General features: G+C 73.5%; 54 protein-coding genes and 1 pseudogene (2 of these 55 cut by a window edge). 27 read left to right on the top strand and 28 right to left on the bottom strand.

Translation table 11 applies throughout. The features are described 5' to 3' along the window. The 3 genes from ACLJTM_RS10255 to ACLJTM_RS10265 all read right to left on the bottom strand — a co-directional run. Positions 1-568, bottom strand: the 5' portion of a protein-coding gene (locus ACLJTM_RS10255; protein WP_411103136.1) for an MFS transporter. It extends 1991 nt beyond the left edge of the window; 568 of the gene's 2559 nt are visible here — the first part of the coding sequence; the start codon lies at positions 566-568; its stop codon lies beyond the left edge, outside the window. A gap of 158 nt (positions 569-726) precedes the next feature. Continuing rightward, positions 727-1167, bottom strand: coding sequence for a MarR family winged helix-turn-helix transcriptional regulator (locus ACLJTM_RS10260; protein WP_411103137.1), 441 nt, complete (start codon positions 1165-1167; stop codon positions 727-729). A gap of 312 nt (positions 1168-1479) precedes the next feature. Beyond that, positions 1480-2025, bottom strand: a complete 546-nt coding sequence (locus ACLJTM_RS10265) for a GNAT family N-acetyltransferase (protein ID WP_411103138.1) — start codon at positions 2023-2025, stop codon at positions 1480-1482. Between the two features lie 424 nt (positions 2026-2449). Between ACLJTM_RS10265 and ACLJTM_RS10270 the strand changes: the two genes are divergently transcribed. Then, on the top strand, positions 2450-5833 hold the full coding sequence (locus ACLJTM_RS10270) for a CARDB domain-containing protein (RefSeq protein WP_411103139.1): 3384 nt from the start codon (positions 2450-2452) through the stop codon (positions 5831-5833). A gap of 57 nt (positions 5834-5890) precedes the next feature. Here the strand turns inward: ACLJTM_RS10270 and ACLJTM_RS10275 are convergent, their stop codons facing one another. From ACLJTM_RS10275 to ACLJTM_RS10295, 5 genes are all read right to left on the bottom strand, one after another. Further along, on the bottom strand, positions 5891-6616 hold the full coding sequence (locus ACLJTM_RS10275) for a class E sortase (RefSeq protein ID WP_411103140.1): 726 nt from the start codon (positions 6614-6616) through the stop codon (positions 5891-5893). 172 nt (positions 6617-6788) lie between these two features. After that, positions 6789-7031: a hypothetical protein gene (locus ACLJTM_RS10280; RefSeq protein WP_411103141.1), complete on the bottom strand. Its 243-nt coding sequence runs from the start codon at positions 7029-7031 to the stop codon at positions 6789-6791. 159 nt (positions 7032-7190) lie between these two features. Further along, entirely contained in the window at positions 7191-7466 is a 276-nt protein-coding gene (locus ACLJTM_RS10285) for an isoamylase early set domain-containing protein (RefSeq protein ID WP_411103142.1), read from the bottom strand. Between the two features lie 133 nt (positions 7467-7599). Then, positions 7600-8103 carry a GNAT family N-acetyltransferase gene (locus ACLJTM_RS10290; protein WP_411103143.1) on the bottom strand — a complete coding sequence of 168 codons (504 nt, stop codon included), beginning with the start codon at positions 8101-8103 and terminating at the stop codon, positions 7600-7602. After that, complete coding sequence (locus ACLJTM_RS10295) at positions 8100-8816, bottom strand: M15 family metallopeptidase (protein ID WP_411103144.1); 717 nt, start codon at positions 8814-8816, stop codon at positions 8100-8102. Before ACLJTM_RS10295 ends, ACLJTM_RS10290 begins: the two co-directional genes overlap by 4 nt. 274 nt (positions 8817-9090) lie before the next feature. Here ACLJTM_RS10295 and ACLJTM_RS10300 point away from each other — a divergent pair, with 274 nt between their 5' ends. Further along, positions 9091-9510 carry a hypothetical protein gene (locus tag ACLJTM_RS10300; protein WP_411103145.1) on the top strand — a complete coding sequence of 140 codons (420 nt, stop codon included), beginning with the start codon at positions 9091-9093 and terminating at the stop codon, positions 9508-9510. A gap of 140 nt (positions 9511-9650) precedes the next feature. Here ACLJTM_RS10300 and ACLJTM_RS10305 read toward each other — a convergent pair whose 3' ends face one another. The 5 genes from ACLJTM_RS10305 to ACLJTM_RS10325 all read right to left on the bottom strand — a co-directional run bounded on the left by ACLJTM_RS10305 (position 9651) and on the right by ACLJTM_RS10325 (position 12371). After that, positions 9651-9851, bottom strand: a complete 201-nt coding sequence (locus ACLJTM_RS10305; protein WP_411103146.1) for a serine protease inhibitor — start codon at positions 9849-9851, stop codon at positions 9651-9653. Positions 9852-9939: 88 nt separating this feature from the next. After that, on the bottom strand, positions 9940-10158 hold the full coding sequence (locus ACLJTM_RS10310) for a hypothetical protein (RefSeq protein ID WP_411103147.1): 219 nt from the start codon (positions 10156-10158) through the stop codon (positions 9940-9942). Positions 10159-10294: 136 nt separating this feature from the next. Next, positions 10295-11311, bottom strand: a complete 1017-nt coding sequence (locus ACLJTM_RS10315) for an NAD-dependent epimerase/dehydratase family protein (RefSeq protein WP_411103148.1) — start codon at positions 11309-11311, stop codon at positions 10295-10297. Continuing rightward, positions 11308-11949 carry a hypothetical protein gene (locus ACLJTM_RS10320; RefSeq protein WP_411103149.1) on the bottom strand — a complete coding sequence of 214 codons (642 nt, stop codon included), beginning with the start codon at positions 11947-11949 and terminating at the stop codon, positions 11308-11310. The genes ACLJTM_RS10315 and ACLJTM_RS10320 overlap by 4 nt, the downstream gene beginning before the upstream one ends. A gap of 185 nt (positions 11950-12134) precedes the next feature. Then, complete coding sequence (locus tag ACLJTM_RS10325) at positions 12135-12371, bottom strand: DUF5133 domain-containing protein (protein ID WP_411103150.1); 237 nt, start codon at positions 12369-12371, stop codon at positions 12135-12137. Positions 12372-12557: 186 nt separating this feature from the next. On the opposite strand from ACLJTM_RS10325, the gene ACLJTM_RS10330 reads away from it, so the two are divergent. The 3 genes from ACLJTM_RS10330 (at position 12558) to ACLJTM_RS10340 (ending at position 14154) form a co-directional block, all read left to right on the top strand. Beyond that, the gene (locus ACLJTM_RS10330; RefSeq protein ID WP_411103151.1) at positions 12558-12788 is read left to right on the top strand and encodes a hypothetical protein; all 231 of its coding nucleotides are present in this window, start codon (positions 12558-12560) and stop codon (positions 12786-12788) included. Positions 12789-13172: 384 nt separating this feature from the next. Then, on the top strand, positions 13173-13442 hold the full coding sequence (locus ACLJTM_RS10335) for a GlsB/YeaQ/YmgE family stress response membrane protein (RefSeq protein WP_411103152.1): 270 nt from the start codon (positions 13173-13175) through the stop codon (positions 13440-13442). A 178-nt stretch (positions 13443-13620) separates the two neighbouring features. Further along, complete coding sequence (locus tag ACLJTM_RS10340; protein ID WP_411103153.1) at positions 13621-14154, top strand: type 1 glutamine amidotransferase domain-containing protein; 534 nt, start codon at positions 13621-13623, stop codon at positions 14152-14154. A gap of 45 nt (positions 14155-14199) precedes the next feature. Here the strand turns inward: ACLJTM_RS10340 and ACLJTM_RS10345 are convergent, their stop codons facing one another. Continuing rightward, positions 14200-14544 carry an STAS domain-containing protein gene (locus ACLJTM_RS10345; protein WP_411103154.1) on the bottom strand — a complete coding sequence of 115 codons (345 nt, stop codon included), beginning with the start codon at positions 14542-14544 and terminating at the stop codon, positions 14200-14202. 94 nt (positions 14545-14638) lie between these two features. Further along, positions 14639-15085, bottom strand: a complete 447-nt coding sequence (locus tag ACLJTM_RS10350) for an ATP-binding protein (RefSeq protein WP_411103155.1) — start codon at positions 15083-15085, stop codon at positions 14639-14641. A 186-nt stretch (positions 15086-15271) separates the two neighbouring features. On the opposite strand from ACLJTM_RS10350, the gene ACLJTM_RS10355 reads away from it, so the two are divergent. The 3 genes from ACLJTM_RS10355 to ACLJTM_RS10365 all read left to right on the top strand — a co-directional run bounded on the left by ACLJTM_RS10355 (position 15272) and on the right by ACLJTM_RS10365 (position 22726). After that, the gene (locus ACLJTM_RS10355; RefSeq protein WP_411103156.1) at positions 15272-19852 is read left to right on the top strand and encodes a HAMP domain-containing protein; all 4581 of its coding nucleotides are present in this window, start codon (positions 15272-15274) and stop codon (positions 19850-19852) included. Positions 19853-19901: 49 nt separating this feature from the next. Then, a complete protein-coding gene (locus ACLJTM_RS10360) occupies positions 19902-22355 on the top strand; it encodes a SpoIIE family protein phosphatase (protein WP_411103157.1) in 2454 nt (817 codons plus the stop codon). Between the two features lie 89 nt (positions 22356-22444). Then, entirely contained in the window at positions 22445-22726 is a 282-nt protein-coding gene (locus tag ACLJTM_RS10365) for a hypothetical protein (protein ID WP_411103158.1), read from the top strand. Positions 22727-22743: 17 nt separating this feature from the next. On the opposite strand, the gene ACLJTM_RS10370 is transcribed toward ACLJTM_RS10365, so the two are convergent. Then, positions 22744-23253 (bottom strand): metallophosphoesterase family protein, encoded by a 510-nt coding sequence (locus ACLJTM_RS10370; protein WP_411103159.1) that lies wholly within the window; start codon positions 23251-23253, stop codon positions 22744-22746. A gap of 171 nt (positions 23254-23424) precedes the next feature. On the opposite strand from ACLJTM_RS10370, the gene ACLJTM_RS10375 reads away from it, so the two are divergent. Further along, on the top strand, positions 23425-24585 hold the full coding sequence (locus ACLJTM_RS10375) for a glutamate--cysteine ligase (protein WP_411103160.1): 1161 nt from the start codon (positions 23425-23427) through the stop codon (positions 24583-24585). Between the two features lie 43 nt (positions 24586-24628). Here the strand turns inward: ACLJTM_RS10375 and ACLJTM_RS10380 are convergent, their stop codons facing one another. The 3 genes from ACLJTM_RS10380 to ACLJTM_RS10390 are packed head-to-tail and all read right to left on the bottom strand — an operon-like array spanning position 24629 to position 26503. Then, positions 24629-25312, bottom strand: coding sequence for a 4'-phosphopantetheinyl transferase family protein (locus ACLJTM_RS10380; RefSeq protein ID WP_411103161.1), 684 nt, complete (start codon positions 25310-25312; stop codon positions 24629-24631). A gap of 8 nt (positions 25313-25320) precedes the next feature. After that, a complete protein-coding gene (locus ACLJTM_RS10385; protein WP_411103162.1) occupies positions 25321-25563 on the bottom strand; it encodes an acyl carrier protein in 243 nt (80 codons plus the stop codon). A gap of 13 nt (positions 25564-25576) precedes the next feature. Then, on the bottom strand, positions 25577-26503 hold the full coding sequence (locus ACLJTM_RS10390; protein ID WP_411103163.1) for a hypothetical protein: 927 nt from the start codon (positions 26501-26503) through the stop codon (positions 25577-25579). Between the two features lie 394 nt (positions 26504-26897). Between ACLJTM_RS10390 and ACLJTM_RS10395 the strand changes: the two genes are divergently transcribed. From ACLJTM_RS10395 to ACLJTM_RS10410, 4 genes and pseudogenes are all read left to right on the top strand, one after another. Beyond that, entirely contained in the window at positions 26898-28034 is a 1137-nt protein-coding gene (locus tag ACLJTM_RS10395; protein ID WP_411103164.1) for a phytanoyl-CoA dioxygenase family protein, read from the top strand. Next, positions 28016-29314 (top strand): annotated as a pseudogene (locus ACLJTM_RS10400) (DUF6271 family protein); the annotation flags it as partial. The gene ACLJTM_RS10395 and the pseudogene ACLJTM_RS10400, both read left to right, overlap by 19 nt. Before the next feature lie 66 nt (positions 29315-29380). Continuing rightward, complete coding sequence (locus ACLJTM_RS10405; protein ID WP_411103297.1) at positions 29381-31126, top strand: condensation domain-containing protein; 1746 nt, start codon at positions 29381-29383, stop codon at positions 31124-31126. Next, entirely contained in the window at positions 31116-32366 is a 1251-nt protein-coding gene (locus tag ACLJTM_RS10410; RefSeq protein WP_411103165.1) for an MFS transporter, read from the top strand. Before ACLJTM_RS10405 ends, ACLJTM_RS10410 begins: the two co-directional genes overlap by 11 nt. 37 nt (positions 32367-32403) lie before the next feature. Here ACLJTM_RS10410 and ACLJTM_RS10415 read toward each other — a convergent pair whose 3' ends face one another. From ACLJTM_RS10415 to ACLJTM_RS10435, 5 genes are all read right to left on the bottom strand, one after another. Further along, complete coding sequence (locus ACLJTM_RS10415) at positions 32404-33009, bottom strand: copper chaperone PCu(A)C (protein ID WP_411103166.1); 606 nt, start codon at positions 33007-33009, stop codon at positions 32404-32406. Further along, entirely contained in the window at positions 33006-35264 is a 2259-nt protein-coding gene (locus tag ACLJTM_RS10420; RefSeq protein WP_411103298.1) for a heavy metal translocating P-type ATPase, read from the bottom strand. Before ACLJTM_RS10420 ends, ACLJTM_RS10415 begins: the two co-directional genes overlap by 4 nt. A gap of 53 nt (positions 35265-35317) precedes the next feature. Further along, entirely contained in the window at positions 35318-35563 is a 246-nt protein-coding gene (locus ACLJTM_RS10425) for a hypothetical protein (protein WP_411103167.1), read from the bottom strand. Positions 35564-35654: 91 nt separating this feature from the next. After that, positions 35655-36557: an SDR family oxidoreductase gene (locus ACLJTM_RS10430; RefSeq protein WP_411103168.1), complete on the bottom strand. Its 903-nt coding sequence runs from the start codon at positions 36555-36557 to the stop codon at positions 35655-35657. Positions 36558-36736: 179 nt separating this feature from the next. Continuing rightward, positions 36737-37375 (bottom strand): flavodoxin family protein, encoded by a 639-nt coding sequence (locus ACLJTM_RS10435; protein WP_411103169.1) that lies wholly within the window; start codon positions 37373-37375, stop codon positions 36737-36739. A gap of 406 nt (positions 37376-37781) precedes the next feature. Here ACLJTM_RS10435 and ACLJTM_RS10440 point away from each other — a divergent pair, with 406 nt between their 5' ends. The 4 genes from ACLJTM_RS10440 to ACLJTM_RS10455 all read left to right on the top strand — a co-directional run bounded on the left by ACLJTM_RS10440 (position 37782) and on the right by ACLJTM_RS10455 (position 39418). Then, the gene (locus tag ACLJTM_RS10440; protein WP_411103170.1) at positions 37782-38111 is read left to right on the top strand and encodes a DUF6480 family protein; all 330 of its coding nucleotides are present in this window, start codon (positions 37782-37784) and stop codon (positions 38109-38111) included. Between the two features lie 163 nt (positions 38112-38274). Next, positions 38275-38688 carry a phage holin family protein gene (locus ACLJTM_RS10445; RefSeq protein ID WP_411103171.1) on the top strand — a complete coding sequence of 138 codons (414 nt, stop codon included), beginning with the start codon at positions 38275-38277 and terminating at the stop codon, positions 38686-38688. Beyond that, the gene (locus ACLJTM_RS10450) at positions 38685-39155 is read left to right on the top strand and encodes a DUF3618 domain-containing protein (protein WP_411103172.1); all 471 of its coding nucleotides are present in this window, start codon (positions 38685-38687) and stop codon (positions 39153-39155) included. The genes ACLJTM_RS10445 and ACLJTM_RS10450 overlap by 4 nt, the downstream gene beginning before the upstream one ends. Next, positions 39152-39418, top strand: a complete 267-nt coding sequence (locus ACLJTM_RS10455; protein ID WP_411103173.1) for a DUF4235 domain-containing protein — start codon at positions 39152-39154, stop codon at positions 39416-39418. The genes ACLJTM_RS10450 and ACLJTM_RS10455 overlap by 4 nt, the downstream gene beginning before the upstream one ends. 331 nt (positions 39419-39749) lie before the next feature. Here the strand turns inward: ACLJTM_RS10455 and ACLJTM_RS10460 are convergent, their stop codons facing one another. After that, positions 39750-39974 carry a hypothetical protein gene (locus tag ACLJTM_RS10460; protein WP_411103174.1) on the bottom strand — a complete coding sequence of 75 codons (225 nt, stop codon included), beginning with the start codon at positions 39972-39974 and terminating at the stop codon, positions 39750-39752. A 210-nt stretch (positions 39975-40184) separates the two neighbouring features. Here ACLJTM_RS10460 and ACLJTM_RS10465 point away from each other — a divergent pair, with 210 nt between their 5' ends. The 5 genes from ACLJTM_RS10465 to ACLJTM_RS10485 all read left to right on the top strand — a co-directional run bounded on the left by ACLJTM_RS10465 (position 40185) and on the right by ACLJTM_RS10485 (position 45083). Beyond that, positions 40185-40394: a hypothetical protein gene (locus ACLJTM_RS10465; RefSeq protein WP_411103175.1), complete on the top strand. Its 210-nt coding sequence runs from the start codon at positions 40185-40187 to the stop codon at positions 40392-40394. Between the two features lie 157 nt (positions 40395-40551). After that, positions 40552-41247 (top strand): FadR/GntR family transcriptional regulator, encoded by a 696-nt coding sequence (locus tag ACLJTM_RS10470; RefSeq protein WP_411103176.1) that lies wholly within the window; start codon positions 40552-40554, stop codon positions 41245-41247. Next, positions 41244-42635: a hypothetical protein gene (locus tag ACLJTM_RS10475; protein ID WP_411103177.1), complete on the top strand. Its 1392-nt coding sequence runs from the start codon at positions 41244-41246 to the stop codon at positions 42633-42635. Before ACLJTM_RS10470 ends, ACLJTM_RS10475 begins: the two co-directional genes overlap by 4 nt. A 195-nt stretch (positions 42636-42830) precedes the next feature. Further along, positions 42831-44738, top strand: a complete 1908-nt coding sequence (locus tag ACLJTM_RS10480) for a GMC family oxidoreductase N-terminal domain-containing protein (RefSeq protein WP_411103178.1) — start codon at positions 42831-42833, stop codon at positions 44736-44738. Positions 44739-44762: 24 nt separating this feature from the next. After that, entirely contained in the window at positions 44763-45083 is a 321-nt protein-coding gene (locus tag ACLJTM_RS10485) for a hypothetical protein (protein ID WP_411103179.1), read from the top strand. A 140-nt stretch (positions 45084-45223) separates the two neighbouring features. Here ACLJTM_RS10485 and htpG read toward each other — a convergent pair whose 3' ends face one another. Continuing rightward, positions 45224-47167, bottom strand: coding sequence for a molecular chaperone HtpG (gene htpG / locus ACLJTM_RS10490; protein ID WP_411103180.1), 1944 nt, complete (start codon positions 47165-47167; stop codon positions 45224-45226). Positions 47168-47432: 265 nt separating this feature from the next. On the opposite strand from htpG, the gene ACLJTM_RS10495 reads away from it, so the two are divergent. The 5 genes from ACLJTM_RS10495 (at position 47433) to ACLJTM_RS10515 (ending at position 51037) form a co-directional block, all read left to right on the top strand. Then, a complete protein-coding gene (locus ACLJTM_RS10495; protein ID WP_411103181.1) occupies positions 47433-48173 on the top strand; it encodes a hypothetical protein in 741 nt (246 codons plus the stop codon). A gap of 214 nt (positions 48174-48387) precedes the next feature. Continuing rightward, positions 48388-49065, top strand: coding sequence for a hypothetical protein (locus ACLJTM_RS10500; RefSeq protein ID WP_411103182.1), 678 nt, complete (start codon positions 48388-48390; stop codon positions 49063-49065). A 189-nt stretch (positions 49066-49254) separates the two neighbouring features. Then, a complete protein-coding gene (locus tag ACLJTM_RS10505; protein WP_411103183.1) occupies positions 49255-49428 on the top strand; it encodes a hypothetical protein in 174 nt (57 codons plus the stop codon). After that, entirely contained in the window at positions 49428-50702 is a 1275-nt protein-coding gene (locus ACLJTM_RS10510; RefSeq protein ID WP_411103299.1) for a PP2C family protein-serine/threonine phosphatase, read from the top strand. Before ACLJTM_RS10505 ends, ACLJTM_RS10510 begins: the two co-directional genes overlap by 1 nt. Continuing rightward, entirely contained in the window at positions 50699-51037 is a 339-nt protein-coding gene (locus ACLJTM_RS10515; RefSeq protein WP_411103184.1) for an STAS domain-containing protein, read from the top strand. The genes ACLJTM_RS10510 and ACLJTM_RS10515 overlap by 4 nt, the downstream gene beginning before the upstream one ends. A gap of 98 nt (positions 51038-51135) precedes the next feature. On the opposite strand, the gene ACLJTM_RS10520 is transcribed toward ACLJTM_RS10515, so the two are convergent. Next, positions 51136-53097 carry an acyl-CoA dehydrogenase gene (locus ACLJTM_RS10520; RefSeq protein WP_411103185.1) on the bottom strand — a complete coding sequence of 654 codons (1962 nt, stop codon included), beginning with the start codon at positions 53095-53097 and terminating at the stop codon, positions 51136-51138. A gap of 70 nt (positions 53098-53167) precedes the next feature. Beyond that, positions 53168-53927, bottom strand: the 3' end of a protein-coding gene (proP, locus tag ACLJTM_RS10525) for a glycine betaine/L-proline transporter ProP (RefSeq protein WP_411103186.1). 767 nt of this gene lie beyond the right edge of the window; only the last 760 of its 1527 coding nucleotides appear in the window; the start codon falls outside the window, past its right edge; it ends in the stop codon at positions 53168-53170.

Genomic DNA, 53927 nt, shown 5'->3' on the forward strand with positions numbered 1-53927 from the left:
GCGGGCCGCCGACGGTGGCGACGGCGAAGGTCGCGCCGAGGTAGCCGCTGTAGCGCCCGCGTTCGCGCGGGGAGATCATCGCGGCCATGACGATCTGGGCGAGGGCGGAGAGGCCGCCGACGCCGATGCCCTGCACCACGCGGCACGCGATGAGCGTGCCGGCGTTGTGGGACAGGCCGGCGGCCGCCGACCCCAGGACGTAGATGACCAGGGCGATCTGGACGAGCGCCTTCTTGCTGTACAGGTCGGAGAGCTTCCCCCACAAGGGGGTGGCGGCCGTCATGGACAGGAGGGCCGCTGTGACGACCCAGGTGTAGGCGGACTGGCCGCCCCCGAGGTCGCCGATGATCTGGGGCAGGGCGTTGGAGACGATCGTCGACGACAGGATGGCGACGAACATGCCGAGCAGCAGCCCGGAGAGCGCCTCCATGATCTGGCGGTGCGTCATCGGCGCGCTGTCGGGGCCGCCGGGGCGGCCCTCGTCATGGGCGCCGTGCCGGCCTCCGCCGTGGCTGCCGCCGGGCTTGGCGTGACTGCCCCGCACACCGGCTGGTGTGGTCGTTGCCATGGGCTTCCTTACGTTCTTCGTGCGGGTGTACGGGTGATCGGTTCTCCGCGTACGCGTCGCGTACGGGTGGGAATGGCGCGTCGGCACCGGGTCGCCGCCGCGGGACGGTCCGGCGGCGGGTCCCCGTACGTACGGGGACGCACGGGCCTGCGTCCGGCCTACGGCGCGGAACGGCAGTCGCCGAAGCTCGTGCGCAGCCGGTTCATCAGCTGGATGAGTTGGTCGACCTCGTCCGCCGACCAGTCGCCCAGCCGGTCCGAAAGGAGCCGTGAGGTGCGCCGGGAGAGCTTGTCGAGCTGCTCCTGCCCCGCGGAGGTGAGGTGCAACATGCGGGATCGCTTGTCCGCCGGGTCGGGGAGCCGCTCGATCCAGCCCCGGTCCGCGACGTGCGCGACATGGCGGCTGGTGACCGAGATGTCCACCGAGAGCAGCTCGGCGAGCCGGCTCATCCGCACGCCGCCGTGCCGCCCGAGGAGCGTCAGGACGGCGGCCGATCCCGCCGGACAGTCCTGGGGCAGGATGCGCCCCAGGTCCCGCTTGACCGCGCCGATGGCGCTGAGTTCGCGGGCCAGCTCCTCGTACTGGGCCTGTTCGGCCATGGCGCCTCCCCGCATCGTTGCTTTAGGCAACCGTAGGAGTGGTTGGTTGCTCCACGCAAACGAGGGGAGGGGTACGGAGCTAAAAAGTTGACAAAGGCAAGCATTGGCGAACGTAAACCCGCAGGTGAGGCGAATGGCTGCGGTGCTCCCCGTGATGTGGCAGGTAGGCCGGGGTTGGAGAACCACCGGATCGGAGTGGCGTTCGCATACATGTGCCTGCGCCGAGAATCGGGGCGGGTGGTGCGGTGCGGTGCGGGGGAGGGGGGGCGGTCCGGACGCGCGCCCCCCTGCCCCGCCGTCCGGTCGAAGGGACTACGCAGGGACCGCGTCCGCCGGAACCTCGAAGACGAACTCGATGCCGTCGCGGTCGCTGCCCCGCTCGGCGACGCGCACGAAGCCGAAGCCCGCGAGCGTGGCCAGGGAAGCCGCATTGTCGGACCGGACGGTGGCCCGGACGGTCCGGACGCCTGCTTCGACGGCGGCCCGGACGAGCAGCGCCCGCAGCATGGCCCGGGCGTAGCCCTGGCGGCGGTACCGGGGGACGACGCTGTAGCCGACCTCGACCACGCCGGCCTCGTCCGGCGGACCGTGGAACCCGGCGTCCCCGACGACGGCCCCGTCGGGCTCGGACACCGCGGCCCGCGTGGTCCAGGGCGCAGCCGACGGGTGCGCGGTGAGCTGGTCGGCGCGGTAGCCGAAGATCCGACGAGCCCGGTCGCCGATGAAGTGCTCGTCCAGGGCGACGCCGGCGGCGGCGCTTGCGGCGGCGAGGTCGCCGTCGGCCAGCGCCCGCAGCGCCGTTGCGTCGAGTACGACGAAGCGGACGCGTGGGGGAGTGGCGGGGGGTTCGTTGGTCACCGCGAGATGCTCGCCCAACGCCCGGGGCCTGTCCAACGCTTTACGCGCATGCCCCTGCCGCCGACCGCCGACCGCCGACTGCCGACGCACCGCGGCTGGGGCATGCATGGTCCGGGAGATCCGGTTCGAGCGGGACGACGCCCCGGAGCTCCTGGCGCTCCGGTCGAGGAGGACAGCCTGCCGGCGCACCCCGGACGATCCGGCGGCCCCGCGGGTTCCGCGTGTGAGAGCCGTTGACAAACTCGTCAACTGCGAGAAACCTGTGGCGCCATGACCGCATATCAGCGATCAGATCACTCAAAAAACAAAGAACGCTGCGCAAAATCACGGCAGGTCATCCGGTGAGTCGCCTGCTGACCTCGCACGCCCGCCCTCCGGCCGGTGCACCCCACGCGGCCGCTCCCCCCATGGAACAGAGGACAGCATGAGATGGATGCACGGCGGCCGGCGGTTGCTGGCCGGCCTGGTCGTGGCGGGGCTCTTCGCCCTCGGGCTTCTGCCCGCCGGCCCCGCCGCCGCCGCGGGCGGCCCCAATCTCGCCCTCGGCAGAGCGGCCACCGCGAGCGGATCGGTCGGCGGCTACGGCGCCTCGGCTGTCACGGACGGCAACCCCGGCTCGTACTGGGAAGGTCCCGCCCAGGCCTTCCCGCAGTGGATACAGGTGGACCTCGGACGCAGCGTCTCCGTCGACCAGGTGGTGCTGAAGCTGCCCGGTTCCTGGGAGGCGCGCACCCAGACGCTGACCGTCCAGGGGAGCGCCGACGGCAGCGGCTTCAGCACCCTGTCGGCCGCGGCAGGCCGGCTGTTCGACCCGGCCCGGTCCAACACCGCCACCATCGGGTTCCCCGCCGCGACCGTGCGGCACGTACGCGTCTCCGTCAGCGCCAACACCGGATGGCCCGCCGCGCAGCTCTCGGAGTTCGAGGTCTACGCCGCCGCCGGGAGCGGCGACCCCGGCGACCCCGGAACTCCGCCGGCCGGCGTGAACCTGGCCAAGGGCAAGCCCATCGAGGCCTCCTCCACCACGCAGTCCTACCTCGCGGCCAACGCCAACGACGACAGCATCACCAGCTACTGGGAAGCGGGGGCCCAGCAGTCCACCCTGACCGTGCGGCTCGGCGCCGACGCCGACGTCACCGGCGTGGTCCTCAGACTCAACCCCGATCCCGCCTGGTCGGCCCGTACCCAGAGCATCGAAGTCCTGGGCCGCGCGCAGTCGGCGACCGGCTACACCTCGCTGCGGGCCCGCGCCGACCACCTCTTCAGTCCGGCGGGCAACCAGAACACCGTCACGCTGCCCGTCACCGGCCGTCTCGCCGACGTCCAGCTGAAGTTCTCCGGCAACACCGGTGCAGGCGGCGCCCAGGTCGCCGAATTCCAGGTCATCGGCGCGGCCGCGCCCCACCCGGACCTGACCGTCACCGACCTGTCCTGGACGCCCGCGGCCCCCTCCGAGAGCGACGCCGTCAGCGTCGCCGTCACCGTCCGCAACGGCGGAACGGCCGCCTCGACCGCCACCGGTGTCAGCGTCAGCGTGGAAGGCGCCGTCGCCGGCAGCGCCCAGGTCGGCGCCCTCGCCGCGGGCGCCTCCGCGACCGTCCCCGTCGCCGTCGGCAGGCGTCCGCAGGGCAGCTACACCGTCTCGGCCGTCGTGGACCCGAACGACACCGTGCCCGAACAGGACAACACCAACAACAGCCGGACCGCCGCCGCGAAGCTCGTCGTCAGCCAGGCACCCGGCCCCGACCTGGAAGTCCTCTCCCTCACCAGCAACCCGGCCTCCCCGGCCGTCGGCACACCCGTCTCCTTCACCGTGGCCGTGCACAACCGCGGAACCACCGGCGTCCCCGCGGGCACCGTCACCCGACTGGTCGCCGGCACCACCACCCTCAACGGCCCCACCCCGGCCATCGCCGCCGGCGCCACCGTCCAGGTCCCGGTCAACGGCACCTGGACGGCGGTCAGCGGCGGCGCCACCCTCACCGCCACGGCCGACGGGACCGGCCTGGTCGCCGAGACCAACGAGACCAACAACAGCCTCTCCCGCGCCCTGGTCGTCGGCCGCGGCGCAGCCGTCCCGTACACCGAGTACGAGGCGGAGGCGGGCAACCACACCGGCACGCTGCTCCGCTCCGATGCCGAGCGCACCTTCGGCCACACCAACTTCGCCACCGAGTCCTCCGGCCGCGAGTCCGTCCGTCTCACCGCGACCGGCCAGTACGTGCAGTTCACCTCCACCGGCGCGGCCAACTCCCTCGTCGTACGCCACTCCGTCCCCGACGCCCCGAACGGCGGCGGCGCCGACGCCACCCTCAGCCTCTACGTCAACGGCAGCTTCGCCCGCAAGCTCACCCTGTCGTCCAAGCACAGCTGGCTCTACGGCAGCACCGACAGCCCGGAGGGACTGACCAACACCCCCGGCGGGGACGCCCGCAGACTCTTCGACGAGTCCCAGGCGCTGCTCGGGCAGAGCCACCCGGCCGGCACCACGTTCCGCCTCCAGCGCGATACGGGTGACACGGCCGCGTTCTACGTGATCGACCTGGTCGACCTGGAGCAGGTGGCCCCGCCGGCCGCCAAGCCGGCCGAGTGCACCTCGATCACCGACTACGGAGCGGTTCCCAATGACGGGAACGACGACACGGCCGCCATCCAGCGGGCCGTGACGGCGGACCAGAACGGGCAGATCGCCTGCGTCTGGATCCCGCAGGGCCAGTGGCGCCAGGAGCAGAAGATCCTCACCGACGACCCGCTCAACCGGGGCCAGTTCAACCAGGTGGGCATCAGCAACGTCTCGATCCGCGGCGCCGGCATGTGGCACTCCCAGCTCTACACGCTGACCCCGCCGCAGGACGCGGGCGGGATCAACCACCCGCACGAGGGCAACTTCGGCTTCGACATCGACGACAACACGCAGATCTCCGACATCGCGATCTTCGGCTCGGGCACCATCCGCGGCGGCGACGGCAACGCCGAAGGCGGCGTGGGCCTCAACGGGCGCTTCGGCAGGAACACGAAGATCACCAACGTGTGGATCGAGCACGCCAACGTCGGTGTCTGGGTGGGCCGGGACTACGACAACATCCCCGCCCTGTGGGGCCCCGGCGACGGAGTCGAGTTCAGCGGGATGCGCATCCGCGACCTCTACGCCGACGGCATCAACTTCGCCAACGGCACGCGCAATTCGACGGTCTTCAACTCCTCCTTCCGGACCACCGGGGACGACGCCCTCGCGGTGTGGTCCAGCAAGTACGTGAAGGACCAGTCGGTGGACATCGGGCACGACAACCACTTCCGGAACAACACCATCCAGCTGCCGTGGCGGGCCAACGGCATCGCCGTGTACGGGGGTTACGGCAACACGATCGAGAACAACCTGATCCAGGACACGATGAACTACCCGGGCATCATGCTGGCGACCGACCACGACCCGCTGCCCTTCTCCGGGCAGACGCTGATCGCCGGCAACGGACTCTTCCGCACCGGCGGAGCCTTCTGGGGCGAGGCCCAGGAGTTCGGCGCGATCACGCTCTTCGCCGCCAACCAGCCCATCCCCGGGGTGGTCATCCGCGACACCGAGATCCACGATTCGACCTACGACGGCATCCAGTTCAAGACGGGCGGCGGGACCGTACCGGACGCGAAGATCAGCAATGTGCGCATCGACCGGTCCAACAACGGCGCCGGCATCCGGGCCCACGGCGGGGCGCGCGGCAGCGCGACCCTCTCGAACGTCACCATCACCGGCTCGGCCGACGGGGACGTCCTCGTCGAACCCGGGTCGCAGTTCGTGATCAGCGGAAGGTAGGGCACACCGGCCGGGTCCGGGCCACCGCCGTGAGCGGCGGTCCCGGACCCGGCCGGCTCAGGGCGCGGGCGACCGCGCGGCGGCGCCGCGCAGCACGCCTATCTTGTCGATCCGGTGCTCGGGATTGCCCTGGGCGTCGCTCCAGTGATTGCCCGCGGCGTGGTCCTCCGGCGTGGCACAGGTCGACAGGGTGATCATCGCCCGGGTCGGCGCCGCACCGGGCTCGCCCGGCACCGCGGCGCGCTGCTCGCTCAGCGAGCGCGCGGACCGGAAGGAGGTGGAGCGGGTCGCCACGATCTCGTACGTGTACACCAGGCCGCCCGCCGCCACCAGGACCGTGTCGCCCCGGCCCACGGACGGCAGGTCGCGCAGCGGCCCGCCCGCCGACAGTCGGTGCGCGGTCACCAGGAAGTTGCCGACCTGCCCGGGCCCCACCCCGCCCCGCGCCCCGTACGGACTGGCGGCCGCGCCGCCGTCCTGGATGCGGGTACCGGGCGCGTCGTCGGTGGTGCCCTCGTACGGGACCACGCGCAGCCCGGCCACGCCCGCCGAGGGGATGGCCAGCACGGACGTCTCGCGCCGCACGTCCGCAGCGCGGGACGGCTCCGGCGCGGACGCGCCGGGGGCGGCGGTGGGCCGCACGGCCGGGGTCGCCGCCGGCGTCGCCGCCGGGGGCGCGGACGCCGGGCCGGCGGCCGCCCCGGGCGCGCAGGCCGCCGGCAGGCCGAGCACGGAGGCGGTCAGGGCGGCGAGGGCCGTGCGCTGGGCGAAGGGCAGAGGCATGGGCGGGTTCCGTGTCCGTGGGCCGGGCCGCGGGGGAGGGGAGGGCCGGGCGTCCCCGACAGAGTGACACAGGGAGCGAGGCGGACAGAAGGCCCCGGCGCACCCCGGGCCGGACATGCCGCAGGGGCAGCGGACCTGAGGTCCACTGCCCCTGCGGAGGCGGCGCCAGGCGTCAGTGGGCGCCGAGGTGGCCGAACTCCGCCCACTCCTTCTCGCCCTCGGCCGCACAGTTCGAGGTGTAGGCGGGACCGAAGCGCGCCGGGACGGCCGCGGCGGAGGAGCAGGCGGACGCGAAGGACGCGTGCCCACCGGAGAAGAACTCGGCGTCGACACCGTCGGCCAGGGCGGCGCCGGCACCGCCCAGCAGGATGCCGGCGGTCAGGACGGAAGCGGTCAGGGCAGAGCGCATGCGCATGGTGACTCCCAGGGGATCTCTCGATGACGCGCCAGGAAGGCGGCGCGTCGGGCGGTCCAACACCCCGGGCGGGTTCCGGGCAACGGCACGTCACCCGGATGGCCTGCGAGAATGCATTCCCCCTGACCTGCGGAAAGGATTTTTCCTCGGCCGATCGGGTCAGGTGTGGAGGAGACCGTTGGTGCCGTCGTGCCCGTCCGCGCTCTCCTCGTCGAACCAGTAGTCGCCGGCCGCCAGGTAACGGAAGGAGTGCGCGCTCTGGGGCGCCAGGGCGACGGTGACGGCACGGGTGCCGTCACCCCGGGGCTGCAGGGTGTGGGCGCCGGGCGTCCAGTCGTTGAAGTCACCGACCACGCTGACCGGCCCGGCCGGAGCGTTCTCCGCAAGGACGAAGGTGACCTTGGTGCGGCCCTTGAGCTGCTTGCGTTCGAGCACTGAGAGTTCCCGTCGACGAGGAGGGGCGAGCGGACGTGTGCATCCTCGCCCCGGCCCGCCTGCGCCGAGGCCCTACACGCCCGCCACGCGCACGCCGATCACCCGGCCGGTGGCTGCCCTCGCTCCAACGGCCTCAGGCCGCGGGGAAGTCGTCCCGGTCCAGCGCGTGCACCACGCACGGGCGGCCGAGGACGGTGTCCTCGCGCAGCGGGGTGAAGCCCAGCCGCCGCGCGACGGTGGCGGAGGCGGTGTTGCCGTGATGGATCATGGCGGTGATCCGCTCCAGTCCCAGGGATCCGAAGCCCCACGCGAGAACGGCCCGGGCGGCCTCCGTGGCATACCCCTGTCCCCAGTGCGCGCGGGCCAGGGTCCAGCCGGCCTCGGTCTCGCCGAACTCCTGCCACCAGTTCAGGCCGCTGCGGCCGATCGCCTCGCCGGTGTCCTTCAGCTCGACGGCGCACAGCCCGTGCCCGCGCCGGGCCCACTGCTCCTGGATGTCGCGGAGCCGGGCCGCGGCCTGTTCACGGGTGTAGCCGCCGACGAACCGGTTGATCTCGGGGTCTTCGTGGAGGCGCACCCACCAGTCGGTATCGGCCTCGGTGAGTGGGCGCAGTCGCAGGCGCTCGGTGGTGATCACGGTCGTCCGTCCTTGCCGGGCTGGTCGGGGAGGTTCCCGTCCAGTGTGTCCGGTGGCCCTGCGGCACCGCCCGGCCGGGTGGCACCGTACACGGCGGCCGGGCGGCCGGTCATCAGCGCCCAGTACCGGTCCCCGTGACTGAAGTGCCACCATTCGGTCGGGTAGTTCACCAGGCCGGCACTGGTGAGGGCGACCGTGAGCACGTCGCGGTGCAGGCGCGCGCTGCGCGAGATGCCGTCGGCGTGGGTGTAGCAGGCGCCTGCGCTCTCCTCGGGTGTGGCGTTCAGCCGTGTGCCCATGTCCAGCTCGACGCCGTCCGGGTCGACCAGCGTCAGATCGACTGCGGCTCCGGCACTGTGCGGGGCGACCTCCGGCGGCGACACGTACCGGGCGGCGGCCGTACGGATCTGCTCCGCGGTCCACTCGGGACGGGCGGTGCGCAGCTGGGCCGCGTACTGCTCGAAGTACCTCTGCTGCAGGTCCGGTGGCCGGTACCCCTCGACCAGCAGCAGCCGCAGCCCCTCGGGCAGCAGCGACTGCGCGTGCAGCAGCCGCTCGACCACCCCGGTGCGCAGCTGCGCGAACGCACCCGCCGGGTCGGAGCGCCGGCCGTCGACCAGGACCCCGGCGGCGCGGACATCGGTCAGGGGCTGGCCGTTGTCGCGGACGGGGACCGCGGCGACGCGCGGGTCGGACATGTGCACGATGCCCATCGATCTCTCCAGGTGCGTTCGGTTCCGGGGCGTGGGCAGAGCCCGCCGTCGCGGTGCAGGCAGGACGTCGCAGGCCCCACTGCCGTTACCGGGAAAGCCAGACCCGGGGTGCGGCGCGATCCGGCGCGGGCCGCCACTCCTGGCGATCCTGCCCCATGCACTCCGGTTCGGTCGAATGTTCGGGTCGTTGGGCGGGTTGTCGGGCGGGCGCCGCCCGGACAGGCTGGGCCCCCGCCCCGCACGCCGCGGGGACCGGATGGAAGGGGGAGTCTGCGTGACCGCTTTCCACCGCCAGGCGCGCTGGGCCTCGTGCGCCGCCGCGACGCTGCTGTTCTCCGTCGGGCTGGTCGCCCTGCCCTCGTCGGCGCAGGCCTCGGCCACCGGATGCGATCCGTGGCCCCTGCCCCCGGTGCGCGTGCTGTGCGCCTCCGTGGGCGGCGGCGGGACGTACGTGGACAAAGTCGACTTTCACGCGCCGCTGTCCTCCTTCACGTGTGGCGCGAAGGGCGCGATCCGCTTCTACGACACGGCCGGCGCCCTCTACCACCAGGAGACCCGGCAGACGGCCAACGGATGCAGCTGGGGCGACGGCTTCGCGATCCACCCGCGCAAGAACATGCGCAAGGGCAAGGTCTGCGCGGTTCAACTCGTCAACTCCGCCCAACGGGCCGGGGTCTGCCACAAGATCACCTGACAGCGGCGGACGGTGCACGGCGGCCCGGGGCGGACCCGGGGCCGCCGCTCCGGCAGGTGCTCCGGGCCCGTCCGCCCGTACCGGACACCGAGTGCCGATCACTGCGTACCGGTCACCGGGTACCGGTCATCGGGTGCCCGTCACCCGGTGCTCGGTACCCGGGAGACGCGCCCCTGGTCGTCGACGTACAGCCGGACGCGGCCCGGTCGGAAGTCCATGGTGACCATCTGCCCCTGACCGACGACGTGCACCTCGGTCACGTCCGGGCTGTCCCCCCGGATCGCCGCCGAGGCCTCCTCCGCGGGCATGCCGACCAGCTCGGGCCATTCCTTGCGACTCATGGAACCTCTCTCCCTGGGGGTACGGGGTACGGGCAACCGCCTACCCACACCCGCCCGGGGAACACCACCGCGGACGTCCCGGCGCCGGTCAGGAGGAGTGCCAGGTGGCAGGGCCGCCACCCAGCCAGTCCACCAGGCCCTCGCCGTACGGGGCCGCCTCGTCGGGGTCGAAGCCGGCACGGCGCAGGAACTCCAGCACGTCGGAGGGGCCGAAGGCGCGGCCGAGGACCTCCCCGTCGCAGCGGACCTCCCGCCCGCCCTGCCCGTCGGGCGGGTGGACGACCACCCGCAGTGCGTTGGTAGCCATGCCTCCAGCGTGCGGGCGCCCGCCCGCTCCAGCATCCCGGGAGCCGGCGGCGGCCCCACGGAGCCCCCCAGGCCGCCTCCGTCGCCCTGGACCGCCTCGGATCGTGTCGGGGCCCGCAAGCTCCGAAATGGATGACCTAGCCGCCGCTCCCGGCAGCGGCCAGGGGCGGCGTGTCCAGCCCGGCTCCCGCGCGCAAGCCCTGCAGGAACTCCTCGATCGCCTCGGTGGCCGTACGGGCCGGGGCCCAGCCCAGTTCGGCCCGCGCCCGGCCCGCGTCGAGCAGAGGCAACCGCAGGACCGCGTCGAGCAGCCCGGGTGCGGCGGGCGCGAGGTGCATCCGCCAGGCGGCGGCGAGTGCGGCGCGGGCCGCCCCGGCCGGCAGCGGCACCGTCCGCGCGTGCAGCAGCCGGGCGACGGCCGCGGTGTCCAGGACCGGATCGGCCACCAGGTTGAACGGGCCGCTGACCGGCCGCAGGACGGCCGCCCGGTAGGCCGCGGCGGCGTCGTCGGTGTGCAGGGCCTGGAAGCGCAGCCCGGTCACGGCGGGCAGGGCGGGCACCAGGCCGGGACGGATCAACCGCCACGGCAGCAGGGGACCGGCGAAGATCCGGCGCTGCTCGGAGGCGGCGGCCCGCTTGAAGAGGAAGCCCGGACGCATGCGTACCACCCGCAGGTCGGGGTGGGCGCGTTCGAAGGCGTCGAGGTACCGCTCCAGATAGGCCTTCTCCCGGGTGTAGGCGGCGCCGGGCCAGCCGTGCGTCGGCCAGGACTCGTCCACCGGCCGCCCGTCACCGGGGGCGGGGGAGTAGGCGCCGACCGAGGAGGCGTGGACGAGGGCGGGGACCTGCGCGCGGGCACACGCCTCGAACACGCGGATGCTGCCGAGCACATTGGTGCGCCAGGTCTCCACGGGGTCGTGGGTGGGCTGGAACTTCCAGGCGAGGTGGACGACGGCGTCCGCCCCGGCGACCAGCTCGTCGAGGTCCGTGCCGCCCGGGTCGATGTCCGCCGCGGTCCAGCGGACGCCGGGCAGCGGGTGGCGGGGCAGCCGCCGGGCGGCCCCGAGGACGTCGGTGACGGCGGGGCCCTCGGCCAGGACGCGCATGACACTGGTCCCCGTATTGCCGGTCGCGCCGGTGACGACGACCTTCATGACGCCCACCCGGCCCGGCGCCCCGTGCCGTGGCGCCGGGCGGGCACCGCCCGCACCGTGCGCGCTCCGACGGTGAAGGTCCGCCCGACCGCGGCCACGCGCAGGCTCTCCGTCAGTTCGGCCTGTTGTTCGGCGCGGTCGCAGAGCCGGGCCATGGCCGTCCGGTCCAGGCGCGCATCGGACTCGGCGAGCACCTGCAGCGACCGCCACAGCGCGCCCTTGCCCTCGATGCCCAACCGCATGGCCTCCAGTTCGAGTACGTCGCTGAGGGGTGAGCGGGCCACCAGGCGGCCGTTGAGCTTCAGCCGTCCCGCCTTCTCGGCGAGCCGGCCCAGCGCGGCACGCGACCAGTGCGCCGGTATGTCGAGGGCGGTCATCACCTCGCGCAGGCTGTCCCGGTCCTCGGACACCTCCCGGGCCAGCTCGGTGAAGCGCGGGGCGGCCGGCGTGTCCTGGTGGGCGCGGGCCATCCGGCGAGCCAGGGCGACACCACTGCCGGCGGCGGCGAGGTGGTCGTTCAGGTAGATCGTGAGGAGGCGGCGCGGGGAAGGCGCCCCGCGGTCCCGGACCTGCGCGTCGTCCTGTGCGCCTGCGGAGGCGGGGCGGCGGGCGTCATCGGTGCTGCGCGGGGTCTTCATCACGTGTCCCCTCGGATTGCGGAAGGACGCCGAGCCGTCGGGACCGGCCGACGGCGGCCCCTGCGGGCGTTCCCGCAGGCGGGCCGTGGCGTGTGGTTCCCGGCGCCTGCCCCTCTGCGCCCACGCTCAAACGACGGGCCCGCCGGGCTCCCGCGCCGGCTCCGCAACCGGGCTCGGCTGCGGTATCAGCCGAGCGTGACCAGCGCCGAAGCGTCCCGCCGGCCGGTGAGCGGCGCGTGCGCCGCCTCGATCAGGTTCCGCGCTGCGAGGACCGCGTCCTCGACGGTCCGGGTCGCCGTGGACACACACAGCGTGTAGGTGACGTCGGCCAGCTCGCGCCGTGCCGCGGGGGAGTCCTGGCCCAGGAGGGAGTCGTACTGGCGCAGCAGGCTGTGGACGAGTATCGGCGAGGGCAGCAGCACGGAAGGGACCTTTCGGCGGGCGGGCAGGCGGACGCGAGCGGTCGGCCTGCTTCTCGACGTGCCCCCGATCACGCACTCCATGCGTGGCGGCGGCCGCGCGGTGGTGCAGCGGACGAAGGACGGCGGAGGGCCCTTCCGCAGGACCCACGGGATGCCCGCCGGTCCGGGCGGCCGCAAGCTGGGCTGATGAACCCGAAGACGATCGTGGTCCACGTCCCCGACGAGTCCGGCGGCCGCCGTGTCCACGTGGACAGCGAAATCCTCGGCCTTGCGCACAGCCTGCGGGACGTGGCCGAGTTCCTGCGGCGTGCCGGGCTCGACTGGGACGAGGAGCAGGTGGCCGGATCGCCCGCGATCGACTGGCGGGGCGGCGGCCCCGATGCCTGGCCGGCGCCGTGGGGCCTGGACGAGCCGTGAGCCGTCCCCCGGGGCGGCCGCGCCCGTCGCCCCGAGACCGCCGACCTGCCGGCTGCGCCACGACGGGCGCGGCCGCATGGGCCTCACTGCGGGCGCCGGGGCTCCTTCGCCGGGAGGCCGGCCGCCCCGCAGGGCTGCCTCGACGGTGGGCGCGTAGGCGAAGAGGGGCAGGCCTCCGGTGGCCCGGAGGAGCCGGCGCAGCTGATGCGGCAGGGTGCCGGCGACCGGCTGCCGTCCTCCTGGCAGCCCGTCAGCCGTGCAACCGACGCGCGTCCCCCGCCGCGGGCTGCGCCGGCACCTCGGTGAGCCGAACGTTTAGGACCGGGGATTCGGCGCAGACGATCCTTTGACAACGTTCTTATGTGACGAGGTGGGAGACGCATCATGGGCATCATCGCTTGGATTCTCATCGGCCTGCTGGCGGGCCTCATCGCCAAGGCGCTCATGCCGGGGAGGGACCCGGGCGGCATCATCGTCACCACGGTCATCGGCATCCTGGGCGGCCTGCTCGGCGGCTGGCTGGGCAAGGTCATCTTCGGCGTCGACTCGATCGACGGGTTCTTCGACCTCTCCACCTGGATCGCGGCCATCATCGGCTCGGTGATCCTGCTCGCGATCTACCGCGTCGTCGTGGGCAACCGTCGCCACGCGTGACCCGCACACCCCACCAGCACGCCTGACCGCATGACAGGCCTGCTCCCGGATGCCGCCGCGGCCTCCCCTCGAACCGACCGAGGGGAGGCCGCGGCGGCATCCGCGCATACGTTTGGCCCGCCGGAGAGCGGACAGGCGGCAGGGGACCGTCGCTTTCCCCTCAAAGGAGACAATTCTCATGCGTGTGGCGTTCCTGATGGCTCAAGAAGGCATCGAGCAGGTCGAGCTGACCGAGCCGTGGCAGGCAGTGGCCGAGGCCGGCGGCGAGCCCGTGCTGGTCTCACTCGAAGCCGGCCACGTCCAGGCCTTCGACCACCTCGACAAGGCGGACACCTTCCCCGTCGACCTCACCGTGGACGAAGCGAGCGCCGACGAGTTCGACGCCCTCGTCCTGCCCGGCGGTGTGGCCAACCCGGACGCGCTGCGCACCAACACGGAAGCCGTCGCGCTGGTCCGGAGCTTCTTCGACCAGGGCAAGCCCGTGGCGGCGATCTGCCACGCCCCCTGGACGCTGGTGGAAGCAGACGTCCTGCGGGGCCGCACCCTGACCTCCTGGCCCAGCCTGCGCACGGACATCAGCAACGCCGGCGGCACCTGGGTCGACGAAGCCGTGCACGTGTGCACGGCGGGACCCGGCGCGCTCATCACCAGCCGCAAGCCCGACGACCTCCCGGCGTTCTCCAAGGCACTGCTCGCCGAACTGGCGCACTGACCCCGGCGGCCGGCCTTCAGGGGGTCACGGCCTCCGCACCGGCCCTCAGGCGGCCACGGCCTCGTCGAGCGACGCATGGACGGCGAGGACCGTGTCCGCCCCCGTCAGGGCGAGGAGCCGGACGAGCTGCTGCCGGGGCGCGGCGATCCGCAGCCGGGTGAGGCGGTGGACGCGCAGCAGCATGTTCAGGCAGGTCGAATCGGCGAAGGTCACGTCGGACGCGTCCAGGATCACGGTCGGGTGCTGCGTGCTCGCGGCGAGGAGGGCCTGGTTGAGCGGTTCGATCGTCTCGCTGTCCAGCTCGCCCCGCGCAGTGACGACCCATGCGCCGCCGACGGCGTAGCTGCTGCCCACCGGGCCCTGCGGAGGTACCCGCCCCGCGTCCGACATGTCGTGCCCCCTCGCGCATCCTGGTCTGCATCGAAGTATGCACGGAGTGACGGCCTGCCGAAAAACCCGGGCAGACCGGTCCGGACGGGGCGGGTCAGGCGCCGTCCAGGTCCAGGTAGGCGTGGACGGCTTTGCCGCCCGGGAACAGCTCCACTTCCACCTTCGACGAAAGTTCGTTCACCAACGGCCAGCCGAAGCCGCCCGGTTGCCAGGCAGGGGAGCCCTTGTCGACGGGAGCCTTCAGGCTTGCGTCCTCGACCGTGACCTTCACCCCCGTGTCCGTGCGGGCCAGCCGGAACGCGCGCACCCCTGCGGCGTGGCGCTGGGCATTGGCCACGAGCTCCGTGACGACCAGCAGCACGGAGTCCATCTCGGGACCCTCGCCGAACCCCCAGGACATCAGGGAGGCGCGTGCCCGGGCCCGCGCCCCGGCGCCGTTGAGCGCGGGAGCGGAAGCGGTGGTGGCTGGTGGCGACGCATCGGTCACGGAGGGCTCGCGTCTGCTGCTCTCGGCGTCCTGTTCGTCGGGCCCGTCCCGCATGCTCCCCCCTTGCTGTCGGCCTCGTCCGGCAGCCCACCGTACACTCGCCGCCACTCGGCAGGTGGCCGGTGCCGTCTTCCTGGTGCAAGGTCGTTGCACTCGTGCACGTCCGCGGCCGGCACGACGGTAGCCTTCCCCTTGTTCATCAGGCGGTGAGAGCCGCCGTCACGGAGGTGTGGGGGCAAGATGTCACAGCTGGCTGTGGACGGTGCAGGCGGCGCCGGCGTGCCGGAGGCGCAGGGCGCGCCGGGAGCCGTGGGCGAGCCGGAGCTCAGGCAGCTGCTCGCCGGTCTGACCGCTGTGCGCGACGGTGACTTCGGTACCCGGCTGCCGGACAGCGCGGACGGGCTGCTCGGCGAGATCGCGACGGTCTTCAACGGCATGGTCGACCAGCTCTCCCTGTTCACCTCCGAAGTGACGCGCGTCGCACGCGAGGTGGGCACCGAGGGGACCCTGGGCGGCCAGGCCGAGGTCCCGGGGGTCTCCGGCACCTGGGCCGACCTCACCGACTCCGTGAACGCCATGGCCGGCAACCTCACCTCCCAGGTCCGCGACATCGCGCAGGTGGCCACCGCCGTGGCCCGCGGCGACCTGTCCCAGAAGATCGACGTGGACGCCCGCGGGGAGATCCTGGAGCTGAAGAACACCGTCAACACGATGGTGGACCAGCTCTCCGCCTTCGCCGACGAGGTCACCCGCGTGGCCCGCGAGGTCGGCAGCGAGGGCAGGCTCGGCGGCCAGGCCCAGGTGCCCGGGGTCGCGGGCGTGTGGCGCGACCTCACCGACTCCGTGAACTTCATGGCGGGCAACCTGACCGACCAGGTCCGCAACATCGCGCAGGTGACCACCGCGGTGGCCAAGGGCGACCTGTCCCAGAAGATCGACGTGGACGCCCGCGGGGAGATCCTGGAGCTGAAGAACACCATCAACACGATGGTGGACCAGCTCTCCGCCTTCGCCGACGAGGTCACCCGCATGGCCCGTGAAGTCGGCACCGAGGGCATCCTCGGCGGCCAGGCGGACGTCAAGGGGGTCTCCGGTACCTGGCGGGACCTCACCGACTCCGTGAACTTCATGGCGGGGAACCTGACCGCCCAGGTCCGCTCCATCGCCCAGGTCGCCACCGCGGTGGCCAAGGGCGACCTGTCCCAGAAGATCGACGTGGACGCCCGCGGGGAGATCCTGGAGCTCAAGAGCACCATCAACACGATGGTGGACCAGCTCTCCGCCTTCGCCGGCGAGGTGACCCGGGTGGCCCGCGAGGTGGGCACGGACGGACGGCTCGGCGGCCAGGCCGATGTCAAGGGGGTCTCCGGTACCTGGCGGGACCTCACCGACTCCGTCAACTTCATGGCCGACAACCTCACCGCGCAGGTCCGCTCCATCGCCGAGGTCACCACGGCGGTGGCCCAGGGAGACCTCTCGCAGAAGATCCGCGTCGATGCGCGCGGGGAGATCCTGGAGCTGAAGGAGACCATCAACACGATGGTGGACCAGCTCTCCGCCTTCGCCGACGAGGTCACCCGCGTCGCCCGCGAGGTCGGTACGGAGGGCAACCTCGGCGGCCAGGCCACCGTCCGCGGCGTCTCCGGCACCTGGAAGGACCTGACCGACAACGTCAACGTCATGGCCTCCAACCTCACCGGCCAGGTCCGCTCCATCGCCCAGGTGGCGACGGCCGTGGCCCGCGGAGACCTCTCGCAGAAGATCACCGTCGAGGCCAAGGGCGAGGTCGCCGCGCTCGCCGGGGTCATCAACACCATGGTGGACACCCTCTCCGCCTTCGCCGACGAAGTGACCCGTGTGGCCCGCGAGGTGGGCACGGAGGGCCGGCTCGGCGGTCAGGCGCACGTCCCCCACGTCGCAGGCACGTGGAAGGACCTGACCGACAACGTCAACTCGATGGCGAACAACCTGACCGGCCAGGTCCGCAACATCGCCCTCGTCACCACCGCCGTCGCCAACGGCGACCTGTCCAAGAAGATCGACGTCGACGCGCGCGGGGAGATCCTCGAACTCAAGACGACCATCAACACGATGGTCGACCAGCTCTCCGCCTTCGCCGCCGAGGTCACCCGCGTCGCCCGCGAGGTCGGCAGCGAGGGCAGGCTCGGCGGACAGGCCGAGGTGGAGGGCGTCTCCGGCACGTGGAAGCGCCTCACGGAGAACGTCAACGAGCTCGCGGGGAACCTCACCCGGCAGGTCCGGGCCATCGCCGAGGTCGCCAGCGCCGTCGCCGAGGGCGACCTCACCCGCTCCATCACCGTCGACGCCTCCGGGGAGGTCGCCGAACTCAAGGACAACATCAACTCCATGGTGGGCTCGCTGCGCGAGACCACCCGGGCCAACCAGGAGCAGGACTGGCTGAAGTCCAACCTGGCCCGCATCTCGTCCCTGATGCAGGGCCACCGCGACCTCGCCGTCGTCGCCGAACTCGTCATGGACGAGCTCTCCCCGCTGGTCTCGGCCAGCTACGGCGCCTTCTACCTGGCCGAGGAGACCGAGGCCGAGACCTGGCTGACCCTCCTCGGCTCCTACGGCCGGCCCGCCGACAGTCCCACCGACGTCCGGTTCCGGCGCGGGGACACCCTCGTGGGCCAGGCCGCCCGCAGCCGCCGCACCATCGCCATCGACGACCTGCCGGCCGGCTACCTGATCTCCTCCGGCCTGGGCCAGGCGGCGCCCGCCAGCCTCGTCGTCCTGCCCATCGTGGTCGAGGAGCAGGTCCTCGGGGTCATCGAACTCGCCTCCTTCCGCGCCTTCACCACCGTCCACCGCGACTTCCTCGGCCAGCTGATGGAAGCCATCGGCGCCAATGTCAGCACGATCGTGGCCAACGCCCGCACGGACGAACTCCTCGGGGAGTCCCAGCGCCTCACGGCCGAGCTCCAGGCCCGGTCCACCGAACTCCAGGTCCAGCAGGAGGAACTCCAGCGCTCCAACGCCGAGCTGGAGGAGAAGGCGGCGCTCCTCGCCAGCCAGAACCGCGACATCGAAGCCAAGAACCTGGAGATCGAGCAGGCCCGGCAGGAACTGGAGGACCGCGCGCAGCAGCTGTCGCGGGCCTCGAAGTACAAGTCCGAGTTCCTGGCCAACATGAGCCACGAGCTGCGCACGCCGCTCAACAGCCTGCTGATCCTCGCCCAGCTCCTGGCCCAGAACCCGACGCGCAACCTGACGCCCAAGCAGGTCGAGTACGCGGGCATCATCCACTCGGCGGGCTCCGACCTCCTCCAGCTGATCAACGACATCCTCGACCTGTCCAAGGTCGAGGCCGGAAAGATGGACATCAACCCCGAAAGGGTCTCGCTGAAGCAGCTGCTGGACTACGTCGAGGCGACCTTCCGGCCGCTGACCGGGCAGAAGAGCCTCGGCTTCGAGATCACGACGGCGCCGGGCGTGCCGGTGGACCTGCTGACCGACGACGCCCGGCTGCGCCAGGTCCTGCGCAACCTGCTGTCGAACGCGGTGAAGTTCACCGAGCGGGGCCGGGTCGAACTGCGCATCGAGCCGGCCGACCCCGAGGAGCTCCCCTTCGGCCTCGCCCCCTCGCAGGCCACCGTCGCCTTCCGGGTCAAGGACACCGGCATCGGCATCGCCGAGCAGCAGCTGGAGACCATCTTCGCCGCGTTCCAGCAGGCCGACGGCACGACGAGCCGGAAGTACGGCGGCACCGGACTGGGCCTGTCCATCAGCCGGGAGATCGCCCACCTCCTGGGCGGTGCGGTCACCGCCCGCAGCGCCCTCGGCGAGGGCTCCGTCTTCACCCTCTACCTGCCGATCGCCCGCCCCGACTTCGCCGCCCGGGCCCTGCCCGAGGCCCAGGACGGCCCCGCGGCGCTCCCGGCCGGCGAGGCCGACACCGGGTCCGCCTCCGCCCCGCCGCTTCCCGCTCCGCACCACCGCCGGCTCCTGATCATCGAGGAGCGGCCGCACGGACTGCTGACCCTTGTCGCCGAGAGCGCCTCCCAGGACCTCGCCCAGGGACGCGGGCCCGCCGGCCTCCACGACACGACGGAGGTCGTGACCGTCACCACCCCCCAGGATGCGGCCGCCGCCCTCGCGGGAGCGCCCGTCCACTGCGTGGTGCTCGACCTCGGGCTGTCCCGCGACGGCGCCCTGAAGTTCCTCGACGCCCTCGACGGGGACGCCGCCCTCGCCGCCACGCCCGTCCTCGCCCACGGCAGCAACCGTCTCCACGCCGAGCAGGAGCGCGCCCTCGAACAGCGCGTCTCGCGCCGCCCGCTGGAACTGCTCTCCAGCCTGGACGAGCTGCGCGAACGCATCACCTTGCACCTGTCGGCCGAACAGGCCGCAGACGTGCTGCCGCTGGTCCGCGCCCAGGAGCCGCGGGGCCTGCCCGAGCACGTCATCGAAGGCGAGCTGACCGGACGCACCGTCCTCGTCGTCGACGACGACTCCCGCAACCTCTACGCGATCACCGGGATCCTGGAGCTCCACGGCATCCGCGTCCTGCACGCCGAGAACGGCCGCAAGGGCATCGAGGCGCTCATCGCCAATCCCGCGGTCGACCTGATCCTCATGGACGTGATGATGCCGGAGATGGACGGCTACACGGCGACCGGCGAGATCCGCGGCATCCCGCGCTACGCCGACCTGCCCATCATCACGGTGACCGCCAAGGCCATGCCGGGCGACCGCGAGAAGAGCTTCGCGGCGGGAGCCAGCGACTACGTCACCAAGCCCGTGGACGCGGACGACCTGATCGGCCGGGTCCGCCGCTGGATCGGCGGCCAACCGTCGTGAACCGGAAGAACCCCCGCCTGTCCGGCAGGACCCCCTTCCACCGCCACAGATGACGAGGAACCCCGTGAACCACGTGACGGACGGCGGCGACCCCCGGGCGACCGTACGGACGCCCGCCCAGCGGCAGCCCTCCACCGCACACGGCCTCCCCCCGGCGGCCGACCCGCCCGGGCAGGCCGAGGCCGGACGGCTCGCCGCCACCGTGGAACGCCTGCGCAGCGAGGTCAGGGCGGCGCGGAGCGCCGCCGACGGGCGGGCGCTCGTCGAAATGGCGAAGGGCGTCCTGGTCGGGAAGCTCGGCTGCGGGCCGGCCGAGGCCGCACGCCAGCTCGCCAGCCTCGCCGAGCAGTCCGGGACCGACCCGCTCGAACTCGCCGTGGACGTCATCAACCAGGCCGCAAGCGACCAGGTCAGCCAGATCGCCGAGGAGTTCCTCACCCGCGCGGAGGTCCGCGAGCGCGCCGACGAGGTGCAGAGCACGGCCCTGCGGCTGCGCAGCGCCGAGAGCCGCGTCCTGGCCTCCCCGGACGCGCAGTCGATGGCGGCCGCCCTCCTGGAGAACGCCCTCGCCCCGCTCGGCGTGACCGGGGTGGCGATCTGGGCCGCCGGCAGCGACTCCTCCCTCACCCTCGCCGGACAGGCCGGTTTCGCCGAAGAGGAGGCGGCCCGCTGGCGGTACGTACCCCCCGAGGTCGCCACCTGCGCCCGGCTCGCCCTGTCCGCCCGGGAACCCGCCTTCATCGGCTCGCTCTCCGACGGAGGACTGCCGACCATCGGCCGCCGACGCCACCCCCACGGCGCCCGGCTCGCGGTGCCCGCCGGCACCGGCGGCCGCATCAACGGGGTGGTCGAGGTGAGCTGGCCCCAGCCGCAGCCCGATCTGCCGCACCGGACGGTGCGGCAGATCGAGGCCCTGGCCGAGCTGTGTGCCCGAGCCCTGGACGACGCCGAACCCGGGGCGGCCCAGGGCGCCGCCCCTGCCGACCACGACACGGGGCTCGGAGAGCTCACCGACCTCGCCGACAACCTCCACGACCCGGCGCTGGTCCTCGTCCCGCACCTCGACTCCCGGGGCAACCTCGCCGACTTCCGGATCCACCACGCCAACCCCCTGTTCGTCGATCCCGCAGGGCGTCCCACCAGCTCCGTCAGCGGCTCGCTGTTCCTGGAGGCGTACTCGCTGGCCGAAGCGGACGGCCTCTTCGAAAAGATGGAACGGGTCCATGCGACGGGGGAGCCGCTGCGCACCCAGCGCATGTCGCTGAGGGCCCTCGTCGACCAGGTGCCCCTCACCGCCTTCGCCGACGTCAGCATCAGCCGCCACGCCGGAGCGCTCCTGCTCCTGTGGAAGGTCGAGGACGAAGCCGCCCGCCTCGCGAGCCTGCTCGGCCATGCGCAGCGCCTCGGCCGCGTCGGGGGGTTCGAGGAGAGCGCCGTCACCGGTGAGATCACGTGGAACGGCCAGCTCTTCGCCCTCTACGGGCTGCCGCTCAACGCCACGCCCGTGCCGCTGCGGGACCTCGGGGCGCACGCCCACCCCGACGACGCGATCGCGGTCACCCGCTTCCTGCGCACCCTGCTCCACCACCGCCGCGAAGCCTCCGTCGACCTGCGGCTGCGCCGGCCCGACGGCATCACGCGCCACGTCCGCGTGGTCGCCGAGCCGGCCCTCGATGCCAACGGGGCCCTGCACGCCGTCCGGGGTGCCTACCAGGACATCTCCTCCCAGCACTGGACCGAGGTCGCCCTGGCCGCCACCCGCGACCAACTGGCCCACAGCGAAGCCGAATCCGTCGAACGCACCCGGCTGACCCTGCAGCTCCAGCACGCGATCATGCCGCCCGCCCCCGCGGCCCTGGAAGTGCCCGGCATCCGCATCGCCGTGCGCTACCGCCCCGCCGAGTCCGAAGCGCTGGTGGGCGGTGACTGGTACGACGCCATCGTGCTGCCCAACCAGCGGATCCTGCTGTGCGTGGGTGACGTGGCCGGACACGGCATCGAGGCCGCCACCGGCATGGTGATCCTGCGCAACGCCCTGCGCGGCCTGGCCGTGACCGGAGCGGGACCCGCCCAGCTCCTGGCATGGCTGAACGCGGTCGCCCACCACCTCACGGACCAGGTGACGGCCACCGCCGTCTGCGGGATCTACGATCCGCAGACCCGCGTGCTGCGCTGGTCGCGGGCGGGCCACCTCCCGCCGGTCCTCGTCCGCCGCGGCGTGGCCGAGGCCTTCCCCCTGACCAGCGGACTGCTGCTCGGCGCACTGCCGGAGACCGCCTTCACGGAGGAGGAGATCCAGCTCGAACCCGAGGACACCCTGCTGATGTACACCGACGGTCTGGTGGAGCGGCGCGACACCGCCGTCTCGGAGACCCTCGCCCACCTCCTCGCGGTGGCGGCCCGGGAGGCGAGCGGTCTGGAGGGACGCCTCGACCACCTCCTCACCTACAGCCGGTCGGACACGGACGACGACACCTGCCTCATCGGCATCCAGGTGAGGTGACGAGAGGTGACGGCGGCCCGGACTCCGCGGGCCGCCGTTCGGGAACCTCGGACGGGTGTTCGGGGTGGATCGCTGGGCAAGCGGACTCCATGAATGCTGAACGAGAAGACTCCGTGTCCCGGCAGCACGAACCGGAGCTGCCCGCGAAGGTGCCCCAGAGCGGTGACGCTCTCACCCCCGACCTCCCCCCGAGGGGCGTCCGAGCGCCCGAACTGTGGGCCACCGCGACCGAAGAGCCCGGCACGACCGGGGAGGCGGAGCCCGCCGGGGGCGACCGCACCGCCGAGGCCGAGCACCCGGCCGGGCCCGCGGACCCCGGCACCAGGCAGCCCGCACCGAAGGACCCCGAGCCCGCGGAGCCCACTGACTAGTGCGGTGACCGGAGCGCTCAGCCCTTCGAGGGCAGCGGCAGCCGGTGCAGGACGGCCTCCCGCAGCGCACCGTCCTCGACGGTGAGGGTCAGGAAGGTGTGGCGGGGCTGGCGCCGGCGGTCGGTCGGCGAGCCCGGGTTGAGCAGGCGCAGCCCGCCCGGGGCGGTGGAGTCCCACGGGATGTGGCTGTGGCCGAAGACCAGCACGTCCGCGTCGGGAAAACGCGCGGCGCAGCGCCGCTCGCGCCCGGTCGCCGGCCCGGTCTCATGGACGACCGCGAAGCGCACCCCCTCCAGATCGGCGCGGGCGACCTCCGGCAGGCGGCGGCGCAGCCCGGGCCCGTCGTTGTTCCCGTACACCGCGATCAGACGGCGCGCCCGGGCCTCCAGCAGATCGAGCGTGGCCTCGTCGGTCCAGTCCCCGGCATGGATCACCGCGTCCGCCGCGTCCACCTGCTCCAGCAGGGCCTGCGGCAGCCGGACGGCCCGCGAGGGGACGTGCGTGTCGGAGGTCACCAGCAGCCTCATGCGTCCACCATGCGTCCACCGTAGCCCCGGCCGTCGCGCCTCGTCGGCCGCGGCCCTCCCGCCTGGTCTGCTGGGAGCCCCGGTCCGAGAAGCGGGTTCCGCATACCGGCGGTGGGCAGGGGCAGGCGGTGACCGGACGGTGAACAGCACGACGAGGCGATGGGCGGCTGCATGCGAAGCGTGGGCGTGGAGGAAGAACTGCTGCTGGCGGACGCGGAGACCGGGGAGCCGCGGGCCGTGGCGGGAGCCGTGCTCGCCGCCGCCGACCGGGCCGCAGCGGGCCCGGCCGAGGCGGCGAAGGACGGGAAGGAGCCCAGCCACACCTTCGAGGCAGAGCTCCAGGAAGAGCAGGTGGAGTTCGCCACCAAGCCGGTGACGGAGATGGGCGAGCTCCACGAGGAGATCGTCCGGTGGCGCGCGGAGGCCGCCAAGCACGCGGGGACGGCCGGCGCGGTCGTGGCGGCGCTCGGCACCTCCCCGCTGGCCGTCCGGCCCTCCATCTCCCCGGGCCACCGCTACGACTGGGTGTCGCGGCAGTTCGGCATGACCGCGCAGGAGCAGCTGACCTGCGGCTGCCACGTCCACGTGTCCGTGGAGTCGGACGAGGAAGGCGTCGCGGTCCTGGACCGCATCCGCCCCTGGCTCGCCGTACTGACCGCGATGAGCGCGAACTCCCCCTTCTGGCAGGGAGAGGACACCCTGTACGGGAGCTACCGCAGCCGGGTGTGGAACAGGCTGCCCGCCGCCGGACCCGTGGACGTCTTCGGTTCCGCGGACCGCTACCACGCCGAGGTGCAGGCCATGGTGGACTCGGGTGTGCTGCGCGACAAGGGGATGATCTGGTTCGACGCACGGCTGTCCGCCACCTATCCCACGGTGGAGGTCAGGGTGGCCGACGTATGCCTGGACGCGTCGACGCCGGTCCTGCTGGCCGCGCTCGTACGGGGCCTCGTGGAGACCGCGGCGCGCTCCTGGAAGGCCGGCGAGCCCGCACCGCGGATCAGTACCGGACTGCTCCGGCTCGCCTCCTGGCAGGCCGGCCGCTCGGGCCTGGACGGTCCGCTGCTGCACCCCGGGTCCATGCGCGAGACCGCGCCCGCGGCCGCCGTCGAGGCGCTGTACCGGCACGTCAAGGACGCGCTGGCCGACGCCGGTGACGAGGAGTTCGTGCGGGCCGGCATCGCGGACCTCCTGGAGCGGGGCAACGGCGCCCGCGTCCAGCGGTCCCTGCTCCGCTCGGAGGGCGACCTGGCCTCGGTGGTCCGGCACTGCGCACGGCGGACCACGGAGTCCGGGTTCCCGGCGTCAGGCCCCGTCGGACTGCGCGGGTAGCCGCGTCCCGGCGGCGCCGCGGGCGGGACGCGGCACCGCGAGGTCATCCCCGGCCACCGGCCGCGGCTCCCGCCCGGGCCCCGGTCAGGGAAGGGGACAGGGCCGGGGCGACGGCTGCCGGGGCGGCGCTCGCCACCGCCGCCACGGCCGCCCGCCCGCGGTCCGTCCACGTCAGCACCCGGAGGCCTGCGCCCCCGCCCGCCTTGAGCCGCGCCTCGTGGCGCACCCACACCCGGAGGAGGGCGGGGCCGGGCTCCGGCAGGGCCGCGGCCTGCGCCAGTTCCGTCTCGGCGCCCGGGAGCATCCGCCGCAGCACCGGCAGCGGTCCGGGCCTGCGCGCCGCGGGCTCCACGTCGATGCCGACCGGGCCCGGGCCGACGGCTGCCGCGGCCAGACCGTCGGCATGGCTCATGCTGATGCCGACCTCCGGCCGGCCCGGCAGGAAGGGCCGGCCGTGCCCGGACCGTCCGCACGTGGCGCAGGACTGCGCCGGCGCCTGTGTGCGCAGCGGCCCGCCGGTGAACCGCGCCAGGCAGAGCCGCAGGAGGAGCCGGGCCGCGAGCACGTCGTCCCGCCGGGACGGGACCCGAATCCGTGCCAGGCGCTCGTGCTCCCACGGTTCGAGCAGACTCGCGTCGAGCTCCGGACGGGCCAGCACCTCGGCCGTGCCCGCCACCACGGCCAGCGCGGTCCCGCCCCCGCGGGCGGGGAGGAGGTCGAAGGACACGGGTGCGCTCAGCCGGAGGCCGCGGCGGTGGAGCCGAGGAAGCGCTCCCGTACCCGGTTGAGGGTGCGGAAGTCGTCGATGGTGGCTTCCTGGAGGTCGATCACGCTGCCGGAGAGGTCCTCCAGCAGGTCGATGAACTCCAGGAAGTCCATGGAGTCGATGAGACGGGCCTCGATGAGGTCCTCGTCGGGGCTGATCGGGCCGTCGAGTCCGGGGTTCTTCTCGTGCAGCCAGGCGGTGACGCGTTCCATGGGCGGGCGCTCCTTACTGGGCGGGGGCTTCCCGGGGTGCGGGGGTCCGGAGGTCGGGGAGGCGGCGGGGTGCGGCGTCCGGCTGCGCCGCGCGGAGCCGCTCCAGGGCCTGCTCGGGGGTGCCGTGGGCGAGGACCATCGCGTGGACCCAGCGTTCGACGCCGAAGGCGACGCAGGAGCTGTGCGCGGGCCCCGCGGAGCCCGCACGGATGTCCAAGCGCTCGCCGAAGAAGTTGCGGTGCCGGTTGACGGAGGCGATGGCGGTGCCGTCGGGGGCGCAGAATTCGTGCTTGACCGGATCCAGCGCCATCAGGCGGGCCCGGGACCCGCCCTTGTCGTAGAACGGGTCGTCGGCCGCCGCGCGGCTCAGGCCGAGGCCCAGCCGGCCGGCCAGCTCCCCCACGAACTCCTCGCCCTGGGCGAGGTGTTCGGCTGCGCCGTCCCGGGTGCCCAGGTACAGCACCTCGCGCATGTGGAAGCCCCACAGCCGCCGCAGCCCGTCGTAGTGCGACTCGTTGCGGAAGCAGCGGCCCGCCGCCGAGAGCCGCAGTCCGTCCTCGCCGAGGTCTTGGCCCTCCAGGGAGAGCAGCAGGCCGTAGCAGGTGGCGGAGGGCAGCAGGTGTCCCGTCGGCCGGAGCGGCAGCTCTCCGGGCGCCGCGCCCGCGGCCAGTGCGTCGAAGGCGTCGGGGGTGAAGCGCCCGGCGCTGACACCGAGGTGGGGGAAGTTGCGGAAGTAGTCCAGCCGCGCCAGTCCTTCCGCGGGCAGCAGCGGCGGCCCGGTCACCTCGGGGGCGGCGAGCCGCTCCGCCAGGCCGGTCAGCAGGTGGTCCAAGCCGTGCAGAAGGGCGGTGTGCACCGGGTCGAGCGTGACCAGGCCCGCTCCGGGGCTCCGCAGGGTGCTGCCCGGCGGGGCCGTGGCACTGGCGCGGGGTGTACTCATGGAAAGCGTTCCCTTTCGGCGTGTGCGTGCGGCGCAGGCGCCGGCCGGACGGTGCGCCGGGCACCGGACGCCGGCCAAGGCGGCGAACAGCCCTGACGGCGGCCGTCCTTGATGGGGCCGCGGCGCATGCGGCGGCGGCCCGCGGCCCGTCCTGGCCGTGCCCCGCGCTTCGGACCCTAAGCCAGCGTCTCAACAGTTGTCTAGACCAACAGGAGACGGCGGCGGAGAGCCCGGCCGGAGGTGGCCCGGGGTGTGCCATCCGCCCCTTTCCGTTCATGTCCGCTCCTCCGCAAGGGACTTGACAGGGGGTCCGGTCTAGACCAATGTGCTGATCCGTGCGGCTCGCGACACCCCGTCGGACATGCCGTCCCGGACTCCCGCTCGGAGGACCCGTATGCCCCCGCCCGCCCCGTCCCGTACCCGACGGCCCCGCCTGCACCGGGCCGCCTGCGACCGCCCGTACTTCAGCGCGGACGGCGAGTCCTACCTGGCGCAGAGCACGCTGCGGGAACTGACCGGGTCGAGACCGCTGCGGGTGCTCTCCGAAGCGGACTTCACGCACTGGCAGACGTACGGGTACGTCATCGTGCGGGAGGCGATCCCCGCCGAAGCGGCCCGGCGGCTACTGGACTTCACCTGGGACTTCCAAGGCCTCGACCCGGACCGGCCCGACCGCTGGCACGACGACCGGCCCTTCCGCTCGGAGCTGGACCAGCAGTTGCACATCTACGGGTTCGTCGAGGCCTACCACCACCAGCTCCTGTGGGACAGCCGCCAGTCCCGGCGCGTGTACGACGCCTTCGCCGACGTGTGGGACTGCGACGAGCTGTGGGTGACCCTGGACCGGCTGAACCTCAATCCGCCCAACGTGAAGAACCGCGACCGTGCGCTGATCGAGCCCACCGAGCGGGGCTTCGACATCGAGCTGCACTGGGACATCGACACCACGCTCGGCGTACCGCCGCAGCGCGTGCAGGGGATCATCGCGCTGAACGAGACCCGGCCCGACACCGGCGGATTCCAGTGCGCCCCGGAGCTCTTCCGGCAGTTCGAGGAGTGGAAGACCGGGCAGCCCGCAGGGCGCGACCCCCTGCGGCCCGCCCTGGACCGGGCCGAGTTCCCCGTCGTACGGCCCGACCTGCGCCCCGGCGACCTGCTGATCTGGAACGGCCTTCTCGCCCACGGCGTCGCCCCCAACACCTCCGAGTCCGGGGTGCGGGCCGTGCAGTACCTGTCGATGATGCCCGCGCTGGAGGAGCACGCCCGGCTGCGGCAGTCCCGCATCGACTCCTGGCGCCACCTGCGCACCCCCCGCTGGAACCGCACCCTCGTCGGAGACCCCGTACTGCACGAGTCCAAGCGGTACCCGACCGCCGAACTCACCGACCTCGGGCGGCGGCTGCTGGGCCTCGCCTCCTGGCAGGACCCGCCCACGGACACCGAGCCGCCCACCGAGCCGTCCGCCCGCCCGGCCGGCGCGCCGCCCGCCGGCGGGCAGAGCAGGGAGCCCTCGTGCGCCGAGTCTGCCTGACCCTCCCCACCGACCGGGCCTGCGCCGAGACGATCGCGGCCGTCGGTGCGGAGGCGGCGTACGGCGCCCGCCACTTCGGCGTGGAGGTGCACCTGCTGATCCTGGACTCCTCCGACGCCGCCGCCCGCGCCGGACACCGCAAGGCGGTCGCCGCCCTCCCCGCGGAGCCCGGCGTCACGGTGCACCACCTCGACGAGGCCGCCCAGCGGGCCTTCCTGCGGGAGGCGACCGCCCGGGCCGCGGTCGCCGCACCGGACCGGGTGCTGGAGCTCATGCTGCCGTCCCGTGTGTCCTACGGAGCCTGCACGAACCGTGCCTTCCTCATCGCCGAGGCCCTGGGCTGCACCTCGGTGCACCGCCGGGACTCCGACAGCCGCTACCCCTACCTGGACGGCGAGCCCGTCCACCCACTCCACCACGAACTGGCCTTCCTGGGCCGCCGCTCCGGCGACGTGGCGGGCCTGGTGACCCGCAGCAGGCTCGACCCGGCCCACGCGGAGCGGCCGGTCGCCCTGGTGGGCGGCTCCTTCACCGGCGAGATGTCCGTGGACGTGGACGAGATCCGCCGCCTCGACCCGGCCGTCTACGAGGACCTCATCGGCCTGTCGGTGCCCGCCGGGTACCCGGAGATCTGGCGCAGCAACCTGATCGCGGAGTCCTTCCGCGGCGCCGGAACCACCCCCTTCACCGCCGACCGCACCACCCTCGGCCGCGTGGACCCGACGCGGGTGGACATGTGCAACATCGCCCTGGACCGGGAGGTCTATGCCGGCGTGCCGCTGCCGCCCGCCACCGACACCATCGGCAGCGACTACTTCCTCCTCCACGTGGCACACGGGGCGCGCCTGCCCGGCGTCCTGCACAACCGCCACATCGTCAACTTCCACACCGGTGAACGACGCACCGGCACCGGGTTCCTCGCATACCAGGTGCGGCTCGCGAAATTCTTCCTGGCGGTGCCCCGCCTGCACGCCGTGTACGCAGGGATGGCGAAGGCCGGCGCACTGCCGGACGGGGCGGGCCGGGTCCGCGCCCGCGACATCGCCCGGCTCGTCCGCGACGGCATCCGTCCCGACCCGCGGACGGCCGCGGAGAGCGCCGAGCGCCTCGACATCCTCGACCGCTCCCACCGCAAGCTGGGCGGCCGCTACACCGCGGTCGCGGACACCCTGGCCGCCTTGCGCGGCCAACTCCTCGACGAGGCACGCACGGACATGGAGGACTTCGCCTTCCTGCTGGACGCCTGGGCCGACCTGACCCGCGCGAGCAGGAGCCTCGGCCTCCCGCACCCGACCGCCCCGGCCCCGCCCCACACCCCGGCTCAGCCCCGGCCCCGGCCCCCCGCCGTGTCCACCGCCCCGGTCCCGGCCGCGTCCGGCGTCACCGTCGCCTACCGCGGCGGCGCCGAACGCCGGGGCCCGGTCACCATGGGGCAGGCCAACATGATCCGCTGCATCCTGCGCGACGACCCCACGCACATCAACAACCACGACGTGTGGCCCGTACCCCCCGGAACGTCCCTGGACGCGGTCGTCGACGCCCTGCGCGCCCTGGTGGTGCGCCACGAAGCGCTGCGCACCACATTCCCGCCCGGCCCGGACCCCGTACCGCATGAGCAAGTCGTGTCCGCGGAAGGTGAGTTCACGCTGGCCGTGCTCGACCACGCGCACTTCCCGCCGGAGCCCGCCCGGTACGCCGAGTCCGTGGCGCGAGGGGCCCGCGCGGGCCGTTTCCGGCTGGACCGGGAATTCCCCCTGCGGATCACCCTCCTCACCCTGGACGGAGCGCCGGCCTACCTCACCCTCGCGTCCAGCCACGCCGTGACGGACAGCAGCGCCCTCGCGGTCCTGCGCGGCGAATTCCATGCCCTCGTGTCCGGCGCCGAACTCCCCGCCCTGACGGCCCTGGCCCCGCTCGACCTGGCCGCCGCCGAGAACACCCCGACCGGACAGCGCAAGTCCCAGGCCTCCCTGCGGTACTGGGAACGCGTCCTGCGGACGGCGCCCCAGGCGATGTTCGCGGAGCCCCGCGCCCGGGCCACGGACGGCCGGGTACCGCAGCTCACCCTGCGGTCACGGCAGGGCGCCCGGGCACTGGCCGAGGCGGCCCGGCGCACCGGCAGCCCGGCGTCCACGGTGCTGCTGACCGCATGGTGTACGCTCGTCGCCCACCGGGCCGGCCAGACCTCCTGCGTCGCGGCCGCTCCGACCTCCAACCGCTTCCTCCCCCGGCTCGCCCGCTCGGTGAACACCCTCTCCCAGGACGCGCTGCTCCACCTCGACGTCCGCGGCCCTTCCTTCGACGTGGTCCTGCGCAAGGCATGGGGGGCGGCCCTCGACGCCTACCGGCACAGCCAGTTCGACGCGCTGCGCCTGTGGGAGATGATCGGGGAGGTCACCCGCGAACGCGGCAGCCACTTCGCCCGGGACGTCGTCTTCAACGACGTGAGCGCCGTCCCCGGCGCCCCGGCCCCGGCCACTGCCGGGGAGGCGGCGCAGCCGGACCTCGAACTGGCGTGGGGCCCGGTCCAGGTACTGCCCACCCGCCTCCTCACCTTCGCCTACCGGCTCGACCCCGTCCTGCACGTCGCCCTGTGGGCCGATCCCGCCCTGTTCACGCCCGAGGAAGCCCAAGGGTTCCTCGGCGGGCTGGTCCGGCTGCTGGAGGCGGCCGCGGCCCAGGACGTCCCGCTCGCCTCGCTCACCGCGGTGACGGGGGTGCAGCCCGCCGCCCGCCCCGCCCACTGGACACGGGTCGACCACTGCTGGGTGTCGCCGCCCGCGGTGGCCGACGCCCTGAGCCGGGCCCTCGGCGGCCTGCCCGTCCACGTCGGCGCCCACCGCCCGGCCGGGGACGGCGACGGGCCGGTCCTGACCGCCTTCATCGCCGCCGGGGGTTCCGCGCTGACCCCCGAGGCGGCGCACGCCGCTTTGGTGGACCTCCTGCCCGGACGCCCCGAACTGCTCGCCCCGCAGCGGTACGTCATCGTCCAGGACCCGCCGGCGCAGACCGGCCGGAGCAGCGCGTGGCTCCGGCAGCAGATCCTCGGCGAAGGGAACGGCCGCGAGCGGCAGATGCGACATGACCATTGACGACCTGACGGTCCGGCCCGCACCGGGACCGCTTCCCAGCCCCTGGCGTTCGGGGCCCTTCCGACTGTTCTTCACCGCCCGCAGCGCCTCGATGCTGGCCGACGGCATGCTGATGGTCTCGCTCACGACCGCCGTCCTCGGTGCGGGGTACGGCGTCGGCGGCGTGGGGTACGCGCTGGCCGCGTGGATGACACCGATCGCCCTGCTCGTGCTGTTCGGGGGAGTGCTCGCCGACCGCTTCACCCCCCAGGTGATGATGGTCGCCGCCGACCTGGTGCGGATGCTGGCCATGATCGTCCTCGCGGTCCTGCTGACCGGTGACGGCGTACGGCTGTGGCAGATCATGGCGCTGATGGCGGTCAGCGGCGCCGCGACCGCGATGTTCCAGCCCGGCCTGGCGAGCATGGTCCCCCAGGTCGCCGAGGACATCCAGCGGGCCAACGCCCTGCTGCGGATATCGGAGGCGATGAGCGCCCTGGCGGGACCGGGCCTCGCCGGTCTGCTCGTCGCCCACTGGCACGTCAGCGGCTCCTACGTGGTGATCGCGGCCGCCTACGGCATCAGCGCCCTGGTCCTGACCCCGCTGCGCCGGATCACGACCCGCCGCGACGAGGGCGACGACCCGATGTGGCAGCGGCTGGCCACGGGATGGCAGGAGTTCCGGGCGCGGTCCTGGCTCTGGGGGGTCATCGTCATCTGGTCCGTCTTCGGCCTCTTCGTGTTCGGCCCGGCCCTGCCGCTGGGCGCGGGCTTGCTCACCGAACAGCACGGGGCCGGCGGCTTCGGCTGGATCGCCTCCGCCGACGGCGCGGGAACCATCGTCGGCGGCCTCCTCGGCATGAGGGTCCGGCCCCGCCGCCCGCTCGTCGCCGGAGCGTGCGCCATGTTCTGCTTCGCCCTGAACCCGCTGGCACCCGCCCTCGGATGGTCCTTCACCACCACGGCGCTCACCGGCGCACTGGCCGGCTGCGGGTTCGCCTTCTGGGGCGTGATGTGGGCGACCAGCGTGCAGTCGCACATCCCCCTGGCCGTGCTGAGCCGGGTCTCCGCCTACGACGTCGCCGGATCCATCATGGTCATCCCGCTGGGCCGCGCCCTGGCCGGTCCGGCAGCCGAGGCGTTCGGCGCCGACCGCGTCCTGCTCTTCTCCTCGGGCATGGCCCTCGTCTGCCTCGCCGGCATGCTCTGCGTACCCGCCGTCCGCGGCCTCGGCCGTGGACCGGAGGCCGCCGACGGGTGAGGGGCCGGGCAGGGCCCGGCCCCTTCCGGGCGGGAGTTCAGCGGCCGGGCCGCACCACGAACGCCACCGCGTCCACCGCACCGCTGCGCCGGAAGTACAGGACGAAGGGCACGGCTTCCCCTTCCGTCCAGCGGGCCCGCGTCCGAGCCCGCACGTCCACGGTGCTCGGCGTCATGCTCACAGTGCTGCCGGCCGGGACGTCCACGGAGGCCGCCCCGCCCTTCGCACCGGCGCCTTCGCCGGGCTGCTCGTGCCGGCTCAGCAGGACCCCGTCGAGGGCCGGCGAGGACACCGCGACCAACTGGTCGTCCGCGCCGCCGGCGTTCGTGATCCGGAAGAAGGCGGCGGTGTGCTGCCGGTCGGCGTACGGCAGGAGGACCCGGCCCACGCCGACCTCGATGCGTGCGGGGCTGCCGGCGGCTCCCGCGGTGGTCCAGGCCGTCAGCCCGACCAGGGCGGTCAGACCCGCCATGACGGGGGCGAGCGCGGCCGTCAGGCCGTCGCGCAGCCCCTGCCGACCGGGCCGCCGGGCCGGTGCGGTTGCCGTCGGAGCCGTCGGAGCCGTCGGAGCCGTCGGAGCCGTCGGAGCCGTCGGTACCGGCGGCGGTGTCGGTTCCGGTGCCACGGGGAGGGAGTCGGTCATCGCAGGAAGGCCTTTCGGACGGATGCGGGATCCGGCAGCCGCCGGGGCCCTGGCTGCCAGGTGCGTAGACGCAGGCTGTTCCCCACGACGAGCAGGGAACTGGCGGACATCGCGGCGGCGGCGACCATCGGGTTGAGCCAGCCCACGGCGGCCAGCGGGACGGTGACCGCGTTGTAGCCGAAGGCCCACACCAGGTTGAGGCGGATCGTCGCCAGCGTGCGGCGGGCGAGGCGCACCGCGTCGGCGACCGCCTCGATGTCGCCCCGTACAAGCGTCACGTCGGCGGCGCCGACGGCCGCGTCCGTTCCGCTGCCCATCGCGATGCCCAGGTCCGCGAGGGCCAGCGCCGCGGCGTCGTTGACCCCGTCGCCGACGACCGCGACCCGGCGGCCCCCGTCCTGCAAGGCCCGTACCAGCGCCGCCTTGTCCTGGGGCGTGCAGCGGGCGTGAACCCGGGTGATGCCGAGGTCTCCCGCGACCCGGCGCGCGGCGGCCGCACGGTCACCGGTGGCCAGGACCGGTTCCACGCCGAGCCGCCGGAGCCGGTCCACGGCCCGGTGGCCACCGGGGCGCAGGGCGTCACCCGAGGCGATGAGCGCCTCGTCGATGCCGTCGACCCGGACCAGGACCACGGTGAGCGCGGCCGCCTCCGCCTCGGCCAGCGCGCGGGCCAGCGCCCCGGACAGGCCGTCACCGGGACTGCGCACCTCGACCCAGTGGCCTTCCACGGCGCCGGTCACCCCGGCGCCCGCAGTGGCCAGGAAGCCCGTGACCCGGGGCAGCGGCCCCTCGGGCAGCACGCGCCGCGCGTACGCGACGACCGCGCGGCCCAGCGGATGCTCCGACCCCTGCTCCACGGCGGCCGCCAGGCGCAGCGCCGTATCGCGGCCGATGCCTCCGTCGGCGGCCGTGACCCGGAGGACCGACATGTGCCCCGAGGTCAGCGTGCCAGTCTTGTCCAGCACGATCACGTCGACGTGGCGCAGCGCCTCCAGGGCCCGGGGCCCCTTCACCAGCACCCCGAGGCGGGCCCCGCGGCCGGCGGCGGCCATCAGCGCAGTGGGCGTGGCGAGGCCCAGGGCGCAGGGGCAGGCCACGACGAGGACGGCCACGGCCGCCGTGACGGCCGCCTGCGGGTCCGCGCCCGCCCCCAGCCAGAAGCCGAGGACGGTGACGGCCAGCGCCAGCACGGTCGGGACGAACACCCCTGCCACCCGGTCCGCCAGGCGCTGGGCGCGTGCCTTCCCCGTCTGGGCCTCGGTGACCATGCGGGTGATCGCGGCGAGCCGGGTGTCCGCCCCGACCGCCGTGGCCCGTACGAGGAGCAGCCCGCCCGCGTTGACGGCGCCCCCGACCACCACCCGGCCGGGACCCACCTCCACCGGCTCGCTCTCCCCGGTGACCAGGGAGAGGTCCAGGGCCGAACTCCCCGACACCACCATGCCGTCCGTGGCCACCCGTTCACCGGGCCGCACGGTGAACTCCTGCCCGGGCCGCAGCTGTTCGATGGGGATCCGGCGTTCCTCCCCGTCCTCGCGGACGACCACGTCCTTGGCGGCCAGGCCCGCGAGGGAGCGCAGCGCCGCACCGGTGGCGCGCCGCGCCCGTGCTTCCAGGTGGCGCCCGGCGAGGACGAACAGCGGGACGCCGACCGCTGCTTCGAGATAGACGTGCGCGACGCCCGTCCCGGCCGAGGGCAGCAGGGTGAACGGCATCCGCAGGCCCGGATCGCCCGCCCCGCCGAGGAACAGTGCGTACAGGGACCAGCAGAACGACGCGAGCACGCCCAACGAGACGAGGGTGTCCATGGTGGCGGCCGCATGCCGCAGCCCCCGCGCGGCCCGCACGTGGAAGGGCCAGGCGCTCCACACCACCACGGGGGCCGCGAGGACGAGACACAGCCACTGCCAGTTGCGGAACTGCAGGGCGGGGGCCATCGACAGCGCCAGCACCGGAAGGCAGAGCAGAGCGGTGATCAGCAGCCGTTCGCGGTCCCGGCGGCGGCCGCCGCCGTCCGCCGGAGCGCGCGCCGACCCGTCCGGGCCGGGCGCAGGCGGAGCGGAACGCGTCCGGGCTGCCGGTGCGGGCTCGGCCTCGTACCCGGCGCGCCCGACGGCCGTCAGCAGGTCCTCGACCGGCACGGCCGCCGGGTGGCTGACCCGGGCCCGCCCGGTGGCGAGGTTGACGGCGGCCGTCACCCCCTCAAGGCGGGCCAGCCGCTTCTCCACCCGGTTCACGCAGGCGGCGCAGGTCATGCCCCGCACGACGAGGTCGGTGGTCACCGGCGAGAGACCGGCCACCTCGGCGGTCACCGGCCACCGCCCGGATGCATCCCGCCCATGCCGCCCCCGCCGCCCGGGGCGGGCCCGTGCGGGCCCGCCCCGGTACGCGGCGCGTGCATGCCGGGTGCGACCGGGCCGGCCGCGGAACCCACCCCGTACGAGAGGGCGAACAGGGCCAGGAGGAGCACGGTGAACCCGGCCAGCGCCGGGGGAGGGGCCCATCGGACCAGGACGGCACGTGCTCGGGCTGCGGACTGCTGTGCTGGGGCCATCGACCTTCCCTCATCCGAGAGTGACGGAGAGGTGGTCGCGTCCGGCCCCCGCGGAGTTCCCGCCGAGCGGTACCCGAGCGCAGAGTGGGGCTCAGGGCAAGGGTGTGCCGCCGGTGGCGTTGACGATCTCCCCGGTGATGTAGCCGGCCTGCGGCGAGGCCAGGAAGACGTAGGCCGGCGCCATCTCCGCCGGCTGGGCGGGCCGGCCCATGGGCGACTGCTCCCCGAAATGCTGCACGTCGGGCATGGTCGCGGGGATCAGCGGCGTCCACACCGGCCCCGGCGCGACGCCGTTGACGCGGATCCCGCGTTCCGCGACCATCTGCGCCAGTCCGTGCGTGAACGAGTTGATAGCCGCTTTCGTCATCGCGTAGTCGAGGAGGTGCGGGCTCGGCTGGTAACCCTGCACGGACGTGGTGTTGATGATGCAGCCACCCCGCGGCATGTGGGGGAGGGCCCTGCGGGAGAGCCAGAACATCCCGTACAGGTTGGTCTTCATCACCCGGTCGAACTGCTCCGTGGTGATGGCCTCGATGCCGTCGGGCTGCGCCATCTGGTAGGCCGCGTTGTTGACGAGGACGTCGACCCGGCCGAACGCTTCCACGGCCCGGTCGATCAGGGCCGCGCACTGCTCCTCGTCGCGTACGTCGCACAGGACGGGCACCGCGGTGCGGCCCGCCTCGCGGACCAGGCGGGCCGTCTCGGCCGCTTCGTCCGCCTCCTCGGCCAGATGGGTGAAGACGACGTCTGCGCCCTCCCGGGCGAAGGCCAGGCAGACCGCCCGGCCGATCCCGGAGTCGCCCCCGGTGACGACCGCCGCGCGGTCGAGGAGCACCTCGTGGCCGCGGTAGGAATCCTCGCCGTGGTCGGGTCGCGGATCCATCGCCTCCGTCGTCCCCGGGTGGTCCTGCTGCTGGTCGGGGAAGGGCGGACGGGGACGGTGCGCCGGGCCGGGCTCGCCGGGACCGTCCTGGGGGGACGCGGGCTGGGACATGGGTCCTCCTCGTGGTGCGCTGCGCTGATCCGTGCGTGCGGACTTCCGTACTTCCGTGGCCTGCGGGGCTGCGTGCCTCAGGGTCCTTGGGTCCCCGGGGCTCCGGGCTGGCTGTCGGGTCTCCGCTTCTTCGGGCTTCCTGGCGCCGGACCGGGGCCTGGTTCGGCGGCCGGGGCCGGTCAGGCGGAGGGCGGGTAGGGAGCAGCCTTCAGCTGCCGGGCGAGGTGGGCGGTGTTGGCGGCGAGGGTCTTGGTGGTCCCCGCGGTGGCCTCGGGCGTCTTGTCGAGGTCCTGGTAGTCGGTGCCCTGCATGGCCTCGCCGACCCAGTAGGTCACGGCACCCGGCGCGAGCGAGAAGCCCACGTCGTTGAGGCCCTGGAAGAGGTCGGCACTGACCTTGTGCGCCCCGTCCTCATTGCCGACGACGCAGACGGCGGCGGCCTTGCCGTAGGTGAGCATGCGGCCCTCGTCGTCGGTCTCGGAGATCTCCGCATCGAGACGTTCCAGGACGCGCTGGGCGATGCTCGACGCGTGTCCGAGCCAGATGGGCGTGGACAGGACGAGGATGTCGGCGCCCAGGATGGTGTCGCGGATCTCGGGCCAGGCGTCCCCGTCGCCCATGTCGGTCTCCACGCCGGGCTTCACGTCGTGGTCGGCGATCCGGATGGTCCGGCCGGTGACGCCATGCTCCGCGAGCGCCGCCATGGTCTGCTCGGCCAGCAGCTGCGAGCTGGACGGAGCGGGGGACGGGGAGAGGGTGCACACGAGTGCAACGGCGCGCAGCGGCGTGGCGCTGGTGGTGGTCTCTGTAGTGCTCATGGATTCCGGCTACCCCCGACCCCGGCCGGTATCCCACGCCCTGGCCTGCTGCGGGCCGTACGGGGACCGGGGCGGGGCAGGTGGCCGTACCGGGGGAGCGGACGCCTCCGGGGGCGTGCCGCGGTCGACGCACGCACGAGGTCCGTCCGGGCCGCGCTCGCCGCAGATGACCGGGGGCCGGGGGCCGGGGGCGCCGCCCTGGTGCCTCCACCCGGGCGCCTGTCCCTCCCGTGGGACGGCCGGGGAGCCCCGGGCGACCATCGACGCGGATCTTGGCGCCGGGCGAGGTATGGCGGATCCAGGCAGGGGTAGGGGCTGGACATCCCACGGCCTATGGACCGGTATGCCCGGTCCGGCCGCCGGGCCCGCTCCGCGGGCGCGGCCACGGGGCGAGGAGGACGAGCGCATGTCCGAGCACGACCCGCATCCAGATGTCCCGCACACGTACAGCCCGCCCGGAGGAGCGCCGTCCGGGCGGACCCCGCCAGACCAGAGCCCGCAGGGCCGGCCCCCGCAAGGCCAGGCCACGCAAGGCCAGGCCGCGCAGGACCAGGCGCTCCCGGGCCGGACGCCGCCCGGCGAGACGCCGCCCGGTGAGTCCAGTACGGGCACCGGGGCGGGCCCGTACCGCCCGCTCAGCCGTGGCTGGGGCAAGGGCCCGCTGATTCTGATCTGCCTGCTCGCGCTGGTGGTCGCCCTGTTCTTCCTGGCTTACGCCGTCATGGTGAATTTCTGACCGCGCTGCCGGGCCCGGCGAGCCGCCGCCTGGGGAAAGGCGGCATGACATGAGTCTGCACATCGGGAAGAGGAGCTTCCGGCACGGCTCCGCGTATCGACGGCCCCCGCGCATCAGCGGCCCCAGGCCGGAGAAAGACGAGGTAAGACGAGGTGATCTCGCAATGAACGGCATGGAGCGGCAGCCCCCGGCCACCGACGACTCGGTGAGCGTCCTGGTCTCGCGTGCCTCCCAGCAGATCTCGGAACTCGTGCGCGAGGAGATGCAGCTGGCTCGCGCCGAGATGACCCGCAAGGGCAAGCGCTTCGGCAAGGGAGGCGGCCTCTTCGGCGGAGCCGGGCTCCTCGGACTGCTCGCCGCACAGGCCTTGGTCGCAACCTGCATCGCCGCTCTGGCGTTGGTACTGCCGGTGTGGGCGTCGGCCCTCATCGTCACGGCCGTACTCGCCCTCGCGGCCGCTGTGGCCGCCATGGCCGGAAAGAAGCAGATCGCGAAGGCCGGCAGCCCCGCACCCGAACAGACCATCAGCAGCGTCAAGGCCGACTTGGCCGAGATCAAGGAGAAGGCACACCGATGACGAACGATCCCCGGGCCAACATCGGCAGTCCCACGCCGGAGGAGCTGCGCGAGCAGGTCGAGCACACGCGCAACGAACTCGGGCAGACCGTCGAGGCACTGGCCGCCAAGGCCGACGTCAAGGCGCAGGCGAAGGAGAAGGCGGCCGCCGTGAAGGGGCAGGCTGCCGAGAAGGCGGCGCTGGTGACCGACCAGATCCGGGCGAAGGCGGAGCACACCGCTCAGCTGGTGAAGGACAAGACACCCGAAGCCCTCCGGGAGAAGACCTCCCACGCCGCCACGCAGGTCCGCGAGAACGCCTCCCGTGCGGGCCAGTATGCGGCGGACGTGACCCCCGATCCCGTGCTCGACCGGGCGGCTCAGGCCGCGGCGGTGGCGCGCGCCAACCGCGTGCCCCTGCTTGCCGTAGCCGGGGCGGCGCTGGCCGTCTTCCTGCTGGTGCGCCGCAGTCGGGGGCGTCGGCGATGAAGGCGGTCCAGGTCGCGTACAAGCCCGTCGGGCTGGTTCTAGGGGCGGTCAGCGGGATGCTCGCGGGCGTCGCCTTCAAGCAGGCGTGGCGGCTGATCGAGGGCGAGGGCGACGCGCCCGACGCCACGGACGAGGCTCGCACCTGGCGGGAAGTGCTGATCGCGGCGGCCCTGCAGGGCGCGATCTTCGCCGTGGTCAAGGCTGCCGTGGACCGGGCGGGCGCAGTGGCCACGCGGAGCGTGACGGGCACCTGGCCCGCCTGATCCCCTGACGGGACCGGCGGAGGGGCGGAACGGGGCGGCCCCGTCGGGCCAGGCGGGGCGGCCGAATCGAGCCGGGCGGGGCGGCTCCGTCGGACCGGGCGAGCCCGCCGGCGGCCCCGTATAGGACAGGACCCGGCCGGGGTGACTACGGGCCGGGTCGAGCCGGGCGGGGCGGCTCCGTCGGACCGGGCGAGCCCGCCGGCGGCCCCGTACAGGACAGGACCCGGCCGGGGTGACTACGGGCTCCGGCCGGGTCCTGCGTAGAGGGGCGGGTCTACGCCGTGGGCCAGGCGAGGGGGGGCATCTGCCGGCCCGACCTGGTCAGACCTGGTCAGACCTGCCGGTCGGGCCGCTGGTCGCGGGGCTCCTCGCGCTCCGTGTCCTCGCCGGCTTTGCGCCGAGCGCCCGCCGCGCGCCGGGGGCCGATCTCGTCGGGACCCTTGCCGCTCGGGTTCCCCTCCCTATCGTTGCCGGGACCCGTCGGGGCGTCATCGGCCCCGGACCGTTCGGTGCGGCCCGCGTCCGGCTTCCTGCGCTTGTCCTGCTGACCGCCCATGACGGCGACTCCTTCGCGACCTGTCACGTTCCGACGCACGACCCGGCCGGAGCCGGTCTTCCCCGACAGTGACACGCCGCGTGAGGGATCGCATCACCTGCGTGACGGGGCCGCGGGGGGAGCGGCCGGGGCGGGCGTCGGGATGCGGCAGCGGTTCCGGGCGCCGACGATGGGGCCGTACCCCACCCCGTTCCCGTCAGGAGCAACCCCATGCCCGAGCCCAGGCCGAGCACGCACCGGACCCACGCCCCCTCCCTCCTCGGTGCGCAGCCGCCCCAGGACGGCCAGGGACCGCCGTTGACCTGGTCGGGCGGGAGCGCGCCGCGTGCGTCCCATCGAGCGCTGCCCGCCGGCGACTACTGGTTCCCGGACGACAGCAGGGGCGGTCACCTCGCCCGTCCCGGTCACCGGACCGGCTGAACCCGACGACTCGACCGCCGTGTTGTGCGTGCAGTCCATCCAACCTCGGCTTTGAAAAGCGGTGTTGGCAATGCACGGCGCGACGGATTCCCTTGACTCCCCGGAACCGGCAGTGGTTGAGTGGCTGAGCCACTGGACCACTGCTGGGGAGGTAGGCGTGCACGCGCTGCCGCGGGAGACGATCGTCGATGCACTGGAAGCCACGTTGCGGGAGGACATCCTCAACGGCGCCCACCAGGCGGGTGGTTACCTGCCCCCCGAGCGGGAACTCTCGGGGGGCTACGGCGTCACCCGCACCACCCTGAAACACGCCTTCGAGCGACTGGTGCAGGCCGGACTCCTGGAGACCCGGCACGGCGTCGGGACGCGGGTGCGTGACTACCTGCGCCACGGGGGCGCCGACCTGCTGCCGATGCTGGTCCGGCACAGCCCCGACTGGTTGGCCGAGGTCTTCGAGGTGCGCCGCGGCGTGGGCTCCCTGATCGCGTCCCGCGCCGCAGCTAAGGCCACCGCCCCCCAGATCGCCGAGCTGCGGGGACTGCTGTCCGCGGTGCGGGCGGCCAGGGCGGCTGAAGAGGTCCAGCTGGCCGACGTCGAGGTCCACCGGGCCCTCGCCCGCGCCACCGGCAACCGGGTCTACGTCCTCCTCACCAACACCCTGTTCAACGCCTATCTCCCCGTGCGCGCCGCCCTGGTGGCGCCCTTCACCGACGCCGAGGCTGCACACGCGCGGCTGGAGCCCATCGTGGAGGCGGTGGCCACGCATGACGGACCGGCGGCAGCAGCCGCCGCCGACACCTATCTGGCCGAGACGGAACGCCTCATGCTCCAGGCGCTCGGAGACAGCCGGTGAACCGCCGCGGCACGGTCTTCACGGAGACGATGCCGGGTCGCCTCCGGTTCGCCGGCGAGGACCACGACCACGCGGCCCGCCTGCACCTACGGGCCGAAACCGACCGCCTGATCGACCTGCGCCGCACGACCACGGCGCGGCTGACCGGCCGGATCGACATCGCCGGACACCCTCAAGTCCCTGTCACGGACGGCGAGATGGAGATCTCGCCGCTGGCCCGGCGGCGGATTCGCTACCGGCTCGCCTTCACCCTCGACGGCCGCCGCATCGAACTCGACGGATGGAAGTCGATCAGCGCCAGGCACCCGCTGACCTCCATGACGGTACTGCCGTACGTACTGCACGCCGGCGGGGAACGCATCGGGGAGGGCACGCTGCGCTTCCCCGTCGCCACCGGTCTCGTTCCCTTCCTGGCGAGCTTCCGCTTCCCCCGGCCGGAGCAGGACGGCGACCGGCACCTGGCACCCCGCTGGAAGGGGGAGCCGGGCAGGACCGAGGTCTGGTACACGACCCTCACCGACCCGGCTACCGGGACCGGAGCGTGGATCCACCACGAACTCACCGCACCCGCCGACGGTTCCGCGCCCTTCGCCCACGGCTGGGCGGCGGTCTTCCCCGCGGACGGCCCGGTGCAGCACGCCCGCTTCGGGCCCGCGCCGTGGAACCGTCCGGCCGAGGGCTACGAGGCGCCGGGAATCCTCGCCGGCCCCGGCCGGCTCACCGGATCCGCGGAAACCTTCTCCTGGGACCTCTCCGAACGGCCCGCGGGTGCACCGCTCTACACCTTTCCGCGCTGGTCCTGGAGGCACCCGCTGCTTCCCGCCGCGCAGATCCTGCCCGCGGCCACAGCCTCCTACGACGGCCACATCACCCACGACGGGCAGAAACTGGTCCTGCGCGGCGCCCCGGGTGCATCGGCCAGGATCTACGGACACGGCAACGCCCAACGGTGGGCGTGGCTGCACGCCGACCTCGGCCAGGGGGACGTCCTGGAAGTGGTCGCCGCCGTCTCCAGGCGCCCGGTCCTGCGGAGCCTGCCCCCGCTGGTGTTCCTGCGGCTGCGCCGGGCCGGCCGCACCTGGCCGCGCCGACCGGAGCGCACGGCCGTCGGCTGGGCGGGCATCGGCCGCTTCCGCGCCCGACTGGACCTCCCCGTCTGGACCGTGACGGGCCGCGCCGGCCTGCGCCGCATCCACGTCGAGGTCACCCAGCCCGCCGCACACACCCTCACGCTCGACTACGCGGACCCGGACGGAGCGCCGGCGATCTGCCGCAACAGCGAACGAGCGGACGCCGTCGTGCGCCTGGAACGCTGGTGGGGGCACTGGCGCACGGAAGCGACCTGGAACCTGCGGGGTACGGCCCACGCCGAAGTCGGCGCCCGCTGAAGCCTCCCTGCGCTTGCCTGGCCCCCGCGCTTGCCCTCCTGCCCTTCCCCGCACCCGCCTTGCCCCGCCCCTTGCCCCACCCCCGCGGCCCATTCCACCTCGCTGCCCGCTGCCCGATGCCTCGCGCCCCGCCGGGCCGGGACGCGGCCGCTCGCGTCCTGGGGGCCGCCGCCGGGCTTCACCGAAAGGCACGCCGTGCACCCTCCGACAGACGCCGGTCCCACACCGGCCCGCACCACCCCGCCCACCACCCCGCGCGGCTCCCTCGCCGGGCTCGCCGCGGCCCTCGTCGCCGCGGACCGGTCCGCACCCTGGACCGCGCGCGTGCCGGGGCGTCTCGATGCAGTCCTCGCCACGATGCCCGCTCCGGCCCGCGCGAGCCTGCGCGCCGCGGCCGCCGCGGTCGACGCGTACGCCCTGGCGCGCACCGGGCGCCGCCTCGACGCGATGGACGCGGACGAACGCGAGACGGTCATGGCCTCGCTGGCCGCACGCCCCGCGCTGCTGCCGCTGCTGGACGTGCTCAAGGTGCCCGTCCTGCTCGCCGCCGGCACCGAGCGGATGCTGCACGGGGAGGGCGCCGCCCCGTCCTTTGCCCCGCCGGACGATCCGCCCCTGGACTGCACCCCCTCCGCGCACTGGCCGGCCCGGGCCACTGCCGACGCCGTCGTCATCGGCTCCGGCGCGGGCGGGGCGATGGCAGCCCGCACCCTGGCCCGGGCCGGCCTGAGCGTGCTCGTCCTCGAAGAGGGCCACCACCACTCCACGGCCTCCTTCGGCCGGCGGACCCCGCTCGACCGCTTCGGCGAGCTCTACCGGGACGGCGGCGCCACGGCGGCCGTCGGCCGACCGCCCATGGTCATACCGGTCGGCCGGGCCGTCGGCGGCACCACCGTCGTCAACTCCGGCACCTGCTACCGCACCCCGCAGCGGGTCCTCGACCGCTGGAACACCACGTACGGCTTCCGGCCGGCCGGTGACCTCGGCCGCCACCTCGACGAGGTCGAACGCACCCTCCGCGTCGCCCCCCAGCCCCTGGACGTCCTCGGCAACAACGGCCGGCTCGCCCTCACCGGAGCCGGCCGGCTCGGCTGGAGCGCCGCCCCGCTGCGTCGCAACGCCCCCGGCTGCAAAGGGTCCTGCCAATGCGTGGTCGGCTGCCCCAACGGTGCCAAGCAGAGCGTCCAGCTGTCGGTCCTGCCCGACGCCTGCGCGGCGGGAGCCCGCATCGTGACGGGAGCCCGGGCCGTCCGCATCCTCACCGACCCGGACCCCGCGGGCGGGGGAGCGCCCCGCGCCGCCGGAGTCCTCGTACGGCGCGCCGACGGAACCGAGTTCGAGATCCTCAGCCCGTGCGTCGTGGTCGCCGCGGGAGCCCTGCAGACACCCCAGCTGCTGCGCCGCTCGGGCCTGGGCGGCCACCCGCGCCTCGGACGCAACCTGAGCGTGCACCCCGCGACCAGCGTGGCGGGACGCTTCACGGAGCGGGTGACCCCCTGGGACGGCGTCCTGCAGAGCGTCGGCGTGGAACACCTCCACGACCAGGGCATCCTCATCGAAGCGACCGCCACACCGCCCGGCATGAGCAGCTTCGTGCTGCCCGGGGCCGGGCGGGAGCTCCGTGCCGAACTGGAACAGGCCGACCGGCTCGCCACCCTCGGCGCCATGATCGCCGACCGTCCGTCGGGCCGGGTCCTCGGCCGGGGCCGGACCCCGCTGATCAGCTACGACCTCGACCGCCGGGACGCGGGCCGGCTGGTCACGGCCGTCCGCGCCATGGCGGAACTCCTCTTCGCAGCAGGAGCGGTGGAGGTGCTCACCGGGATCCCGCGGACCCCTCGCGTCCGTACCCTCCGCGCCCTGGACGTCGCCCTCGAAGGGGTCACGGCCCGGCACCTGCACCTCTCCGCCTTCCACCCCACCGGCACCGCAGCTGCCGGCGCCGACCCCCAGCGGGCCCCCGCCGACCCCCTGGGCCGCCTGCGCGGCGTCCTGGTGGCCGACGGATCGGTGCTCCCGAGCTGCCCGGAGGTCAACCCGCAACTGTCCATCATGGCGGCCTCGCTGGCCGTCGCCGAGGCGTACGCCCAGAACCCCTCCTAGGCCAGGAGTGGTGGGCTGTGCCGCATGGGTCCGGAACGGGAGGTGCCGGGGCGGCGCGAGGGCGGCGACGGACACGAGGCCGTGCAGAGGCCGGGGCAGCGTCCGGCCGCACCCCCGCTCGACCCCGAACTGGACGCCGTACGCAAGGCCTCCCCCGGGTACTTGCGGGAACCGATCACCCCGGAGAACCTCCGGGACCGGCAGGAGCAGGACGCCCGGGCGCGGCCCCGGCCGACGCCCGGGGACCTGCGGGCCGCAGGCCGCTCCGAGGTGGCGGAGCTGAGGGTGCCGGGGCCACCGGACGGGCCGCAGGTCACCCTCGTCAGTGCCCGGCCGGCCTCTTGATCAGTGGCGTGCCCGTCTCGACGGCAGGGTCCCCGGTGCTCCGCAGGCAGCAGGTCCGGGCACGGTGGTTGACCCCCATCCCGCCCCCGGCGAGGACCACCCGGGTGTCCGGAGGACCCCCTCCGGACACCCCCCACGGCCTACAGGGCGCGGGTCAGACGCTCGGTGAGCAGCCGGGTGAAACGGGCCGGGTCGGGCAGGTCGCCGCCCTCGGCCAGCAGCGCACTCCCGTAGACCAGCTCGGCGACCTCCGACAGCGCAGGGTCGTCGGCGTTCGCCTCGTGCGCCGCACGCAGGGCGGTGACCAGCGGGTGCGTCGGGTTGAGCTCCAGGATCCGCTTGACCGGCGGCATCTGCTGGCCCATCGCCCGGTACATCTTCTCCAGGGTGGGGGTCATGTCCTGGGCGTCACCGACGATGCAGGCAGCCGACGTGGTGAGCCGGGAGGACAGCCGGACCTGCTTGACGTGGTCGGACAGCGCGGCCGTCAGCCAGGGGAGCAGCGCGGCGTACTCCGCATCACGCCTGGCCTTCTCGGCCTCGGCGTCCTCGTCCCCGTCGGCCGCCTGCTCGTCGAGGTCGACCTGGCCCTTGGCGATCGACTGGAGCCGGTGGCCGTCGAAGGACGGGACCTGGTCCGTCCACACCTCGTCGACCGGGTCGGTGAGGATCAGGACCTCGTACCCCTTGGCGGTGAACGCCTCCATGTGCGGGGAGTTCTCCACCGTGGCACGGGTCTCACCGGTCAGGTAGTAGATCGCGTCCTGGCCGTCCTTCATCCGCTCGACGTACTCGCGGAGCGTGGTGGTCTTCTCCCTGTCGTGCGTGGAGTCGACGGACAGCAGCTCCAGCAGCGCCTCGACGTTGTCGCCGTCCTCCAGCAGACCCTCCTTCAGGGCCCGGCCGAACTGGCTCCACAGCGAGGCGTAGCGCTCGGCGTCGGACCGCTGCACGTCCTTGAGGGCGCCCAGCACCTTCTTCACCAGACGCCTCCGCACGCTGCGGATCTGGCGGTCGTGCTGGAGGATCTCGCGGGAGACGTTCAGCGACAGGTCGTGCGCGTCCACCACACCCTTGACGAAGCGCAGGTAGTTCGGCATCAGCGCGTCACAGTCGTCCATGATGAACACGCGCTTGACGTACAGCTGCACGCCCCGCTTGCTCTCCCGCGAGAACAGGTCGAAGGGTGCCTGCGAGGGGACGAAGAGCAGCGCCTCGTACTCGAAGGTGCCTTCGGCGCGCATGTGGATCGTCTCGGCCGGATCGTGCGGGTCGTGGCTGATCTGCCGGTAGAACTCGCCGTACTCGGCCTCGGTCACCTCGCTGCGGGGCCGGGCCCACAGCGCCTTCATCGAGTTGAGCGTCTCGAACTCCGTCGCAGACGCGGCGTCGGCATCCGGCGCGCCGGGCTCGCCGCCGGCCGTGGGGGCGGCGGCCATCCGGATCGGCCAGCGGATGAAGTCCGAGTACTGCTTGACGATCTGGCGGATCTTCCACCCGGCCAGGTAGTCCGCGAGGCCGTCCTCGGTGTCGGCAGGCTTGAGGTGCAGGGTCACCGAGGTCCCCACGGGAAGGCCCTCCACCGCCTGGATCTCGTAGGTGCCCTCGCCGTCGGACTCCCACTGGGTGCCCGCCTCGGTGCCGGCCCGCCGCGTCCGCAGGGTGACCTTGTCGGCGACCATGAACGCGGAGTAGAAGCCGACGCCGAACTGGCCGATCAGGCTCTGCGCCGCGGCGGCGTCCTCGGCCTCCTTGATCTTCTGCAGCAGAACGGCCGTACCGGACTTGGCGATCGTGCCGATCAGCTCCACGAGCTCGTCGCGGCTCATGCCGATCCCGTTGTCGCGGACGGTCAAGGTGCGGGCTTCCGCATCGACTTCCAGCGCGATGTGCAGGTCGGAGGTGTCGACCCCGAGTCCGGTCTCGGTCAGCGACTCCATCCGGAGCTTGTCCAGGGCGTCGGAGGCGTTCGAGATCAACTCGCGCAGGAAGATGTCCTTGTTCGAGTAGATCGAATGGATCACCAATCGCAGCAACTGGCGGGTCTCGGCCTGGAATTCCAGCGTCTCGACACTGCTACCCACGTGAGGGGCTCCTTCCTGGTACGGATGAAATGCATGATAAACGGGAATGCGGCCCGGTCCTGGCGTGCTGTCCCGCGCGTCCGGATCCGCCTATCCTCCCGAGGAGGCGCAGCGGGGCGACGCGAAGGACACGGGGATGAGCACAGGTGGGGACGGCGGCGGTGGCGGGACGCCGCGAAGCCCGTACAGAGCAGTGCCGCCGCCCGCCCCCGGCCGTCCTCCGCAGCGGCCGGCCGGGCCGTGGCCCCCGCCCCCGGCGCGCCGCTTGACCTTCGGAAGGCTGTTCAACCCGATCGCGGTGGGACGCGCGGTGTTCACCCCGTCCCGTCCCGACCGGGTGCACGATCCGGCGGTGAAGAAGGCGCAGGTGCTCCGGTCGGTCATCGGGCTCGCCGCCATGACGTGGATGCTGCTGTCCTACGGTCTGGCGCAGGACGCCGACGCCGTGGTCGACGACCGCTTCGGGCAGATCCGCACCACCCTCATCGTGCTGGCGGTGACCTTCCCGGTCGCCGTGGCCCTCTTCGTCGCCGCGGCCCGCCCACCCCATCGGCGCCTGTTCCTGCGCCGCACCGCGAAGCCCGCCGGCGCCCTGCTCGCGCTGACCGTCACGCTGGCCGTACCGCGACTGATCACGGGCCTCGGCCTCGTGGACGAGAAGACGGACTGGACGGCCTCCGCGGGCCGGGTGGCGCTGCTGTTCGCCCTGGGCGCCTTCCTCCTGTGGCTCGCCCCCTTCGCCCTCTACGGAATCGGCCAGTCACTGGTCCACGTGTTCCGTACGGCGGACCTGCACGAGACCGTCCCCCCACTGCTGGCGGTGCTGCTCGTCTGGGAAATCGCCCTCTTCGACCTGTTCCGGGGCGCCTACGACGGCGTGCCGTCCGGCGTCCGGCTCCTCTTCGTCCTGGGCGGCCCACTGTCCGTCACCGCCGTGGCCCTGTGGGAGCTGCGCCGGCTGCGCACCCGTCACGGCATCACCCTGCGGGCAGCGCTGCTGCGCTGATCCGCGGGGCGGCGCGGTGGTCGGGGGCGGGGGGGCGTCTCGTGCTTCCGGTGGAGGCGGGTCCTGTCCGGCGCAGGGCGAAAGTCGATGCGAACGGGGCCGTTCGGCTCGGCGGCAGCCGCCGCGGGCAGGGGCAGGCTTGGGACCAGCCGACGCCGGCGCCGATGCCTGCGGCCGGCCCCCTCCGCACCACCATCCCCCGAGGAGTCGTTCCATGACCATCCACCGCCCCGCCCTGCGTCCCACCCGTCGGCGCGCCGCCGTCCTGACCGCCGCCGTCGCCGCGGCCGCCGCCGTGGCCCTGTCGGCCAGCCCTGCTTCGGCCGCCTACGACGGCGGTTACGGAGACGCCTGGGTCACCAACCAGGGCACCTCCCACGGCAAGGGCTACGACGGCAGCTACGGGGACGGCTACGGCAAGGGCTACGACGGCAGCTACGGCGACGCCTGGGTCAACCGCCACGTGAAGAACGGCGCGAAGAAGACCCCGGCCGACAGCACCCCGGCCGCCAAGACCGCGAAGCTCCGCGTGACCGCCTCCGGCCCCGGTCACCTCGCCCACAACGCGTCGGGCCGCTACATCGTGGAGCTCACCAACACCGGCGACGGCGCGGCCGAGGGCGCCCGGCTGAGCACCACCATGCCCCACGGCATCACGTACCTCGCCCACCGCGTCAGCGAGGGCAGCGCCTCCGAGGAACTGACCGGCGACGGCCGCATCGTGCTCACCGTCGGCCGCCTCGAAGCGGGGCAGACGGTCAGGCTGGAGATCGCCGGTCGCGCACCCTCGCACGGCGGCGGGACCGTCCGTCTGCACGCCACCGGCACCACCGGCACGCCGGGTGCCGGCGCCGCCGACACCACGGCCACCGTGTCCACCCGCATCGGCTGACCTCCCGCGCCCACCAGGCCGCCCCGCCCGCCCGACACCCCGGCCATCCGATCCCCGCGCCGCGCCCCCGCGCCCCCGCGCCGCCCGCCCCCCCGCACACGCACATGTGCCCGAAGGGCGACGGGCGGGGTGCGGGGGGCGATCCGGGGCAGGCGAGGTAGACGGAAGAGGCGCGAGGATCTGGTGGGCATGGACATCGACATCTGTCGTCGGAACGACGTCACCGTGACAGGCGGCACCCCGCAGGGCTCGACCGCGGCCGGGCACACCGGGCACACCGGGCACACCGGGCACACCCCGCAGCGGTCCGCCCCCGAGGCCGCCCGCCCGGCGACCACCCGCTTCCCGGCAGGCCTGCGATGATGTGCCGCACCGGGCAGCTGCCCGATCCGCACGGGGCGGACGACGAGGCGAGCTCGGCCGCGGTGTTCGCCGCCCTGCTGGAGGACAGCGCCGAGGAGCTGTACGAGAGCGCCCCCTGCGGCTACCTGTCCACCCTCATGGACGGCACGATCGCCAAAGTCAACGCCACCCTGCTGGACTGGACCGGGCTGAAGCGGGACGAGGTGGTCGGCCGGATGCGGTTCACCGACCTGCTGACCGTGGGCGGCAGGCTCTACCACGAAACGCACTTCGCCCCGCTGCTGCGCATGCAGGGCGAGCTGGGGGGCGTCGCCCTGGAGATCCGGCAGGCCGGCGGCCGGCGGCTGCCGGTACTGGTGTCCTCCGTGGTCAAACACGGTGCCACGGGCGAACCCCTGCTCATCCGGACCACCGTCTTCGACGCCCGCGACCGCCGCGCCTACGAAGAGGAACTCCTGCGGGCCCGCAAGGCGGCCGAGGAGGCGCACCGGCAGGCGGAGACCGACCGGGCCAGGCTGCAGGACGCCCTCGCCGTGCTCCAGGCGTCGCTGCTGCCCGACACCCTGCCGGACATACCCGGGTTGGAGACGGCCGCCCACTACCGCACCGCCTCTCCCGACCACCTCGGCGGCGACTTCTACGACGTCTTCCCCGTCGATGCCGAACGCTTCGCCTTCTTCCTCGGCGACGTGTGCGGCAAGGGCCCCCAGGCCGCCGCGGTCACCTCCCTGACCCGCTACACCCTGCGCGTGGCCGCCCTCCACGATCCCGATCCCGTCTCCGCCCTCTCCACCCTCAACCAGGTCCTGCACGAGCGGTACAGCACGGGCGACCCGCGCTACTGCACCGCCGTCTTCGGGACGCTCGAACCCGACCCCGCGACCGGGCGGACCACCGTCCGTCTCGCCTCCGGCGGCCACCCGCCGGCGCTCGTCCTGCGCGCCGAGGGCACCGCGTCCTACCTGCCCACCCCCGGCGGGCTGCTCGTCGGCATCCTGCCCGACGCGCCCTTCACCGCCGCCGCCACCGTGCTGGCCCCCGGCGACACCCTGCTGCTCTACACCGACGGCCTCACCGAGGCCCGCACCGGCCCGGGACGGACCGCCCTGTACGGTGACGAAGCCCTGCACGCCTTCGCCACCGGCCACGCCGGCCGGTCCCCGCACCAGGTGGTCGAAGCCCTGACCGGTCTGCTGGACGGCTTCGGCGACGGCCTCGACGACGACACCGCCCTCCTCGCCATCGGCGTCCCTACGACGAAGAACCCGCGATGACACTTCTGCAGATCAGCACCCGGGACACGGCGGCGGGGCCCGTCGTCCAGGTCGCCGGGGAACTCGACCACACCACCGCCCCCGAGCTGCGCGACCTCCTCGTCGCCCTGCCGCTCCAGCCGGGCCGGCGCCTCGTCCTGGACCTCGCGCGCATGGAATTCTGCGACTCCAGCGGCATCAGCGCCCTGATCGTCGCGTACAACCGCGCCCAGGCCGCCCGGGCCGACATCGCCCTCGCCGCGGTCCCCGCCCCCACCCTGCGCGTCCTGCGCATCGTCGGCCTGGACCGGGTCTTCGGCCTCTACCCGGACGCCGAGACCGCCACCGGCTCCTGACCCCGATCCGGTGCACGGGTCACACGGGTACGGCCGCCCGCGGCGGACCGGCGCCGCCGGTCCACCCGCCGCGGGCCGGGAGCCGGTGGAAGCCGGCCTCAGCCCACGAGGTCGGGCGCCCGCAGCACGGCGGACGGGATGCGCCACGCGTCCACCAGGTCGACCGCGAGGGGACGCACCTTGCGGCACAGGTCGTTCACCTCACGGCTGATCGCCTTGGAACGCTGGACGGTCAGCCGCCCGTGCTCCATGAACCACGCCCGGTCGGCCTCGATCGCCGACAGGGCGAACAGGTCGCAGAGCAGGCCGAGGGCCTCCTTCTCACCGCCTTCGGGCAGCGCACGCACCTGGTCGACGAAGGCCTCCGTCACAAGCCGCTCGACGTGCGCCCGCGCCAGCGCGATGACGTGGTCCTGCACCTGCGAGAAGACGGCGGCCGTGTCGCGCTTCTGGTCGACCCCGCGCTTGATCCGCCGGGCCAGCCCGGCCAGCATGTGCTCCTCGCGGAAGCGGACCATGGCCAGCTGGTACTCCGGATCGAGCAGGCCCGCCTCCCGGTCCCACTCGTCGCCGCCGGGCAGCAGGTCGCGTACCCGCTCCAGCAGCTTGTGCGCCGACGTCCGCTCGATGACCGTCTCCACGGCGAGACCGGTGACGTAGCGGACCATGCCGAGCTGGTCGAGGTCCTCGAACTCGCTCGCGTGATCGGTGAGCAGCCCCTTGGCCACCAGTTGCAGCAGGACGTGGTTGTCACCCTCGAAGGTGGTGAAGACGTCGCTGTCGGCCTTCAGCGCGGCAAACCGGTTCACCGCGAGGTACCCGGCGCCGCCGCACGCCTCCCGGCACTCCTGCACCACGCGGGTGGCGTGCCAGGTGCCGAGCGCCTTGATGCCCGCGGCCCGTGCTTCGAGCCGGCGCCGTGCCTGAGCGTCCTCCTCGATCCCGGAGAACACCTCGTGCAGCTGCCTGCGTACGACGTCCTGCGCCGCGTGCAGGGCGTACGTCCGGGCGATGAGCGGCAGCAGGCGGCGCTGGTGCAGGCCGTAATCGAGGAGGACCTGTTCGCCGCTGTCGGGGGCCGCCTCGAACTGCCGGCGCCGCACCGCGTACTTCGTGGCGACCGCGAGCGCGACCTTGGCGACGCTGATCCCGGCTCCGGCGACACTGACGCGGCCCTGCACCAGGGTGCCCAGCATGGTGAAGAAGCGCCGGTCGGGGTTGTCGATCGCACTCTCGTAGACGCCCTCCGGGGTGACGTCGGCGAACCGGTTGAGGAGGGCCTCGCGCGGCACCCGTACGCCGTCGAACCAGATGCGCCCGTTGTCGACCCCGTTGAGCCCCATCTTGCGGCCGTCGTCCTCGATCCGGACGCCGGGCGCCGTCCTCCCGCCGACCCGCAAGGGGACGACGAAGGCGTGCACCCCCCGGGACTGCCCGTCCACTTCCAGCTGGGCGAAGACGACGGCCAGTTCCGCGTGGCGGGCCGCATTGCCGATGTAGTCCTTGCGGGCCCGGTCGTCGGGGGTGGTGATGACGAACTCGCCGCTCGCGGCGTCGTACGCGGCGACGGTGCCGAGCGCCTGCACGTTGGAGCCGTGCCCGGTCTCGGTCATCGCGAAGCAGCCCATGAGCTTGCCGGTGACCAGATCCGGGAGGTGGGCCCGGTGGTGTCGTTCGGTGCCGAGGTGCAGGATCGCGCCACCGAACAGCCCGAACTGCACACCGACCTTCACCAGGACCGACAGGTCGCCGAAGGCCAGCGTCTCGAACGCGGCGATGGAGGCGCCGACATCACCGCCTCCGCCGTACGCGGTGGGGAAGCCCATGCCGGTCTGGCCCGTCGCGGCCATCTCGACGACGATGTCGCGGACCCGCTCGCGGAACGCGTCGATGCCGAGCTCGTCGGCCTCGTCGAGGACCGAGGCGTACGTCTCCAGGTTCGTGCGCACGAGGTTGCGGATCCCGGCGTACTCGCCGTCGAGCACCTCGGCCAGCGACGAGACGTCGATCTCCGGCTGGACGTAGCCGGTCACAGGGGTGGAAGCGTTCTCGGGAGCCATGCCGCTCCGCTACCCCGCCGCGAGACGATCAACCGGGGGCGGACGAGTGGCGGGCGCGGGCGCCGCACCGTCAGGCGTCCCGGTCGCGTCCGCCGCGGTGCGCCCACGGGTGGCGCAGCCGGATCCACACGTCCCGGGCCTGCCGGCCGGCCGCCGTGCGGCTGCGCGCCACGATCCGGTCCGCCTCACCCTCCGTCTCCACCATCGGCCCGGAACCGCGCAGCGGTTTGCCGGCCGTCTCGTGCAGGAACAGCGTCGAGACGAAGCCGATGACACCGGCGGCCATCAGGTAGTACGCCGGAACCATGTCGTTGCCCGTCGCCTCCACGAGCGCCGAGGTGAACAGCGGAGTCGTGCCTCCGAACAGCGAGACGGAGATGTTGAAGGCGATGGAGAGGGCCCCGTACCTCAGACGGGTGGGGAACAGGGCGGGCAGCGTCGAGGCCGCCGTTCCGGCGAAGAGGACCAATAGCAGGCCGAGGATGGCGCAGCCGACGGCGGGCAGCAGGATGCCGCCCTCGCGGATCAGCAGGAACGCCGGCACGGCCAGCACCACCAGGGCGACACTGCCCGCAAGGAACAGGGGCCTGCGGCCCCAGCGGTCGGACCCGTGGCCCACCGCCGTGATGGTGAGCACCACTAGCAGCATGGTCGCGAGGACGAGCAGCTGGGCGGTCGTATCGCTCTCGCCCAGGGTCACCGTCATGTACGTCGGCAGGTACGAGGTCACCATGTAGTTGGTGACGTTGTACAGGAGCACCAGCCCCATGCAGATCAGGACCGCCTGCCAGTGCCCCGTGAAGATCTCCTTCAGGCGGCCCCTGCCGGAC

This window comes from Streptomyces sp. cmx-4-9 (assembly GCF_046548835.1).
Lineage (GTDB): Bacteria > Actinomycetota > Actinomycetes > Streptomycetales > Streptomycetaceae > Streptomyces.

What these genes read in the sequence shown, in the direction of transcription:
- ACLJTM_RS10260 (WP_411103137.1), bottom strand. Translation starts at nt 1,167, where the DNA reads ATGGCCGAACAGGCCCAGTACGAGGAGCTGGCCCGCGAACTCAGCGCC.
- ACLJTM_RS10270 (WP_411103139.1), top strand. Translation starts at nt 2,450, where the DNA reads ATGAGATGGATGCACGGCGGCCGGCGGTTGCTGGCCGGCCTGGTCGTG.
- ACLJTM_RS10275 (WP_411103140.1), bottom strand. Translation starts at nt 6,616, where the DNA reads ATGCCTCTGCCCTTCGCCCAGCGCACGGCCCTCGCCGCCCTGACCGCC.
- ACLJTM_RS10280 (WP_411103141.1), bottom strand. Translation starts at nt 7,031, where the DNA reads ATGCGCATGCGCTCTGCCCTGACCGCTTCCGTCCTGACCGCCGGCATC.
- ACLJTM_RS10295 (WP_411103144.1), bottom strand. Translation starts at nt 8,816, where the DNA reads ATGGGCATCGTGCACATGTCCGACCCGCGCGTCGCCGCGGTCCCCGTC.
- ACLJTM_RS10305 (WP_411103146.1), bottom strand. Translation starts at nt 9,851, where the DNA reads ATGAGTCGCAAGGAATGGCCCGAGCTGGTCGGCATGCCCGCGGAGGAG.
- ACLJTM_RS10310 (WP_411103147.1), bottom strand. Translation starts at nt 10,158, where the DNA reads ATGGCTACCAACGCACTGCGGGTGGTCGTCCACCCGCCCGACGGGCAG.
- ACLJTM_RS10315 (WP_411103148.1), bottom strand. Translation starts at nt 11,311, where the DNA reads ATGAAGGTCGTCGTCACCGGCGCGACCGGCAATACGGGGACCAGTGTC.
- ACLJTM_RS10320 (WP_411103149.1), bottom strand. Translation starts at nt 11,949, where the DNA reads ATGAAGACCCCGCGCAGCACCGATGACGCCCGCCGCCCCGCCTCCGCA.
- ACLJTM_RS10330 (WP_411103151.1), top strand. Translation starts at nt 12,558, where the DNA reads ATGAACCCGAAGACGATCGTGGTCCACGTCCCCGACGAGTCCGGCGGC.
- ACLJTM_RS10335 (WP_411103152.1), top strand. Translation starts at nt 13,173, where the DNA reads ATGGGCATCATCGCTTGGATTCTCATCGGCCTGCTGGCGGGCCTCATC.
- ACLJTM_RS10340 (WP_411103153.1), top strand. Translation starts at nt 13,621, where the DNA reads ATGCGTGTGGCGTTCCTGATGGCTCAAGAAGGCATCGAGCAGGTCGAG.
- ACLJTM_RS10345 (WP_411103154.1), bottom strand. Translation starts at nt 14,544, where the DNA reads ATGTCGGACGCGGGGCGGGTACCTCCGCAGGGCCCGGTGGGCAGCAGC.
- ACLJTM_RS10350 (WP_411103155.1), bottom strand. Translation starts at nt 15,085, where the DNA reads ATGCGGGACGGGCCCGACGAACAGGACGCCGAGAGCAGCAGACGCGAG.
- ACLJTM_RS10355 (WP_411103156.1), top strand. Translation starts at nt 15,272, where the DNA reads ATGTCACAGCTGGCTGTGGACGGTGCAGGCGGCGCCGGCGTGCCGGAG.
- ACLJTM_RS10360 (WP_411103157.1), top strand. Translation starts at nt 19,902, where the DNA reads ATGACGAGGAACCCCGTGAACCACGTGACGGACGGCGGCGACCCCCGG.
- ACLJTM_RS10365 (WP_411103158.1), top strand. Translation starts at nt 22,445, where the DNA reads ATGAATGCTGAACGAGAAGACTCCGTGTCCCGGCAGCACGAACCGGAG.
- ACLJTM_RS10370 (WP_411103159.1), bottom strand. Translation starts at nt 23,253, where the DNA reads ATGAGGCTGCTGGTGACCTCCGACACGCACGTCCCCTCGCGGGCCGTC.
- ACLJTM_RS10375 (WP_411103160.1), top strand. Translation starts at nt 23,425, where the DNA reads ATGCGAAGCGTGGGCGTGGAGGAAGAACTGCTGCTGGCGGACGCGGAG.
- ACLJTM_RS10385 (WP_411103162.1), bottom strand. Translation starts at nt 25,563, where the DNA reads ATGGAACGCGTCACCGCCTGGCTGCACGAGAAGAACCCCGGACTCGAC.
- ACLJTM_RS10390 (WP_411103163.1), bottom strand. Translation starts at nt 26,503, where the DNA reads ATGAGTACACCCCGCGCCAGTGCCACGGCCCCGCCGGGCAGCACCCTG.
- ACLJTM_RS10395 (WP_411103164.1), top strand. Translation starts at nt 26,898, where the DNA reads ATGCCCCCGCCCGCCCCGTCCCGTACCCGACGGCCCCGCCTGCACCGG.
- ACLJTM_RS10410 (WP_411103165.1), top strand. Translation starts at nt 31,116, where the DNA reads ATGACCATTGACGACCTGACGGTCCGGCCCGCACCGGGACCGCTTCCC.
- ACLJTM_RS10415 (WP_411103166.1), bottom strand. Translation starts at nt 33,009, where the DNA reads ATGACCGACTCCCTCCCCGTGGCACCGGAACCGACACCGCCGCCGGTA.
- ACLJTM_RS10420 (WP_411103298.1), bottom strand. Translation starts at nt 35,264, where the DNA reads ATGACCTGCGCCGCCTGCGTGAACCGGGTGGAGAAGCGGCTGGCCCGC.
- ACLJTM_RS10425 (WP_411103167.1), bottom strand. Translation starts at nt 35,563, where the DNA reads ATGGCCCCAGCACAGCAGTCCGCAGCCCGAGCACGTGCCGTCCTGGTC.
- ACLJTM_RS10430 (WP_411103168.1), bottom strand. Translation starts at nt 36,557, where the DNA reads ATGTCCCAGCCCGCGTCCCCCCAGGACGGTCCCGGCGAGCCCGGCCCG.
- ACLJTM_RS10435 (WP_411103169.1), bottom strand. Translation starts at nt 37,375, where the DNA reads ATGAGCACTACAGAGACCACCACCAGCGCCACGCCGCTGCGCGCCGTT.
- ACLJTM_RS10440 (WP_411103170.1), top strand. Translation starts at nt 37,782, where the DNA reads ATGTCCGAGCACGACCCGCATCCAGATGTCCCGCACACGTACAGCCCG.
- ACLJTM_RS10445 (WP_411103171.1), top strand. Translation starts at nt 38,275, where the DNA reads ATGAACGGCATGGAGCGGCAGCCCCCGGCCACCGACGACTCGGTGAGC.
- ACLJTM_RS10450 (WP_411103172.1), top strand. Translation starts at nt 38,685, where the DNA reads ATGACGAACGATCCCCGGGCCAACATCGGCAGTCCCACGCCGGAGGAG.
- ACLJTM_RS10455 (WP_411103173.1), top strand. Translation starts at nt 39,152, where the DNA reads ATGAAGGCGGTCCAGGTCGCGTACAAGCCCGTCGGGCTGGTTCTAGGG.
- ACLJTM_RS10460 (WP_411103174.1), bottom strand. Translation starts at nt 39,974, where the DNA reads ATGGGCGGTCAGCAGGACAAGCGCAGGAAGCCGGACGCGGGCCGCACC.
- ACLJTM_RS10465 (WP_411103175.1), top strand. Translation starts at nt 40,185, where the DNA reads ATGCCCGAGCCCAGGCCGAGCACGCACCGGACCCACGCCCCCTCCCTC.
- ACLJTM_RS10485 (WP_411103179.1), top strand. Translation starts at nt 44,763, where the DNA reads ATGGGTCCGGAACGGGAGGTGCCGGGGCGGCGCGAGGGCGGCGACGGA.
- ACLJTM_RS10500 (WP_411103182.1), top strand. Translation starts at nt 48,388, where the DNA reads ATGACCATCCACCGCCCCGCCCTGCGTCCCACCCGTCGGCGCGCCGCC.
- ACLJTM_RS10505 (WP_411103183.1), top strand. Translation starts at nt 49,255, where the DNA reads ATGGACATCGACATCTGTCGTCGGAACGACGTCACCGTGACAGGCGGC.
- ACLJTM_RS10510 (WP_411103299.1), top strand. Translation starts at nt 49,428, where the DNA reads ATGTGCCGCACCGGGCAGCTGCCCGATCCGCACGGGGCGGACGACGAG.
- ACLJTM_RS10515 (WP_411103184.1), top strand. Translation starts at nt 50,699, where the DNA reads ATGACACTTCTGCAGATCAGCACCCGGGACACGGCGGCGGGGCCCGTC.
- ACLJTM_RS10520 (WP_411103185.1), bottom strand. Translation starts at nt 53,097, where the DNA reads ATGGCTCCCGAGAACGCTTCCACCCCTGTGACCGGCTACGTCCAGCCG.